This is a genomic window from Thermostichus sp. OS-CIW-31 (genome assembly GCF_054060305.1).
In genome coordinates, this window is record NZ_JBSSDA010000001.1 from 1 (window position 1) to 56,066 (window position 56,066).

Here is a 56,066-nt window from a genome sequence, read left to right on the forward strand (position 1 = left end):
AAGCTACCAAAGATAGGAAAAGTGCCTATCAACTTGCATCGTCCTATCCCAGATGGGTTCAAGGTCAAGCAGGTGAGGGTACTGTCCAAGGTAAGAGGGACGCAATGGTATGTCGTCGTTACCATCGAATCGGACATATCGGTTCCCGATGCTCCGGTTCACGGTCGTGCGATTGGGATTGATCTGGGATTGGAACGGTTTTTGACGGTTTCAGATGGTAGCTTCCAGGAGCGACCCAAGTTTTTTAGGTCGATGCAACGCAAGCTGAAATTGCTGCAACGCAGAGCGGCACGAAAACAGAAGGGGTCACGAAACTGGGAGAAGGCACAAATCAAAGTTGCCAGAATGCACCATCGGATTGCGAACCGTCGTAAAGATTTCCACCTAAAGATGGCTCATAAGCTTTGTGACCAAGCGCAAACCATCTTTGCAGAAGACCTCAATGTCACAGGCTTGACAGGGGGAATGCTGCGAAAAGATTGTGTCGATGTCGCTTTTGGACAATTTCTGTCTCTGTTGGAATGGGTGTGCTGGAAACGTGGAGTGTACTTCGCTAAAGTCAACTCCAACGGGACTAGCCAAACCTGCCCAAGGTGTTTTGCCACTGTCAGTAAGGGGTTGAAGATTAGAGAGCATCATTGTCCTGAGTGTGGGTATCGAACTCATCGTGACCATGCAGCAGCAGAAATGGTTTTGCATCGTGGACTAGAGAATGTAGTAGCCCAGGGACTCTGGGGAACGGAAACAGCCTGCCAAGTCGTTCTGTCGGGGGTCTATGACCTAGATAAGTGGCGTGGGGCAGGAATGCCTAACCGTGAGGTTAGGAGGCCCGCGCTGTGCCGTAGGGTCAGCGTCGGGAGGATGTCACTCTGCTCGCGAGCTTCTCTCTGATTCTGCCCGATTTGGCAGCGAAAAACGCCGAACAGCTCAAGCCCAAAAAGCTCCCGTAGCTCACTTGGATCAAGAGTAGAAAGGGGATCCCCGTGCTCCTCCCAACCCTTTAGGTGTGAGCAGTTGCCCTCCCTCCTGGCCTGCTAACGCGAGAGTGCTCTGGATCCCGGCTCCCCCTTAGGCCCAGAGCATCAACCGCAGCTCGTAGGGATCGTGCATATCGGGGTGAAAGGGCAGCAAGCGGATGGCTAACCCTTGCAAGCCGCTGGCCTCATAGCAAATCTGGCCGGAAAAGATGGCCCGATCCTCCAGCGTCTCCACATAGCGCAGGGAGATTGCCTGTCCTTTCTGAATCTGGCCATCATCCTTGACCGGCCCCTGATAAGCTTGCACAATCACATCCTGAGGTTGCAGGGATCCCAGCCGCACTTCCACCGTCACGGTGAGGGGATCCCTGGCCATCACCACTTGGTCATCCTGTGCCAAGGCAAGGCCGGCAGCGGCAGCTTTCTTCGGGGTTTCGATCTGGACGTTGAGAACCTGGATGTTGTACCAATGCTCCTGCAGGTGGTTTTGCCAACGAACGAACTGGCGGGCCGACTCGAAGTGGTCACGGCGCATGCGGTCGAAGTAGTTGCTGAGAGGAATGTAGGCTCGCTGGACGTACTCCAACACCATGCGCTGCGTGCTGAACTGGGGGCAATTGAGGCGAATCGCCTGCTTCATGCGCTGGATCCACTGGTGGGGTAGGCCATCGCTGCCGCGCTGATAAAAGAGAGGGGCAACCTCTTGTTCCAGCAGGTCGTAGAGGGCATTCGACTCCACCTCATCTTGATAGGCGCGATCCTCATACTCCTCACCGCGGCCAATGGGCCAGCCGGTCTGGTAATAGTCAGCCTCGTCCCACCAGCCGTCCAAAATACTGAGGTTCTGTCCACCGTTGGCTGCCGCCTTCATGCCACTGGTGCCGCTGGCTTCACGGGGGCGCAAGGGGTTGTTCAGCCACACATCCACCCCGGCCACCATCAAGCTGGTGACATACATGTCGTAGTCCTCAATGAAAACCAAGCGCTGGCGAAACTCCGGCTGCCGCGACACCTGCACAATTTGGCGGATCAGCTCTTTGCCGGGTATGTCGCGGGGGTGGGCCTTGCCGGCAAAGATAAACTGCATCGGGTACTGAGGATGGTTGAGCAAAGCCTTGAGCCGTTCCAGGTTGTGGAACAAAAGGGTGGCCCGCTTGTAGGTGGCAAAGCGGCGGGCAAACCCAATGGTAAGCACCTCCGGGTTGAGGGCCTCAGAGGCCCGTTGGATCTCAGCCGCTGAGGCAGCCCGTTTCTGGAGCTGTTCCATCAAGCGCTCGCGGGTAAAGTTAATCAGGCGGGAGCGGCTGCGCTCGTGGGCCCGCCACAATTCCCCATCCGGAATCCGATCCACCTTTTTCCAGAGGGGATCCGAAGGAGGAGCCTCTGCCCAATCCGGCCCCAGGTAGCGGTCGTAGAGGGCTTGGTTCTCCTCCCCCACCCAGGTGCGGACATGTACCCCGTTGGTGATGGAAGTAATCGGCACTTCTTCCAGCGGGATCCCAGGCCACAGCCGGCTGAACATCTTGCGGGAAACCGCCCCATGCAGCTTGCTCACACCGTTCACAAAAGAGGCCATGTTGATGGCCAGCACTGCCATGCTGAAGGGAGATTGGAAGTCGCCAGTATTTTCCCGTCCCAAAGCCAAAAAGCGCTCCCGGCTCAGGCCCATCTGGCTGTAGTAGAAGCCGAGGTAGTAATCGATCTTGTCGGGCGGGAATAGGTCGATCCCGGCGGGCACCGGCGTGTGGGTGGTAAACATCTGGCTGGACTTGGCCACCTGCCAGGCCTCTTCAAAGCTCAGCCCCTGCTCCACCATCAACAGGCGAATCCGCTCTACTGCCAAAAAGGCGGAGTGCCCCTCGTTCATGTGGTAGACGGTGGGATGGATGCCAAGGGCGCGCAAAGCCCGCACACCGCCGATCCCCAGCATGATCTCCTGGTGGATGCGCAGATCTTGGTCGCCACCGTACAGCTCATCGGTGATGTCTTGGTCGTACTGGCTGTTGGGCTCGATGTTGGTGTCCAGAAGATAGAGGGGCACCCTCCCCACCGTCACCTTCCAAATGCGGGCGAACACCTTGCGGTTGGGATAATCCACCTCAATCCGAATTTCTTGACCCTCCGCATCCTTTTGCAGCTCCAGGGGCATGTTAAAGAAATCGTTAACTGGGTAGCGTTCCTGCTGCCAGCCGTCGGGGTTGAGGTACTGGCGAAAATAGCCCTTTTGGTAGAGCAAGCCCACACCCACCAGGGGCAAGCCCAGGTCGCTGGCCGCCTTGAGGTGATCCCCGGCCAAAACCCCCAAGCCGCCTGAGTAGAGGGGCAGACAATCGGCCAAACCAAACTCGGCCGAAAAATAAGCGTAGCACTCCCCTTCCACCGCTTGGGCCGAACGATACTTGCGGTACCAAGTGTCTTCCTGCAGATAGCTCTGCAGTTGTTGGCTGGCCCGTTCCAACTGGGCCAAAAAGCCGGGATCCTCCGCCAATTCATCCAGCCGTTCCTGCCGGATCCGGCCCAGAAGAGCCACCGGGTTGTGGGCACAGGCATCCCACAGATCGGGATCCATGCGCCGGAATAGGCTGCGGGTTTCTACGTTCCAACTAAAATGCAGGTTGTAAGCCAACAAGCGCAGACTTTCCAGCGGAGTAGGCAGGTAGGGAGTGACCTTAAACGTGCGTAGCGGCTTCATAAAGACTGGGAGGAGCGTTGTTTCCACTGTCAGGCTACCTTGCCCTCAGCCTGAGGGCGTGGCTTTTTAACTTGAATGTCGATTTGTAATCCAGTGGATGCCGAGCTGTAATCCAACGGCTGCTCGAACTCCCTCAGGGCTCTATTTGGGATGGATCCGACTGCGCCCCTGGCCGATACGATCGCTGCCATTGCCACTGCGGTGGTGCCTGAACAGGGCAGCGTGGGGATTGTGCGCCTTTCCGGGTCACGAGCCCTTCCCATTGTCCAAGCCATCTTTACCCCTGCCCGCCGCAACGCAGTCTGGGAGAGCCATCGGCTCCTCTACGGCTGGATCCGCGACGAGAAAGGCCAAATCCTAGACGAAGCGCTGGCCGTTTGGATGCAGGCCCCCCGCTCCTACACCCGCGAAGATGTGGCAGAGCTGCATTGCCACGGTGGCATCATGGTGGTTCAGGCCACGTTGCAACAATGCCTGCGGCAGGGGGCGCGGTTGGCCCAGCCGGGGGAGTTTAGCCTGCGCGCTTTTCTGAATGGCCGCATTGACCTCACCCAGGCCGAGAGTGTGGCCGATCTGGTGGCGGCCCGCTCTCCTCAGGCGGCCCGGATGGCCCTAGCAGGCTTGCAGGGTAAGTTAGGGGGATCCATTCGCGCCCTGCGCCAGGAGCTGCTGGGTTTATTGGCAGAAATTGAGGCTCGCCTCGACTTTGAAGAGGATCTGCCCCCCTTGGACGTTGCTGCTTGGCAGGCCCGGCTCCAAGCTATTCAAGCCCAGATGCAAGCCCTGCTGGCCACGGCAGAACGGGGACAACTGCTGCGCACCGGGGTGAAGGTGGCCATTGTCGGGAGGCCCAATGTGGGCAAGTCCAGCCTGCTCAATGCTTGGTCAGGACAGGATCGGGCCATCGTCACCGATCTGCCCGGCACCACCCGCGACGTGGTGGAATCCCACCTGGTGGTGAAAGGGATCCCCGTTCAACTGCTGGACACTGCCGGCATCCGCGCCACCGAAGATCCGGTGGAACGGCTGGGGGTGGAGCGCTCCCAACGCCTAGCCCAGGCTGCCGATGTGCTGGTGCTGGTCATCGACGCCCAAGCGGGCTGGACGGCTGCCGACGCCGCCATCTACGAGTCGATCCGCCATCGCCCCCTCATCCTGGTGATCAACAAAACCGACCTCGCCCCGCCAGAGGGGATCCCTCTCCCCCCCGAGATTGCCCACCGCGTCCCCGCCGTTGCCGCCCAAGGGAAAGGGATCCCGGAGCTGGAAAGAGCCCTGGAGCAGCTCGTCACCCAGGGACGTCCCCAGCCCAATCTGGAGATAAGCCTGAACCAGCGGCAGGCCGCTGCCCTCCAACAAGCCCAAGCCAGCCTGGAACAGGTGGGGCAGGCCATCCAAGCTCAGCTCCCCCTGGACTTTTGGAGCATCGACCTACGGGGCGCCCTACATGCCCTTGGCCAGATCACCGGCGAGGAGATCTCGGAATCAGTGCTGGATCAGATTTTCAGCCGCTTCTGCATCGGTAAGTAGCTCTCCTAACTCATACTCATTTTGAGTTTGTGTTACTATGGGCTCAGTTGGGAAGCCGAAGCGGATCCCCGATAATGGAAACACAATTAGGAGATTAGGCATGGTTACCGCCGAGAAAACCCGTCTCTACCCCACCCGGATCGACTTGCCGGCAGAGGCTCGCGCGCAACTGGTGGAGCTGCTCAACCAGTCCTTGGCAGACACGTTGGATCTGAAGACGCAGGTGAAACAGGCCCACTGGAACGTTAAAGGCATGCACTTCATCGCCTTGCACGAGATGTTCGACACTTTTGCCAGCACCCTGGAAAACTACGTGGACATGCTGGCGGAACGGGTTACGGCGCTGGGGGGCATCGCCCGCGGCACGGCTCGCATCGTTGCCCAAACCTCCACCTTGCCGGAGTACGATCTGGCCGCTGAAGAGGGTCGGGATCACCTGCAGGCTTTGGCAGCCCGTTACGCTCAATATGCAGCTTCCGTCCGCCGCAACATTGACCGCACCACCGAACTGGGGGATGCCGACACAGCAGACCTGTTCACCGAGATCTCGCGCCAGATTGACAAAGATCTTTGGTTTATCGAGGCTCACCTGCAGGCGTGACGCCAGCGAGGCCAGTCACAGGCAAGTGGATCAAGCAAAATGGGCGTTAACGTTCCCCTCCTGTATTTGGTGGCTCTGGCCGGTATCCTCGGCGTGGCGGGCTTCTTTGTCCTGCGGGAGGTGCTGCGGGTACGGGCCCAGGAAAAGGTCATCCGTGAGCTGCAGCCCCGCCTGAGCAAAGGCAAGGGATCCCCGCAGGAGCACTACGAGTTGGGCAGCGTCTATTTGCAAAAAGGCCTCTACGACCAGGCGGTTGCCCAGCTTAAAAAAGCCCTAGAAGTGGCCGGGGAGAACATTCCCCCCGTCTGCAACGCCCTCGGTTTTGCCTACTTCAGCCAGGGGCAGTACGACTTGGCCATCCGTTACTACAAGGATGCCGTGGCTGCGGATCCCGGTTATGTAACTGCTTGGAACAATCTGGCCCATGCCTATGAGAAGAAAAATCTCTATGGCCCAAGCTTGGAAGCTTACGAAACTGCCCTGAAGTTGGATCCCCGAAATGCCATTGCTAAGCGGCGCTCGGAGTCTCTGCGCAAACGGTTGCAGCCCAGCCCCTGAGGATCCCATCTGCAATTTCATCCGCAGAAATACTCTTGACCGCAGCACAGTTGTCCATAGGAGTTGGCTCTAAAGACTCCATCCTGCCTGTGCAGGCACTTCCTTATCCTCTCAAAAGAAGATTGATAATACTGAAATCTTGAGCGCAAATGTAAGATCCGGTATCGTGTTGCCTGGGCTGGTATTATGTCTTAAATAAAACGAGAGGCCATTTCATGGATTCGCAATCGGTAGCACCTGTGGTTTTGGTGATCCTGGATGGCTGGGGTTATCGGGATGCTCTCGATGGCAACGCGGTGCTGGCTGCGGAAACCCCTGTCCTGGATAGCCTTTGGGCTGCCTATCCCCACACCCTGCTGCAAGCTTCGGGTCGGGCCGTGGGCCTGCCAGCAGGACAGATGGGCAACTCTGAAGTCGGGCACCTGACCTTGGGGGCAGGGCGGGTGGTGCCGCAGGAATTGGTGCGCATCAGCGACGCGATAGAGACAGGATCCCTCTTCCAGGATCCCTTGTTGATGCAAGTTTGTCGCCAGCTCAGAGAGCGAGGGGGCCGTTTTCACTTCGTTGGCCTTTGCTCCGAGGGGGGGGTTCACTCCCACATCGACCATCTCTATGGGTTGCTCAAGCTGGCGGCCCAGGCTGAGATTCCGGCCTATGTCCACGCCATCACCGATGGCCGCGACACCTTGCCCCGCGATGGTGCCAGGGTTCTGGCCGCCCTGGAAAAAGAGCTGCAATGGCTGGGCAATGGCGTCATCGCCACCCTGAGCGGACGCTACTACGCCATGGATCGGGATCGCCGTTGGGAGCGCACCCAAAAGGCCTACGAGATCATGACCCAAGACGGCCCTGGCCGTGGACAAAGCGCCGCGGAGGTGATGGAAGCTTTCTATGCCCAGGATCTCACAGACGAGTTCATCCCGCCCACCCGCCTGGCTCCGGGGGCTGTGCAGCCGGGAGATGCGGTGCTTTTCTTCAACTTCCGCCCAGATCGCGCCCGCCAACTTACCCAAGCCTTTGTCTGCCCAGACTTTTCGGGTTTTCAACGCCCCTTGCTGCCGGCTCTCACCTTCATCACCATGACTCAGTACGAGGCGGATCTGCCGGTGCAGGTGCTGTTCAAGCCCCAGAACCTGAATCACCTGCTGGGCCAAGTGGTGAGCGAGGCCGGCCTCAAGCAATTGCGCATTGCCGAGACGGAAAAATACGCCCATGTCACCTACTTCTTCAACGGCGGCATCGAGCAGCCCTTCCCCGGCGAAGATCGCATCCTGGTGCAAAGCCCGCTGGTGACCACCTACGACCAGGCGCCGGAGATGTCGGCAGTGGAAGTGACCGACAAGGCGATAGAGGCCATCGCCCGCCGCGAATACAGCCTGGTGGTGCTCAACTATGCCAACCCCGACATGGTAGGTCACACTGGCAACTACGAAGCCACCATCCGCGCCCTGGAAACGGTGGATCGCTGTTTGGGCCGGCTGCTGGCGGCAGTGGTAGATGCGGGAGGCACTACTTTGATCCTGGCGGATCATGGCAATGCAGAGCTGATGTGGGATGAGAACGGCAACCCCTGGACGGCCCACACCACCAACCCCGTTCCCTGCATTCTGGTGGAGGGGGAAAGGCGCAAAATCCCCGGCTGTGGCGGCGATGTCAAGTTGCGCTCCAACGGCACTTTGGCTGATGTGGCCCCCACCCTGCTGGAGATCTTGGGCCTGCCTCAGCCCCCCGAAATGACAGGACGTTCGCTTTTGCAGCCGGCAGAATACACCATCCTCCAGCGGCAACCCAGTCCTGTGGGGCGGTAGGTGCCAGGGATCCCTTACTCCGTCACTGGGATCCCTTCTTGGGCCAGCCATGCTGTTAGCTCTCCCCAGTTGCGATAGACAGCCAGAACCCGTGAGCGATCGGGGTGATAGGGGGCAGCCAAGCGCTCCAACTGCAAAAAGCGGGCCTGGGGAGGGATCACCGCCGCTTCGGGATCGGGGGGAGTGGGTCGGCGCAAGGAGCTGCTGTAGCCGCGGTAGATCAGCACCAGATCAGACTCTCCCTCGCTTTCCACCTCCACCCGTAGCACCTCTTGCGGGTGGTCTTGGCTATAGCGCTCCAAGGCCAAGGGCCAAGGCAGGGCCCTCATGCTTCCAGTTCCCCCTTATCAGTTCCAGGTCGCAGCCGCCAGACAAAGTAGAGGCTGTAGAGCAGGTAGGCCACCAGCCCCCAGGCCCCCACGCTCCCCAGCAGCTCCGGCGATACATTGGGATGGAAGATCTCCCGAAACCCCAGCGGTGGCCCAAACCAAGCCCGGCACTCCTCTGGCAGAGAAGTGCGGAAAGCACAGGGCACAAAGGCCCCCGAAAAGAGGATCCCGGCCCCCATATAACCAGTCAGGCCCCACCGCCAGAGCAAAAAGGCTCGCGCCGCCCAGGTTCTCGACTGCTCGAGAGCAGCACTCCAGTCCCGCCAAAACCAAAGACAAACCAAGATCAACAGCCGCGCCATTGCTCCACTGAGAAAGCTGACGGGCAGGCCCCCAATCATCAGGTACACCGTCACCGCCAAGAGGCTCGATACCCGCCAATAAACGATCAATAGCTGAATCAAGGGCCGCAACCCCACCGCAAAAGCCCAAATCAGCAGCAGCAATGGCATCACCACCGTCAGCGCCACTGCCAAGCGGTAGTCCAGCCAGATTGCATCCACCAGCCAACTCTGGGGAGTCATCCTCACCCTCTGCCACTCCTGCCCCTTAGTATATGAAACCTGGGGGATCCAGGACGGGACACAGAGAGTTACGGAATGTTAACGCCTGCTGACCATCCCCAGCAAAACTTTACACCAGACAGCTTTCAGAAAGTTTTCCATTTTGCCGCTACCGATCCCCGAAAGTGGTAGATTCTTAGCTAGCTCCTCAGAGGAGTATCCCTGTCGTTCGGAAGGCCAGCTGCCTGTCTGAGCGACCAGCGGAGTCTCCTTCGGACCTTGGCCCAACTTAATCTCATTAAGTATTGTTACTTAATCGTGTTATCTTGGGTTAAGGTCAAACCTTGAGAGGCATGACCTCGAAACCATGGCCCGTTCTTCTAGACTCCTCTCTCACAGTTCTACCCGTTGGAAGGCGACCCAGTGGAAGCCCAGACCACTGCCTCCCTTGGAGAATGCACCTCCTTCTCCGAAGCGGGAGGAAGAGACAGGGGATCCAGTTGCGTCAGAGCCACCCCTTGCCCTGGGGAAGCCCGATTTGGCGAGGAAGGTGAAGGGTGGAGCTAGGGGGGCAGCAGTTGCTGGCAGCGGGAGCTATGAAGCGCTGCAGCTGTGGCTGGTGCTGGTTACCTTGGGGGTAAGTCTGGCCATTGCCGTGGGAGTGGCCCTGGTTTACTCTCTGGGGGTAGCTGCCAACTACTTGCTGGGGGCAGTTGTTGGCGTGGTTTATCTGCGCATGCTGGGCCGCGGCGTAGCGGAGCTGGGCAAAAGCCGCAACCGTTTGGGGGTGACGCGTTTGGCTCTGTTTGTCGGGCTGATCGTTTTAGCCACTCAGGTGAAGTCTTTACAGATATTGCCCATTTTCCTGGGGTTCATGACCTACAAGGTCACCCTGCTCATTCATCTTGTCCAGACCTTGACCCGTTCATCTTCTTCTGTGTGATGCCCATGAACCTGTCCTTCTCCTCTCCTCCTCTTTTGGCAGAACTCGAGGTCGGCCATCACCTTTACTGGCACCTGGGCAAATTCACGGTTCACGGGCAGGTTTTGATCGCCAGCTGGATCGCCATTGCCCTGATCTTGACGGTGGTTATCTTGGGCACCCGTCAACTGCAGCGGGAGCCGGCTGGTCTGCAAAACTTTGTCGAGTATGCCCTGGAATTTGTGCAGAGCATTGCCCGTGCCCAGATTGGCGAGAAAAACTTCCGGCCCTGGGTACCCTATGTCGGCACCTTGTTCCTGTTCATCTTCGTCTCCAACTGGATGGGCAACCTCTTCCCCTGGAAGTTAATTCCCCTGCCGGAAGGGGAGTTGGCCTCCCCCACCAACGACATCAACACCACTGCCGGGTTGGCGCTGCTCACCAGCATCATGTATTTCGTAGCCGGCATCAGCAAGCGGGGGCTGTCTTACTTCAAAAAGTACATCGAGCCTACCCCGATTCTGCTGCCCATCAACGTTTTAGAAGATTTCACCAAGCCCCTTTCCCTGAGTTTCCGTCTATTCGGCAACATCCTGGCCGAAGAGCTGGTGATAGCGGTGTTGGTGTTGCTGGTGCCTCTGTTTATCCCAGTGCCGGTGATGATTTTGTTTCTGTTTACGGGGGCAATTCAGGCTTTGATCTTCTCAACCCTCTCGGCAGCTTACATTGGAGAGGCGCTGGAAGGTCATGGAGGAGGGGATCACCACGATTGATCCCGCTGGTCGGTCGATCCATCTTGAACCTTTTCGGGAGGATCATCTCAAATGGGTCAGCGCAAGGGATCCCTTCTTTTGGTAAGGTTTGTTGGGGCTGACAGATTGGTTCTGAAAGCCGCCGACAAGGGAGTGATTTGAGGCTGTAGTGTATCAGACCCGATCACCTCTGAAGCTCAAGAGACGTTGTTGTTGTGTCAATCACCAAGGAGCATCTCACTATGGATCCGTTAACCTCTGCTGCTTCTGTTCTGGCTGCTGCTCTGGCCATTGGCCTGGGATCCCTGGGTCCTGGGATCGGACAGGGGAACGCCGCTGCTGCTGCGATGGAAGGGGTGGCCCGCCAACCTGAGGCGGAAGACAAGATCCGCGGCAACCTGCTGGTTAGCCTGGCCTTCATGGAAGCTCTGACCATCTACGGCTTGGTGGTGGCTTTGGTGCTCTTGTTTGCCAACCCCTTCGCCTAGTGTCCTACGGGGGCGGGCCGCAGCGATGGCCGAGGTGAGCCATATCCGCCCCCCAACCCGGCCTGACGGTAGACCTAAGTTTCTGTTGGGGTCATAACACCCATGCTCTTCCAAACTCTATTGGCTGTTGAAGCGGCTGAAAAAGGTGGTCTTTTCGATCTGGATGCCACCCTGCCCCTGATTGCCATTCAGTTTTTGCTGTTGGTGGCAGTGCTCAACTCCCTCTTCTATGAGCCGGTTACGCGGGCTATCGACAGCCGCAGCGACTACATCCGCACCACTCAAGCGGAAGCCCAAGAGCGGTTGGACAAGGCGGTGTCGTTGACCCGACAGTATGAGTCTGAGATCAGCCAGGCCCGCTTGCAAGCCCAGCAGGTGATCGCTGAGGCAGAGGCTGCAGCTGCTCGCATTCGTTCCGAGAAACTGGCTGCTGTGCAGTCAGAGATCCAGCAGAAGCTGGAGGCGGCGCGGCTACAGGTCGAGCAAGAGAAGCAGGCAGCCCTCGAACAGCTGCAGCAGCAGGTGGATGCCATTGCCGCCCAGATTACCCAGAAACTGTTGGGCAGTGCTCGTTAGATCGCTGGTTGGAAGTACTTTTGGAGGAGCTTGCGATGCCTGTGTGGAGTTGGGTGGCCGGTTGGATCTTGGCTGTGGCCGAGACCACGGAGCTACTCCCAGAAGCCAAGGCAGGAGAGGGGGATCTCTTGGCCAAGATTCTCGAGAGCAACCTGATCAACATCGCGATCATTCTCACCTTGCTGTTTATCTTGGGTCGCAAAGTGGTGGGAGAAGCCCTGGCCAAGCGGCGGGAGGGGATCCTAGAAGAACTGCGGCAGGCGGAGCAGCGCAAACAGGAAGCCATCGAGAAGCTGGCGGAGGAGCAGCAAAAGCTGGCCCAGGCTCAGCAGGAGGCTGAACGTATCCGCAAGCAGGCGGAAGCCAACGCCGAAGCCCGTCGGCAAGAGTTGTTGGAGCAGGCGGAGCGGGAAGTGGAGCGGCTGCGGGCCAATGCCGAGAAAGAGTTGTCCAGCGAGCAGGAGCGGATTCTTCAAGAGTTGCGTCGGCAGATCGTTCGCCAAGCCTTGAGCAAGGTGGAGCAGGAGCTGCCGCAGCACCTCAACGAAGAGGTTCACCGCAGCCTGATCGAGAAAGGGATCCAAATGATTGCCCGCTAGCTCTCAAGGAGGAGAAAGGTATGATCAGCAGCACAATGGCCGAGAAGGTGGTGGATCCCTATGCCGAGGCTCTCATTGCTCTTGGGTCAGGCCAGGGATTGCTGGACACTTTTGCCGCCGATATGCGCTTTATTGCCGAGGTTTTGCGGGCTACGCCGGAGCTGGGCCAGTTTCTCGCCAACCCGGTGATCAAGGCCGAGGCCAAAAAGAACCTGCTGCAGCAAGTATTTGCCGATCAGATCCACCCTCTGCTGCTGAATGCGCTGAAGTTGTTGACCGACCGCCGCCGTATCATGTTTCTCGGGGCCGTCTGCCGGCGCTTTTTGGATCTGCAACGGAAGCTCCAGAACATTGTCCTGGCCGAAGTGACGACGGCGATACCCTTGACGGAAGCTCAGCAGCAATCGATTCGCGAGCGGGTGATGGACTTCACCCAGGCCAGCGGTGTGGAGTTGCAAGCCACTCAGGATCCGGAGCTGCTGGGAGGGGTGGTCATCAAGATTGGATCCCAGGTGATCGACCTCAGCTTGCGTGGACAGTTGCGCCGGCTGGCCTTGCAGTTGGCCTAAGTTGTTTTTTGAGGATCCCTTCCCGTTACCTTGAGAGGACTGCTATGCCTACCATTCGCCCAGACGAGATTAGCACCATCATCAAACAGCAGATTGAGCAGTACAACCAGGAGATGCAGGTCTCCAATGTGGGGACAGTTCTGCAGGTGGGGGATGGCATTGCCCGCATCTACGGTTTGGATAAGGTGATGGCCAGCGAGCTGCTGGAATTTGAGGATGGCACCACCGGTATTGCCCTCAACCTGGAAGAAGACAACATCGGTGCCGTGCTGATCGGCTCCGGGCGGAATATCCAAGAGGGATCCACCGTCAAATCCACGGGCAAGATTGCCAGCATCCCCGTGGGGGAAGCCCTCTTGGGCCGCGTGGTGGATCCCCTGTGCAACCCCCTCGACGGCAAAGGCCCGATCCAGTGTACGGAGTCTCGCCTGATCGAATCTCCGGCACCTGGCATTGTCGATCGCCGCTCCGTGTACGAGCCTCTGCAAACCGGCATTACCGCCATCGATGCCCTGATCCCCATCGGGCGGGGGCAGCGGGAACTGATCATCGGCGACCGCCAAACCGGCAAGACCACCGTTGCTGTGGACACAATCCTGAACCAAAAAGGGCAGGATGTGATCTGCATTTACGTGGCCATTGGTCAGAAGCAGAGCACCATCGCCCAGGTGGTGGGCATCCTGACCGAGCGAGGGGCTATGGACTACAGCATTGTGGTGGCTGCCGGCGCCGATAGTCCAGCTCCGTTGCAGTGGCTGGCCCCCTACTGTGGCGCCACCATTGCTGAATACTTCATGTACCAGGGCAAACACACCCTGGTGGTCTATGACGACCTCTCCAAGCAGGCGGTGGCTTATCGGCAAATGTCGCTGCTGCTGCGCCGTCCACCCGGTCGGGAAGCTTATCCTGGGGATGTGTTCTACCTGCACTCGCGGCTATTGGAGCGAGCCGCCAAGCTGAGCAGCCAACTGGGAGAGGGATCCATGACGGCGCTGCCGATCGTGGAAACCCAGGCCAATGACGTGTCGGCCTACATTCCCACCAATGTTATCTCCATCACCGATGGGCAGATCTTCTTGGAATCGGATCTGTTCAACGCTGGCATCCGCCCGGCCATCAACGTCGGGATTTCCGTCAGCCGCGTCGGCTCGGCAGCTCAGACCAAGGCGATGAAAAAGGTGGCTGGCTCCATCAAGGTGGAACTGGCCCAATTTCGGGATCTGGAGGCCTTTGCCCAATTTGCCTCTGACCTGGATGAGGCTACCCAAAAGCAACTGGCCCGCGGCCAACGGCTGCAGGAGTTGCTGAAGCAGCCACAGTACTCTCCCCTGTCTCTGGATCAGCAGGTGGCCATTATCTATGCGGGGACGCGAGGCTATTTGGATGACATTCCGGTGGAGAAGGTCTCCAGCTTCAAACAGGGCCTTTTGGCTTACCTGGGCACCACCCATCCCAAGTATGGCGAGATCGTCCTCTCCACCAAGCAACTCACCGACGAGGCAGAAGAAATCTTGAAAACGGCGATCACAGAGTTCAAGCAGAGCTTCGTGGCCAAGGCGGCCTAGGGTGACGCGGATCTCTCCTGGCCCGGATCCCTGTCGACCACCAAAATAGAGGGAGTAGGTTATGGCAAACCTCAAGCGCATCCGCGATCGCATCAAGGCGGTGAAAAACACCCGCAAAATTACCGAGGCCATGCGGCTGGTGGCAGCAGCTCGGGTGCGGCGCGCCCAAGAGCAAGTGATGGCCACCCGTCCCTTTGCCGACCGACTGGCCCAGGTTTTCTATCGGCTGCAAACTCGGCTGCGGCTGGAAGATGTCAACTTGCCTCTGCTGAAGCAGCGCCCCATCCAGACGGTGGGGCTGTTGGTGGTGGCCGGGGATCGGGGCTTGTGCGGAGCCTACAACGCCAACGTGATTAAGCGCACCGAGGAGCGGGTTCGCGAGCTGCAGGAGACAGGGCAGCAGGTGCAGCTTTACCTGGTGGGCCGCAAGGCGGTGCAGTATTTCCAGCGGCGCTCCGCTCCCATCGCCAAGACCTACGTGAATTTGTCGCAGATCCCCACGGCGGCTGAGGCTGCCCAGATTGGGGATCAGCTCCTCTCGGCCTTCTTGTCGGAGAAGGTGGACAAGGTAGAGCTGCTCTACACCCGTTTTGTCTCTTTGATCAGCTCCCGTCCGGTGGTGCAATCCCTGTTGCCCCTCGATCCGTCGCGGTTGGCCACTCAAGACGATGAAATTTTTCGTCTTTTGGTGCGGGGCGGAGAGTTTACTGTCGAGCGCAGCAAAGTCATCGCAGCGGTCTCGGCCCCACCTCAGGACATGATCTTTGAGCAGGATCCCGTGCAGATTTTGGATGCACTGCTGCCGCTGTACCTGAACAACCAGTTGCTACGGGCCTTGCAGGAGGCGGCGGCCAGCGAATTGGCAGCTCGCATGACGGCCATGAACAACGCCAGCGACAATGCCAGCGAGCTCATTCGCACGCTGGGTCTTGCCTACAACAAAGCTCGCCAGGCGGCTATTACCCAGGAGATCCTGGAGGTGGTGGCCGGAGCGGAGGCCTTGTAGGGTTCTCAAAGGAGATCCCCTGAGGAGCCGAGGTTGCGTTGCCGCGCCATCTGGGAGTTGAGCAGAACCACCGGCAAAATCCCCACTAAGACAATGGCCAAAGCCGGTGCCCCTGCCTCCGCGAGACGCTCATCGGCTGCCAAGCGGTAGGTTTGCACCGCCAAGGTGTCGAAGTTGAAGGGCCGCAGCACCATCGTGGCCGGCAGCTCCTTCATCACATCCACAAATACCAGCAGCATAGCCCCCAAGAGGCCACCCCTCATCAAGGGCAAATGCACCTGCCACAGGGTGCCCAGGGATCCCTGCCCCAGGCTGCGGGCTGCCTCATCCAAACTGGGGGGAATGCGCAGCAGCGTGGCCTCAACGGTGGCCAAAGAAACGGCCAAAAACCGCACCAGATAGCCGAACACCAAAGCCGTGAGGGTGCCACTGATCACCAGGCCAGGTGGCTGTTGCAGCACCACCTGCCGCAGGTAGCTCAGCAGTTGATCCAACCACCCTAGGGGAATCAGAACCCCCACTGCAATCACCACCCCAGGCAGCGCATAGCCCAGAGAAGACAACTGCACTGCCAGCCGCAGACCCCACGGGGATCCCGCCCGTCCTAGCCCCTGCATGCGCAGCCCGTACAGCACCACCACCGACACGGAAACGGCAATGACAGCCGTGATGGTGGATAGCCAAAAGCTGTTCTGGGCGTAGCTCCAAAAGCGGCGACCCAGCTCCCCCTGCCGCAGGGTCATATTGAGCAGAATCAAGGCCGGAACGACGAAGCCCAGCCCAATTGGGATCCCACAGGCTAGCCAAGCCCCCACCGCCCGGATCCCTTGTAGGCGGTAACGGGTTGGGGTGGGTTTGAACCCTTGGCGATAGTAGCGCGCCCGCCGGCGGGAGACCTGCTCCATCGTTATCAGCAGCAACACCAGCAGCAACAGCAGCGCCGAAAGCTGAGCCGCCGCCACCAGATTGCCCAGGGCCGTCCAGGTGCGGTAGATGCCGGTTGTAAAGGTATCTACCCCGAAATAGCTGACGGTGCCGAAATCGTTGAGGGTTTCCATCAAGGCCAGCAGACAGCCGGCCACGATCCCCGGTCGGGCCAGCGGCAAAGCCACCTTGAAAAAGCTGGCCCAAGGCCCGTAGCCCAAGGAGCGGCTTACCTCTAAGCAGGCCACCGATTGCTCCTGAAAGGCCAGCCGGGCCGAGAGGTAAACATAGGGATAGAGGGTGAGGATCAGCAGCAGGATCGCCCCCCACAACGAGCGAATGTTAGGGAACCAGTAGTCGCCGATCCCCCAACCTGTTACCCGCCGCAGCCAGATCTGGAAACCGCCGGTTACCTGCAAAAAATCGGTGTAGGCGTAGGCCAACACATAGGTGGGGGCCGCCAGGGGCAGCACCAACATCCACTCCAGCCAGGCCCGCCCCCAAAACTGACACATGGTCACCAGCCAGGCAGTGCCACTGCCCACCAGGATGACCCCCGCCGCCACCCCTGCCATCATCACCAGGCTATTGCGCACATAAAGCCCCAAGACCGTATCGGCCAGGTGCTCCCAAACCTGCCGCTCGTCCGCAAAAAGGCTGAGCAACACCGTAAGGACAGGAACGAGAATGAGACCGCTGAGGGTCAGAGTCAGAAGCGCCCAGCCGTTCAGAGGAAAGAAGCCACTTCCCGGCAGAGATTTGCTCAACAACTTCAACCTCATCTCTTTGTCCATCTCAACAGGCGGGAGCTACCTCTTGAGCAACTCCTGGGGAAGAAAAGGGGATCCTCCAGGGATCCCCAACCAAGTTTTCTCTCAACACAAGCTCTTGGGCAGCTTAACGAAATAAACGATGTTCTCGTCTTGCTTGTTACCAAGGTAAGGCATAGTTTTTTCTTGAACCGCGCCCTTTTCCGAGACGATGCCAAAGTTGTCGTCGTTAACTATCGCTAGGGTAGTTGAGTTGAGAATGGCCAACCCCTCGGGCTTGTAGTGGGGATAATTGGGGATCGACATAATGTCAAATACTTCTTCTTTGTTTTCTGTGTTCAAAAGCAGATCCCGCTTTGGAACAGGAGCCTTTTCGGGAAGGTTTTCAATTGCCTTTGCCGGGCTATTGGTGTAGAAAGAAGTTAAAGAAAGCAGGAGCAAGAACAAGCCTGCTGTTCGCAGTTGTTTCATTTGGCAAACCTCCAGAAGCTTTTGAAAAAGAAAGACAGGACGCCTGAGCGGCCTCGAACGGAAGCAACGCCGTCCTAGAGTATCGACGCTTGGCCAAGAACCGTCAAGCTGCTTAACGTTCACGGCGTCAAGCAATGAAAGGCTGCACTCAGGGCCTGTCCTGGAGGCCTGATCTACTTCCAACCGGCCCGATCCATTACCTTTAGGGCATCAGGGGTGACGCGGCCAATGCTGGCGGCGTTGATCGTATCTTCCTTAAAGGTGCCAAAGCTGGCCACCAACGAGTCGATCTCAGCCCCGGGCAGTACCGGGTACTCATTGTTGCTCTGGGCAAAAATGGCCTGCGCCTCTGGCCCGGAGAGAAACTCCAAAAATTGGATGGCCGCTTCTTTGTTGGGAGCTGTTTTCAGAATGCCGGCCCCGCTGATGTTGACGTGGGTGCCACGATCCTGCTGGTTGGGGAAGAAGACGCCGATTTTCTCGGCTACGGCGCGCTCTTCTGGATTGTCGGATTTGATCAAACGCGGCAAATAGTAGGTGTTGGCCAAAGCCACGTCTCCCACCCCGGCGGCCACGGCCTTGATCTGATCTATGTCTCCCCCTTCCGGCGGACGGGCAAAGTTGGCCACCAAGCCCCGGGCCCATTGCTCCGTTTCCGGGATCCCGTGGGCCAAGATGATCGAAGCCGTCAAGGATTGGCTGTAGACGTTGCTGGAGGAGCGGGTGAGCACCTTGCCCCGCCATTTGGGGTTTGCCAAGTCCTCATAGGTGGACAACTCCTTGGGATCCACCTTGTCTTTGTTGTACATGATCACCCGCGCCCGCTTGGTGAGGCCAAACCAGTACCCCTCTGGATCCCGCAGAGACTCGGGAATATTTTTGGAGAGCGTCTCCGACTGGATGGGTTGAAACCAGCCCTCGTTCTGAGCGCGCCACAACCGGGCAGCATCCACCGTCATGAAGATGTCGGCGGGGCTGTTGGATCCCTCGCTGCGGATGCGCTCGATGATCTCATCGGCTTTGCCCTGCACCCAATTCACGGTAATGCCCGTTTTCTGCTTGAAAAGTTCGTACAATTTCTCGTCTGTGCTGTAGTGCCGCGAGGTGTAGAGGTTCACTTCCCGATTGGCGCCATGGGCCGGACGCAGAAGAGACCCTGCTGCCAGAGCCGCAGAACCTAGCGTGGCTCCACTGACAAATTGCCGTCGCGATAAGCGCATACCCAACTCCTAAGTTCAAAAACATCTCAAGAGACACAGCTCCACTGGCCAGGCTCTCTCTGAGAAAGCACCGGAAAGCCAAGCCCAAAGGACAAAGACAGTCCCCGCAAGCCTCAACGCGTTGGCTCTTATCTTGGGCCAACCTTATTGAGACTTTTATTCAAGAACTTTGCCTTGAGGCAATGATAGGAGATCTCAAGTACCAGGTCAAGCTCTTGGGAGTTGTTCTCACTTCTCACCCTTTGGGATGAAACTGGGTGGCTTCCCCTTGTCCTCGACAGCGCCTGAGATGGCCAGCAACGCAGCCGGTCTTGTTGAGCAACGGGTCTCTACCCAGGGCTTTGCGGTCAGCGGTATTGACAGCACTCACGAAAGCTGAAGAGGCTTCGGGTATAAAGGGAGCAGGGTAGATGACAGAGCTATGGTGAGCTCCCTTTCGAGATCGCCTCATGCACAGGTGCAAGAGAATAGCAGGGATCCAGGTGTCTCTATCCTGGTCTGCGGCTACAACGATTTGGTGGAGCTCACTCTCCAAGCCCTAGAAGCTTTTGGACATCGCGCTGTAGTAGTTGCTCCCGATCTGCCCCCTCATTTGGAAGAGCAGTGGCAATACCTACAGGCGGATCCCCGCCAGCCGGGGGTGTTGCAGCGGGCTGGGATCGAGCGGGTCAAGGTGGCGCTGCTCCTGGAGGACAGCGACCAAGCCAACTTTGAGCTGGCTTTGCTGATTCGAGATCTCAACCCACAGGTGCGTGTCGTCTCCCGTCTGTTCAACCACAGCCTTGCCCGCTATCTCGACTCGGCTTTGCCGCAGCATTTTTCCCTATCGGTGGCGGCTTTGGCTGCCCCGGCTTTTGCCCTTAAGGCTGTTTCCGACGAATTTGTTGGCTACTTTGAGCTGCCCCAGCTGGAAGCCCAGCCGGCCACGCTTCCGCCAGAGCTGGCAGATCCGGCTTACTTTGTCTCAGACCGAGAGACCACCCTCTGGAACGTGGTAGAGCTGACCATCGGATACAACTCCCGCCTGCTGCATATGCCCCTCTCGGAGCTGGAGGAAACTTTTGGGGCGCGGGTGCTGTTTCATTACCCGGTGGATGGGCTTTCTGACTTTTCCAAACAGCGAGTTTTCGACGACTTTGACCACGAGGCAGAGCTGCTGGAGGGGGATCGCGTTTTGGTCATTTGCGATCCCAGAGCCTACCTGCAACTGTTGGAACGCAACGGGCGACGGGGCTCCTCACGGGCACAGCGCTGGGCCAGCGGCCAGATGCAGGACAAGCGACAACAACGGCAAGGCAGGTCGTTGGGGCGGGGATCCCTTGGGTCTTGGCTGCGCAGAGGAGTGCAGGGACTCCTACAGGTCAAGCCCATCGTGCGCACCCTCACCTTCACCTTGGGGGCCATGCTGGTGCTGGGGGTGATCAACTTCAGGATGATCGGCAAACCCCTCATCGATGGGCTTTTGCTGACGATCGTGGTGCTGACAGGGGGCTACGGGGATATTGAGGCTTTTCAACAGCCGGAAACACCGCTGGGGGTGAAGGTGCTGGCGGTGATGATGACCTTGGTGGGGGCTGCCCTGGTGGGGTTGATTTACGGCTTGGTGACCGACAAATTGGTGAGCAGTCGCTTTGGCTTGGGTCGGGCTGCCCGTATGCCCAAAGAGGATCATGTGGTGATCGCAGGGTTGGGGCGGCTGAGCTATTTGGTGCTGCAGTTGTTGCGGCAGATGGGCTACGAGGTGGTGGTGGTGGATCCCAATAGCGAGAACCCTCTGCTGGAGGCGGCGGAACGGGAGGGGGCAGTGGTGATTCGTGGGGATTACGCCCTGGCAAGCACGCTGCAACAGGCTCGCATTCAAGGCAGCCGCTGCCTGATCTGCACCACCCCTGACGATCTCACCAACCTGGAGACGGCCCTGACGGCCCACAGCCTGCAGCCGGGGATCCGCACCATTTTGCGGGTTACCGATCCCGAATTGGCGGCTCGCATGCAGCGCCACATGCAGACCCTGGGGATCAGCTACAGCGCTACCGGGTTGGGGGCACGGGCTTTTGCCACCGCAGCACTGGTGGGATCCGTCTACGGCACTCTGGCTTGGCAGGGGGAAACTCTGCTGGTGACGCTGCTGGAGGTCTCGGCCGATTGCCACTACCTGGGGCTATCCTTGCGCCAACTGGCCCAGGACTATGACCTGGTGATCTTGCTGCATCGCTCCCGACCGGGGAAACCCTGTGTTTTTCCCAAGATCTGGCAAAAAGAGGGCAAGACCCTGTTGAAAGAAGGCGATCAACTCTATGTGATGGGAACGGTGGGATCCCTGATTCGCCTGACCCAAGGACGCCCTCTGCCCCCAGAGTTGTATCAAGTGCGCCTCCTAGAGTATCGCAACCCCTATTTTGAAGAGGATATCCTCTCGGCTTTATCGTTCTACGCACGCCTGCCCAAGACGGCCCTGAAACCCCTATTGGGCTGTCTGCCGGCGGTGGTGAGCCCACCCCTTCCCCGTGACAAGGCAATCAAGTTAGCCCGCCAACTGCGCAAAATGAGCACTGAAGTGCAGGTGTTTGCCCAGGCGCAGCCTGCCCATTGGATCCCTGCAGCCATGAACGAAAATAGCGAGAGTAATCTGAATTGATTTGGACACTGTTCTGTTTATTGGTCTATTCTGCACTCCGTAGTCCAAAACATCTCGTTATAGGCAGTTGGACATTCAGGAGATAGGCTTTTCGGCTGCAAGTCGCACAAAGCGATTTTGGTTGTAGAGCTGCTGAGCCACCACTGCGAAACCCACCTTCTCCAGCAACCACACCAGGTCTTCGGCGCTGAAGCGATTGTGCTCGTAGAAGTGGGTAAACTGATCCAGCAGCGTTTCCAAAGGCGTGTCCGACTGGAAGAGTTGGGCCTCTGTATCGGCATCGAAGTAGAGGCTGAGCGGGGCGCGCACCCAATCCACCAGCAAAAATCGCCCCCCCGGCTTGAGTAGACGCAACACCTCCTGCAACAAGCGCAAGGGCTGCACCATCTCGTGCAACACCACCACTGCCTGAGCTGCATCGATGCTGTTGGCCGAAAGCGGCAAGTGAGGGTCGTGCAGGTCGGCCTGCAGCAGCTGGATTCCAGGGATCCCTTTCAAATCTGCCGCCGCTCGCTCCAACATGTAGGGCATCACATCCACCCCGATGAAGTGTCCTCCGGGATAGCGTTGCGCCCACTGACCCAGAGCAAACCCCGGCCCGGTTCCCAGATCCAACAAGCGCGGTGCAGGAGGCAGACAGGGCTCGATGTGCATCTGCCAGAACTGCCAAAAAGCCTCATTAAAACGCCCCGGCGCTGTTGCCACCATGCGCTCGCAGAAGCTGGGGCCACGGTGGTGCTGGTAGAGAAGCTGAAAGGTATCGAGGCCGGTCTGGGGCATGGCTGAAGATTGTTGAGAAAATTGCTAGAGGGATCACCAGAATTCGCTGATGGGCTGAAAAGAGCATCGGGGGATCCCCAAAAGTAAGGCCTAATGTCGGCCTAACGAGCAGTGGGAGCGCTGGAAAAGTTGGCAATGCCGGTCTCCAGGTCGCTAAAGCAGGTCAGTACCTTTTCCATGGAGGTGAGGTTGAGGACGAGGGCCACACTTTCCGGCACGCAACAAAGGCTAATGTTGCCCCCGGCAGCACGGCACTTGCGCAAAGCCGAGATCAACACCCCCAGCCCAGAGCTGTCCATAAAAGTGACCGATGACATGTCGATCAACATATTGGGATAACCGAAATCTAAAACCTGCTGGAGCAATTGCCGAACTTCTGAGGCGGCCTTGGCGTCAAAACGACCTTCCAGGGGCACAATTGCCAGTTTTTGCCCTTGCGGAGTTTCAGCAGTACGGATGCGCAGCTTGAAATCCATCGTTTCCAGTGAAGACCTCATGCCCCACCTTAACACCATCCGCTACCGCCCACCAGGAAATCTTGTGAAGATCCCCAGGGACAGCGCGGCTCCCTCCAAAAACATCTGCCCTCTCGCCCCCAGCTCCTCTCCCAACAAGCCAGAGGGAAGCCGTGTAAACCCATGAAGTAAGAGCCGCCCCAGAGCTTAGCAGGAACTCCATCCCCCGCAGGGAAGGGATCCGGCCTCGGCCACCCATCTCAGGTTCCAGCCAGATCTACCTACAGCATAGGTTGCAGGGTTAAAGCCTCCGAGTCTATGGAGGGAAGGGACATGTGCAAACGGGGACGGTGCATAGAGAGCAACTGGGCCAGCCGCTTGCGCAGCTCAGTACGGGGCACAATCGCGTCGATGAGCCCTTGGGCCAGCAGGTACTCGGCGGTTTGGAAGCCTTCTGGCAGCTTGCCCTTGCCGATGGTTTGCTCGATTACGTTGGGCCCGGCAAACCCCACCTGCGCGCCCGGCTCGGCCAGGATCAAATCTCCCAGCATGGCAAAGCTGGCAGTTACCCCGCCATAGGTGGGATGGGTGAGCACGGAGATGAACAATTGTCTGGCGTCGCGGTGCCTTTGTAGGGCGGCTGAGGTTTTGGCCATCTGCATGAGGCTGAGGATCCCTTCCTGCATGCGGGCTCCCCCCGAAGCCGAAAACAGGATCAAAGGCAGGTGATCGCAGGTGGCCCGTTCCGTGAGGCGGGCGATCTTCTCGCCTACCACCGAGCCCATGCTGCCGCCCATAAAGCGAAAGTCCATCACCCCAATCGCCACCGGGATCCCTTCCAGGCTTCCCAACCCTGTCAGGACGGCATCCTTGAGCTGGGTGCGCTCCTGGTAGGTGGCCAAGCGCTCGGAGTAGGGCTTTTGGTCGAAAAAGTGCAGGGGATCCGTGGGAGCCAGGTGTTCGTCCAGGGGCTGCCAGGATCCGGGATCCAAAAGCTGTTCCAGACGCTCTGGGGCTGTAATGCGGTGGTGATGCCCACAGCTGGGGCAAACTTGCCAGTTTTGCTGCAGATCCTTGGTGTAGGTCAGGGTGTCACAGGCAGGACACTTTTGCCAGAGGCCATCGGCAATTTCTCTCACCTGACGCTCTTTGTCGAAGGGGCTGCTACCTGTCAGGTTCAGAGAGGTTTGTCTGCGCCGTTCCGCAAACCAATCCAGTAGAGACATAGCTGTTGAAATATCCTCCCTACTCAGGGATGTCGAGAGCCCTGCCGGTGAGCTGCGAAACACATCTCAACGTTCTCAAGCTATCAAAGAATCGCCCGACTGAAAATAGAGACAACAGCAAGCGATGGAGACTCGGTGGCAGGTGCTGACCACAGGGGATGGATCCCTGACCTTTTTCTCGGAAGAGTTTGGACAGGCTTTTCACAACGTCAGTGGTGCCGCCCAGGAGGCTTTGGAGAAGTTTGTCCGCCCTTGCCGGCTGGATCGGCTGCCTTTGGAGCGGGATCCCGCCCAGCCCATTTGCCTTTTGGATATTTGCTTTGGCTTGGGCTACAACTCCGGCCTTGCCCTAGAAACCATTTGGCAAATCCGGCCCCACTGTTCTGTAGAAGTAATCGGCCTAGAGCGATCCCCGGAAGTGCCTCGCCAGGCTTGGCAGGCGGGGGTGGGATCCACCTGGAGCTTTGGGCAGGAGTGGCAACGCCTCATCGAGCAGGGATCCTGGCAATCGCAGCGCTGGCGCGGAACCTTGCTGTGGGGCGATGCCCGGCAAACGGTGTTGCAGGTGCCGCTGGGGTGGGCAGATGCGGTGTTTTTGGATCCCTTCTCCCCTTCGGTTTGCCCAGAGCTGTGGACGGTGGATTTCCTGCGGGCCGTGGCTGAACGGATGCGACCAACCGGCATTTTGGCCACCTATTCCTGTGCAGCGGCGGTGCGAGCGGCTCTGTTGGAAGCAGGGCTTTTCATCGGCTCTACCCCCCCGGTAGGTCGTCCTTGGCCGGGGACAGTGGCCTCGCCCCAACCTGACCACCTGCCGCCTCTTTCCCCCATGGAGTGGGAGCACCTGAAAACTCGCGCTGCCGTGCCCTACCGGGATCCCACCTTGAAAGGAGATAGAGCGCAAATCCGTCTGCAACGCCAACGGGAACAGCAGGGATCCCCTTTGGAGCCCACTTCTGCTTGGAAACGCCGCTGGCCTGTGCAAGCCTAGAGAGTGGCGTTGCCGGAGTTCAGATCTGGACAACTTTTCCCAGGATTGCTGCCCGAGTGTATCCAAGACACCTGCGCTATTCCCGTACCCTTACGCAAGCCACCATTTCTTGACAAAGTTAAGCTAGGATGAAACTTTTCTGCTGTCAACTGCCATGTCTTCTGAGGAGTCCCTCCCGCTGACGCGAGCAACCTCTGCCGGTACGCTGATCGCCCTCTGTGCTGAGCAGCACCGCGTCATCCTGCAGTTTTTGACTCGCCTGTCTCGAGCGCCGGAGTTGGATCTGGAGCAGCGACGCCTCTGTGTACAAAGGTTGCGGCAGCGCCTCTCCCGCCACATTCAACTGGAGCGCCATGTTCTCTACCCTCTGCTTAGGTCGGCTCTCCAGGGGGATCCCCACCTCAGCGCCCAAACTGAGCGGCTGGAGCAACATCTGCGGGATCAGATTCCAGAGCTGACGCGCTTTTTGCACCAATCAGAGCGCACCCCGCAGCAGGTGGATCCCTCTGCTGCCCTTCACTTCTATCGGCAATTGCGGGCTCAGTTTGATCAGGAGGAGAAAATCTTGCATCCCCTCTTTGCCCAGCATGTTTCTCCCGAAGCAGAGCAGCAGCAGTTGCGTCTGTTCCGCAAACGCCTGCAAGCCAGCGCTGCTTCCAATCGCTCTGCACATAGCCGTCGCGTTGCTTTGAATGAGCTGGAACGGCAGGCGATAACCCGCCCTGTCTTGCCCAACGAGCGTCTCTGGTCGCTGCAGGGCAACACTGTGCAAATGTCCGCTCCCTAGTCGACGACGGTCTTGTTGTTGGAGGCTAGTGGTGGTATTTTTGCTGCAATCGGCTCCCTGACCCCAAAACCATGCAGCCCTGGGATCCCGAAACCTACGTCGATCAAATGGCCCAACTGCTGCAACTGCCCCTGCATCCTGAACACCGAGCAGGGGTGATCGAAAATTTTGCCCGCTTTCTGCCCATTGCTCAACAGGTGCTGGAGTTCCCGTTGCCGCCGATAGTTGAGCCAGATCCCACCTTTGACCCTCAGCCATGACCGGGGATCCCCACCTTCTCGGCAGCGCTGACGCGGTCTCTATTGCCAGGGCTGTCCGCCAGGGATCCGTGAGCGCCCAAGCGGTGGTGGCCGCCTGTCTGGAGCGGATTCGCCGGCGGGATCCCCAGCTCAATGCCTTTACAGCTGTCTTGGAGGAATCGGCCTTACAAGCGGCGGAGCAGGTGGATCGACAGGTGGCTCAAGGGATCCCTGTAGGCCCGTTGGCAGGGGTGCCCTTTGCCGTCAAGAACTTATTTGACGTGGCCGGCCTCACCACCCTGGCTGGCTCGGCGATCAACCGCGAGAATCCCCCGGCCATCCAAGATGCAACGGTGGTGGCTCGTCTCAAGCAGGCAGGGGCAATCTTGGTGGGCACCCTCAACATGGACGAGTACGCCTACGGCTTCGTCACCGAAAACAGCCACTACGGCCCCACCCACAACCCCCACGATCTCAGCCGCAGTGCGGGGGGATCCTCCGGCGGCTCGGCAGCAGCGGTGGCAGGAGGTTTGGTGCCCCTTGCCCTGGGCAGCGACACCAACGGCTCGATTCGGGTACCGGCCTCTTTGTGTGGCGTCTACGGCCTCAAGCCCACCTATGGCCGTCTGTCGCGGGCAGGAGCGGCTCTGTTTGCCGCCAGCTTCGACCACGTGGGCCCCTTGGCCCGTTCGGTGGCCGATATTGCCCTCAGCTTCGATGTCATGCAAGGGCCGGATCCCCAAGATCCCGTCTGTACCCGGCGTCCTGTGGATCCCACCTTTGGGCAATTGGGGCAGGGGATCGAGGGCTTGCGCATCGCGGTGGCGGATGATTACTTTGCCCGAGGGGCAGAGCCCCCCATCTTGGCCGGGGTAGAAAAGGTGGCCCAAGCCTTGGGGGTCGGCCAGACTGTGCGGATCCCGGAAGCCCAGCGCGCCCGTGCCGCCGCCTTCCTGATCACGGCTGCTGAGGGAGCCAACCTGCACTTGCCCAACCTGCGAACTCGCCCCCACGACTTTGACCCGGCCACCCGGGATCGCTTTTTGGCCGGAGCCCTGTTGCCTGCCAGTTGGATCTTGCAGGCGCAGCGCTTTCGCCGCTGGTATCGCCAGCAGGTGCAGGCCATTTTTCAGGAGATCGATCTGTTCATCGCCCCCACCACCCCCTGCTTTGCCCCCTTGCTCGGCCAAGAGAAGATGGTGATCGATGGGGTAGAGGTTCTCACTCGGCCCAACCTCGGCCTCTACACTCAGCCCCTCTCGTTTATCGGCCTGCCGGTGCTTTCAGTGCCGTTGCGCGAGAGCGGATCCCTGCCCTTTGGCGTACAACTGGTGGCCGCCCCCTACCAAGAAGCCAAGTTGCTGCGGGCAGCCGCCTATTTGGAGAAGCTAGGGATCCCCAATGCCCAGCCGGTCTGAGCCATGAAGAGCCCTGCTTTTGCAGCGTATCTAGCGTTAGGACTCGCGGGCATCCTCTTGTAGACACTAAATGTGTAGATAAACATTTTGCGGTCAAGAGAATGATTGCCTTGGGGGAGAAGCTCTAGTCTCTGTATGGCCCGTGGGCAATGTCTGAAGCTGGATTTGGGCAGACTCTTTGGCCTTGGCTCGCAAGAGAGATTGGGGCACCGGATATTAAAGTAAAATTAAGCCCCCAGTTGTTGTATCAAATGCCTCCTTCTCCAGGCTTGGCCAATAGAATGAACAGCATAAAATAGACACGGCACCCCCACCTGGACTCATATTCCTATGGATCATCCTGATTCTGTGGCTCGGCGCTACATGAAACTGTGCGAGGCCTATCTCTCTCTCAACGAAGCCTTCGACAAATTGGATCAGTCCCACAGCCGCCTACAGCGCTACATCAAACGACTCTTTCCGCTCAAGCCGATTTTGCAAGAGCAGCTTAAGCAGAGCGACCGCTGGATGAACTCCTTACGAGAAGAACTGCAAGCCAAAGAGGCCCGGCTTGGCGAGCTAATCGCCAACTACGATCAAGTCTGCGGCGAGCTGGACTCCACCAAAGCAGAACTGTTGAGCGCTCAAGCGCTGATTGAGAAACTGGAAGCCGAAAATGCTCAGGTTTTGGAACGCTTGAGTCGGCTCACCAACATGGAAGAGGAAATGGCAAACTTGGCGGAACAGCTGGCCCAAGCGAACGAAGCTTGTCAGCAGATGGAGGCTCGAAATCGCGAGCTGGAGCGAGCTTTGGGAGACCGGGATCAGCACATTTACAGCCTGCAAGAGCGATTGGCACAATTGGAGCAAGAGATGGCCTTCCTGAAAGCTCAGCGGGATGAGGCCCAGCAAGCTGCACAACTGGCTGTATCTCGCGCTGAGCAGGCGGAAGTCGGGCTGAAGGCGCAAACCGAACAAGTTCAGACTTTACGAAATAAGCTCCATCAAGCCGAACAGCAACTGGCTATGGTAACCCTGAACGAGCTGGAGCTCCTGCTCAGCCATAACTCGATGAACCTCTTGCGAGAAGCGGGGCAGGCTGCAGAAGTAGATGCCCAGGTGCTGGCAACCGTACCGACCTCTCTGGCCGAGGCGGAACACATTCTGCTGGAGATCGACCAGTTCATTCAGTTCATTTTGGCCTACTCGGAGCCCATGAAGTCGCAGGCTGCGTGACATACTCCCGACGCTGTAGCTAGCTTCCCGCAGGGTTGCTACGCACACAGCGCGGGCTTCTCAGTGACCCCTGCTATCGCTTCAGACATTTCCTGAGCTTAAGGACTACGTCCCGCTGACGCGAAAAGGACGGGATGCCCCACCGCCCTGTAGAGTAGTGCGTAGTGACTAGTCACTAGTCACTAGCCTTTTTATTGCTTCATGGAGTGGGGTGACGGCTTCGGTTTTGCGTGGGTATGTTGACCCTGCGCGTACAGCGCGGGGCTTCTCGGCGGTTTAGCTAAAATAGGCTAGAGAGCAGCTGCAAGACTCCGCAGGGTTGCAAAGCAACACCCCAATGGGGAGATGCCCATCTTCTCATCACCAGAACAAACTCTACCCTGCATCCTTTGAGCGGGCCAACCCAACTGAAGCTGACAACTTGAGCGCATGAAAGCCGTAGTCATGAGTGTGCCCGGCGGGCCAGAGGTTCTGCAGCTCCGAGAAGTACCTGAGCCCCAAATTCGTGGCGAGCGGGAGCTGCGCATCCGTCTGAGGGCAGCCGGCGTCAACCCCATCGACACCAAACTGCGGCAACGGGGCACCTTCTATCCAGAGGAGATGCCCGCCATTTTGGGGTGTGACGGTGCCGGCGTTGTGGAAGCCGTGGGATCCGGAGTTAGGCACTTTACAGTGGGAGACGAGGTGTACTTCTGCCACGGGGGTCTGGGCAGGCAGGCGGGGAATTACGCCGAGCTGATCGTGGTGGACGAGCGTTTTGTGGCTCCCAAGCCCAGAACTCTGAGCTTTGCGGAGGCTGCTGCTGCCCCGCTGGTGCTGATCACCGCCTGGGAAGCGCTTTACGACCGGGGACGTCTCCAGGCCGGCCAAAGTGTGCTCATCCACGGGGGAGCGGGTGGAGTTGGCCATGTGGCCATTCAACTGGCCCGTCTACGGGGATCCAAAGTGGCCACCACCGTGAGCACCCCGGAAAAGGCGGAGTTTGTCCGTTCCCTAGGCGCCGGCTTGCCCATCTTCTACCGGCAGACAGACTTTGTGCGCGCCGTTTTGGACTGGACAGGGGGAGAGGGGGTGGATCTTGCCCTAGATACCTTGGGCGGCAAGCTATTGGAGCAGACCTTCCCCGCAGTGCGCGTGTACGGAGATATCGTCACCCTGCTGGCCCCGGCCCCAGAGATCGACTGGCGGGTGGCTCGCGACCGCAACTTGCGGGTGGGATTTGAGCTGATGCTCACCCCGATGCTGAAAAGCCTGACCAACGCCCAACAAAATCAGGCGGAAATCCTCAGGCAATGTGCCCGCCTCATCGACCAAGGCCAACTGCGGATCCAGCTCAGCCACACCTTTCCTCTGGCCGAAGCGGCTGCCGCCCACCGGTTGCTGGAGCAGGGATCCGTTCTGGGCAAAATTGCCTTAACCATCCCCGAGTAGGCATGCTAGAGAAAGCCCGTTGAGGATCTGCCCATGGTTGCTCCTCTCACCCCCCACCTGCTGGAGAACGAGAGCTTCTACGAAAATGCCCTCTGCTGGCTAGGGCGACCCCAGACGGCCTATCGACTGTTGAGCGAAGCAGTTTTTCCTGCCATCTCCTCTTGGGTGCGGGGGGAGGTAGATAGCCACTCTTTTAACCACTGGCAACTGGAGGATGTGCGCACCTTTCTGTATCCGGTGGTGGCTCTGGGGGATCAAGAAACCCTTGTTCTCTCCAGCGAAGCCCTGCTCCTCTGCGGCATCGGCAACTACTACAACCCCTGCGACTTGGCCATTGTGGTGTTCGTGCAGCAGCCCCAAGAGCTGTTCAGCCAACTGATGCAGCGCATTCGCCGGGCCGAAGCCACTATCAGCCGCGGGCCAGACGTGCGCATGCTCTCGGAACAGGTGAACCTGGCCAAGCGCGGACAAGACTACATCAACACCAAATATCTGGTCTGGCCCTACGCTCTTTCCGGTGCTGCTCAAGATACGCTAATTCAGCAGGGGATCAGCCTCATCCGTCTTTCCCCCCAAGAAGCCGCCTTGCCCTTTGGGGAATAGGAGAGTCTGCTCTGTTGGCAGAAGGTAGGGATCCCCGTCCAAACATTTTTTCCATCTCTGTTGCCTTTCATGGTCGATACCCACCTGCCCCCCTTGATCCAAGCGATGCTGGATCCCGCCTTCTACCCTCATCCGGTACAGGATCCCGTGCAGCTTGTTCAAACCCACATTTCCTATATTCTGCTGACAGGGGACTATGCCTATAAAGTGAAAAAGCCTTTGGACTTTGGCTTTTTGAACTTCACCACCCTGGAGAGGCGGCGCCACTTTTGCCAAGAAGAGCTGCGCATGAACCAGCGCGGTGCTCCCGGCCTTTATCTGCAAGTGTTGCCCATTGTCCAGACCGATGGCCGATTTCAGTTCAACAGCAGCGGCGAGCCCATAGAATACGCTCTGCAAATGCGGCAATTTCCCCAAGAGCAACTGTTCAGCAACCTGTTTGAGCGGGGAGAGCTAACGCCGTCCTTGATGGAGGAGCTGGGGCGGGTGGTGGCGACGTTTCATGCCCAAACCGAGACCAACGACTACATCCGCAGCTTTGGCCGGCCAGAACGGGTGCGAGAAGCCTTTGACGAGAATTACGCCCAAACCCAGCGCTACATCGGCGGCCCGCAAACGGCTCAGCAATATCGAGAAACCCAAGCCTACACCGATCGCTTTTTTGCTGAGCGGCAGGAGCTGTTTCAACAAAGAATAGAACAAAACCGCATTCGTGAATGCCACGGAGACCTGCACCTAGGCAACATCTGTTTTTGGGAAGGGAAGATCCTGCTTTTTGATTGCATCGAGTTCAACGAAGCCTTCCGCTTTGTGGATGTCATGTACGACGTATCCTATGGGGTGATGGATCTGGATGCCCGCCATCGCCCCGATCTGGGAAACGTCTATTTGAACACTTACCTGGAAGAAACCGGAGATTGGGAAGGGCTGAAGATCTTGCCTATTTATCTCAATCGGCAGGCCTACGTGCGGGCCAAGGTCACCTCTTTTTTGCTGGAGGATCCCACTGCAGCAGAGGAAGCCAAGGCCACAGCCTTTAGCACCGCCGCCCGCTATTACCGTCTTGCCTGGGAATACACCCTCCCCAAGCGGGGGCAGTTGTTCCTGATGTCGGGATTGTCGGGATCCGGCAAAAGCACGGTAGCCCGCCACTTGGCCCGTCAGCGGGGAGCCATTCACATTCGCTCCGATGCGGTGCGCAAGCATTTGGCCGGGATCCCTCTGCGGCAACGGGGGGGGCCGGAGGTTTATACCCCGGAGATGACCGATAAAACCTACCGCCGCTTGGTGCAGTTGGGAGTAGAGCTGGCCCAGGAAGGCTACACCGTGATTCTGGACGCCAAGTTTGACCGGCAAGCCCTGCGGGGGATGGCCATTGATCAGGCCCAACGCCAAGGGATCCCACTGCGCATCCTCCACTGCTACGCCCCTGAACCTGTTTTGCGGGAGCGCCTGCAACGCCGCAGCCCAGCTCCTCAACCCCTCTTGGCCCCAGCTGGTTCCAGCGATGGAGATCAGCAGCCCTCTGCCGACATTGCCGATGCCACCGCCGAGATGCTCTCCCAACAGCAGGCCCACTGGCAGGATTTTTCCGATTCGGAACGGCCTTTTTTAAAGGTTTTGGATACCAGCCAAGATTGGCCATCTCAACTTCAGCAGGTCTAGATCTCGACTCAAACTGCACAAACTCGAGAAAATTGCTATCAGCAAGATGGATTTTGCCGTTTCTGGGCTAGAGGATGGCAGCAGCTTTTGTTGTGCAGGGATCCCTTTCCAAAGTAGAGGTCAAAATTGGGTCTAAAGCTCTGTCCTATTGGTACGCAGTTCGCCTCGGCGGGCCATAGACCTGAGAGAGACGGTAGGCTGAGGGGCATGTTGACGTGTCTGTGCAGGCCCACCCTTTTCCCATCCCACTCAACCAGAACCAACCCCGTGCAGGAGGATCCAACAGTGAGCGATGTAACTCCAGATGACCTTCGCCTGATGCTCCTGTTCGAGGGCTTTCCTCCTGAGAGGCTAGAGCCGCTGGCCGGGCAAATGTCGTTGCGCTCCCACCCGGTCAATCAGGCCATCTTGTTACAAAATGACTGGGGTAACGCCGTTTATTTCATCCTGGAAGGGTGGGTCAAGATTCGCACCCATGATCTCGAAGGCCGGGAGATCACCCTCACCATTCTTGGTCCAGGGGAAATCTTCGGGGAAATGGCTGCTTTGGACGAAGCGCCTCGTTCTACCGACGTTGTAGCCCTAACAGCCACCAAAGTCAGTTGTCTGTCGGCCCAACACTTCCTGGCTTTTTTGGCTTCTGATCCTCAGGCCGGCATCCGCCTTGCTCAGCTCATGTCGCGCCGCTTACGGCAGATCAACCGTCGTCTGCAGTTGCGCGAGGCCAGTAGTACGGCCCGTGTTGCCGATATCCTGCTGTTCTTGGCCGAATCCCGTGGCCGGGTTAGCCGAAGTGGCGTAGAGATCCCCAACTTGCCCCATCGGGAGCTGAGCAGCCTCAGTGGCCTAGCCCGGGAAACGGTCACTCGCGTCCTGTCCAAGCTGGAGCAAGAGGAGCTGATCCGCCGGGATCGCAACCGAGATGTTCTCTGCATCCCCCAGATGGAGGCTTTGGAGAAATTGATTGGCTAAATTGGGGGCGCCACCAGTTGTCAAAACCCCCCTCGACATCGTAAGATAGTAGGTCCAGAGCCGGGATAGCTCAGTTGGTAGAGCAGAGGACTGAAAATCCTCGTGTCACCAGTTCAAGTCTGGTTCCTGGCATCTGGTATGAGTATGCTGAGGCGGGCTTGGGTCAACGACCTAAGCCTTTTTGCTATGTCGGTCTGGGGAGTTCTGCTCTTCTCTCTTCACGTGTATGCACATATAGCCACACAGCTCCGGGACTGAAGAAAATTGTTGTAGGAATCCTCACCTCAAGCATAGGCAAGTTATAATCCCGGCAGCCTCTGTGGAGATTGCTCTCTTATGTCTGTAAAGCTCCTGCCTCAGTGTGAGAACTTGAAAGAGCAGGTTGAAGCTATCCTGCAACTCTGGCATCAGGATTCCACTTTTTCAGGCAAGCAAGATACCACTCGGATTCAAGCTTCCCTCAGCAAAGCTATTTCTCCAACCTTCGAGATTGTCTTTGCCGGTGCTTTCAGTGCTGGCAAGTCTATGCTAATCAATGCCCTCTTAGAAAGAGAGCTTCTCTACAGCGCCGAGGGGCACGCCACAGGGACAGAGTGCTACATTGCCTACGCAGAGCCAAATGCTGAGAGAGTGGTGCTCACTTTTCTTAGCGAGCAGGAAGTGCAAGAACAGATGACCGCCTTCTGCGCTTTCCTAAACTTGGCTCCGTCACTCAGCAGGCTGGAAGACACTGCACTGAATCCCCTGAAGGAGCGTGCTGAGGCTATTATTCAGCAGGACGGAGGCAAAAGCAAGTCAGAGCGGGCGAAGCAGGCGGATGCACTTCGCTTGTTGATTACAGGTTTCCAGCAGAACCGGGACAAAATTCACCCTACCGAGAACAAAGTTTTCTCAATGGAGCAGCTCAACTTCGGCAACCTAAGAGAAGCTGCGGGTTTTGCCCGGCGCGGCGCCAATAGCGCAGTTTTGCGAAAGGTGGAATACTATTGCCACCACCCCTTGCTGGAAGATGGAAACGTTATTGTCGATACTCCTGGGATCGATGCTCCAGTCAAAGCGGATGCAGAGCGTACTTATCGAAAAATTGCCGATCCGGATACGTCCGCAGTTGTTTGCGTTCTCAAGTGTGCTGCAACGGGTGAGCTGACCAAGGAAGAGACAGAGCTTATTGAGCATATTCAAAGTAATGATAGCATCAGGGATCGGGTCTTCTATGTATTTAACCGGATTGACGAGACTTGGTACAACGCACAACTAAAGCAGAGACTGGAAAACATTATCGACCAGCAATTTCGTCAGCTCCGCATATTCAAGACGAGCGGCCTTCTTGGCTTCTATGGTTCCCAGATCAAGACAACTACCCCTGAGGATCGATTTGGACTGGATACGATTTTTTCAGAAAGCATCAAAGAATTGGGTGGTGGGGAAGAAACACCCCAGTTTGTCAGCGAGTTTAACAAGTACTGCACGTCAGGTAGGTTGGTTGGATCCCCGTTCCGCCCTTCTGTACATGGGTACGACACACCCATAAATAACTACGTTCGGATTCTGAGGGAGTGGGGAAAACCTTTGATTGAGTATATGATTAAAGATAGCGGTATTGAAGACTTTCGGGCTGGGATCACTCGTTATTTAACGGAAGAAAAGCGGCCACAGCTATTTTCCGCGCTGGCCGATGATTTGCAACCTCTCTGCATCGAGATGAGGAAGTCCTATCTAGATCTCTACCGAGACATTGATAGCCAGCCCAAAGAGATTGACAGCATGATTTCCTATGAGCTGACGCTGATCAATCAGCAGCTAGCCAGTATTGGCCGAGAGTTTGACGAGCATATCCAGACAGTAGTCAATAAAGTTATTAACGGAGAAAACAAAGAATTTGAGAACGATTTCCATAAATTGAAGACTAGGATGGTACGGAGGCTAGATGAGCTTTTGGATACTTTTTCGTTGGACAATGTTTACAGTCAAGCCGTTCGCATTCGTCCCCGCAACTCCACAGCTCCATTCTTAGCTGTATTGGTCGAAGCCTTTTATTATTTGTCCAACCATCTAGAGGACATCCTGGTAGAATCAGCCAGCACGCTTGTAGAGAACTTCTTTCGTCGCCTTGTTGATGAAGTTCGCAGCTCGAGCTACTACAGGCAGTTGTTTCGCCTACTGGGATCCGATGGGGACTTGGAGAAAAAGCTTCATTTGGTTAAGGAGGTAACTTTGAGTTCTCTTGTCAATGGTGCCCGAAAAGAGTGCGACCGCTACCTCAGAGAAAGTCCCCGCTTCTACGACGAAGGAACATTCTCGATCTACCAGTTTCGAGAAGTCCTAAAGCAAACCAGCCAATCTTATGACATCTCTGCTATTCGCGACGCAGAGCCTGGAATCCGACAATTACTCAAGCTTGACTTTGAGCCGAAAATTAGCCAGACAGTGCGTTCTAGCTTCCGACAAGAGACCAACAATACTCTAAAAACTCAGCTATTGCCGGTTGCCAAGCAAGTAGCCGATGAGATTTTGCAAAAGTACCCAGAAGCAAAGCAGTTCATGGAAGCAACTCTCAGAAAAGAGGCTGAAGAGAAAATTGCGCTTAACCAACAGCGGCTGAAAGAACTGGAGGCAAGCATAGACAAGTACAACCAAGCTGTTTCTAGGATCAACCTCTGCCTGCAAGCTTTGGGCCTCAATCGTGAGATGCTGCCCTTGATTACTCGTCCTGAACCTTCCTCTGTTGGTGAGTCAGTTCAAATTTTGGCAAGTCTTCCTGAACAGCAAGTAGGTGACAGCAATGCAAGCGAAGCAGTCGCTCTTGGTCGTTCTACACCCATAGACGAGAGTTTTCCAGAGTTGGATAGCATTCTCGATGATTTGAGATAGAGCGGCTTGTCTTTGTTTTTGGCCTTTCACTTGATCCAGATAAAGTCATGGGATCCAAATCGATACCTCTACAGCAGCACCCAGAAGGGATCCTCTCTGTAAGGGAGAAAACTTTCAAGGTTGCCAACTTGGTCAAAGCAGCCCAAGAGGACTTGACCAAGAAAGAAGAGCTGCATCGCTTGTTCATTGCGGCCTTGAGATCCTCAGGGATCCTGCCGCCGGAAGACTTGCTCAACATTGCCAGTAGCCTTCTTGCTCCCAAGCCAGAAGAAAAATTGTTGCAAGAAGCGAAGTGGTTTGGGCAGGGACTTGCTTGTCAACTCTTGGTGCCGGGCAAGAAAGATTGGGAAAAAGGCAGAGTCAGATTGCGGATCATTGTAGAGTTTGAGCCAGAGGATACAGGCTCAGAGAGCAGCAGCGGATCCCCTCTGGATGACCTTCGCGAAAGTGAGAGCTAGCCTAAGCCAGAGAGACATAGAGGGGGTTGGGCAAGTGTCAAGTAATGATCAATCTCAGGAGTGCTTTGTTGAGCTAGATATTTTCCAAAATACTGTCATTGATATAGGAGGACGCCTAATCTACTCGCAAGAGTTTGCTCAGGTGTACTCAGAGATTGTTTATGAGAGTATCAGATCCTACTTATCCAGCAAACTTAGCGAAAAGGGAGTCTCGATTCTATGGAGCAACTTGAACGGAATAACTAACGTGAAAGGAATTCCTGCTAAACCCTTACGTCCTGGCTCACCGTGGATTGCTGGTAGAGTTAGGATGAGACTAGTGGTTGAGTTTGAGCCAGAAGAAACGGGATCAGGGAGCAGTAGATCGCCTTTGGATGACATTCGGGGAGATGTCAGTCAGTAAAGTCTGTTAGCAATAGGAGACAATGCCGTGGTCGATCCGATAGTTTTTAGGTCAGATGATAGGGAAACTGTCGTTGGAATTGGTGATCAAGTCTACCTTCCAAGTAGATTGCATAGTGCAATTATTAATTACCTTCTTTCAGATACTTTACGGACAAACGGTTACCTTAAATCAAGAAAGGTTTATGCGGACATTAGAATGCTCGTGGATGGAATAGAATCTAGAGTCTTACAGCCCAGAAAGTCGTGGATCTCTGGCAAGATATCAGTCAAAGTTTATCTCGAGTTTGTTCCTGATGACCCATATAGAGATTCTGGAGATAGCGCTCCCAGAAAACTAGAGGATTCTATACTGGATGATTTACGGGCTGTTCAAGTTGTCTCTATGTCTTGAGGTCGATAAGATGACAAAAACATCCATTAATCTTAGCCAACTGGGAGACGGAGTTATCACTTTTATCAACAAGAACAATAAGCAGAAAGTCTACATGATTTCCAAGCTTTGCGATTCTATCAATTCTTATTTCCTGAGGTTTGACCAAATGGGAAGCGGACTAAACAGTCACTTGAGTTCGTCTGAGATACAAACAGGTATTCCCTATGAAGATCAGGTTCATTTTTTCCATAAAGGAGTTCCATGCTCGATTCTTTCTCCTAAAACTAACGGTTGGCAGACCGGTAGAGTAAAAGTAAGAGTAGAAGTTACGATTGACTTTTATCCTGACAATCCTGAATTTCTGATAAAAGAACCCGACCAAGAGATATTAGAACCTCTAGATGAAAAGTCTCCACTGGACGATCTTCGCAGTATGGATGAATAACGATGAAAGAAAGAAAATCCGGCGAAAGGATTCTAATTCCAGCAGCCGTGCGGGAGTATGTTTTCCAAAGAGACGGCTTCCGTTGTCGCGGTTGCGGAAAGTCGCCCCCAGAGGTTCAGCTTCAGATCGATCACATCATCCCCATTGCCCAAGGGGGCAGTAACGATATCAGCAATCTGCAAACGTTGTGCAAAACCTGCAACCGACGCAAAAAGGATCGACGGGATCCCCGCTTTCGCCGCCACTTTGACTGGTGAGTTGCGGTGTTTCGCCTACGCTTCTCCCTCTAGAAAAGAGAGGAGAGAGGTCTGCAAAAACAACCTCAGACAATAGGCGGAAAGCTCAAAAACGGCATTCGAGTCAGGACTCCCGGCACCGAGCCGACTTCTACTTCCAGCCCCTCGGCAGGATCGAATTTGGTGCGCACGTATCCCAATCCCAGGTACTCTTGCGAAGTTAGGCCTGCACTGGTCAGCAGCCCAATCTTTTCCCCCTGCCGCAAAATCTCTGTGCCAGGATGAGCTTCTCCTTGGAGGCGGATCCCCCACAAAGTTTGCCGAATGCGCCGGTAGGTTACCTGCTTGGCCAAGACTTCCTGGCCAACGTAGCAACCTTTGTCAAGGGAAACAGCTCGCCACAGGCCGGCTTCTAGGGGGTTGTAGTCTGAGGTCAGCTCTCGGTCGGCGGCGGGGCGACCCGCTTCTAGGCGGAGGACTTCCCACAGCTCAGGTGGGGCCAGCTTGGCTCCGGCTTGGAGCAAGCATTCTTCAAGAGCGACTTTCTGGTCAATGGTGCCCCAGAGGGTAAACCCCGGCTGGGCAAGACCCGTGCCACAAGCCAGATGGACAGGGATCCCCTGGATCTCCACGGCGCAGTGCTCATGAGGCCCGGTCGGGATCTCTTCTGAGCTCACCACTTGCTCCAGGAGAGCTTGACTCTGGGATCCGAGCAATCCAAAACCAAAGGTCTGGTCCGTCTCATCTTTCAACTCTGCTCCCCGCACCAAAGGCAGCATACGCCCCAAACTCTGCATCAGCAGGCTGCGCCGCTGGGGTGAAGTCCAGATCCAGCAGTCTTCTTCTCCCACGTACACCGTTGCCAAATCCAGGATGCCGGCGGTGGGGGTCACGAAAACCGTGTCGGCCCCCTGCCCTGGCTTGAGGGCCTTCAGATTTTGGGTGCTTCGGTTGTGCAGATAGTCCAAGCCTGGGGATCCCTTCATGCGCAAACGGCCCCACCCGGAGCGATCCAGAAGCAGGGATCCCGTCTGTGCAACGGGTTGGCCCTCTGTGGAAACAGCAGCTAGAAGAGACATCGCTCACCCCAGAGATGGGATTTGGTTTTCTTCTCTACCCTAGAATAGGCTAGTTCACTCCACCGTCTGTGGCAGATCCCCGGCGTACTGAACTGTGATTGAGGTTGAAGTCCACCAACAGTTGCGGCAGCTTTTGCGGCAGTCTCCCGAAGCCCTGTGGCCCCACCAGTTGACGATGGCTCGCATGGTGGCGCGGGGGTTGCGGCTGGGTCGCAGCACCTTGATCCAGGTGCCCGCTGGGGGTCAGCACCGCCTCAGTTACCTGCTGCCAGCCCTGATGTGGCCCAACCCCACCTTGCTCTGTGCCACAGCTCCTGTGCAGGCGCAAATTTTGGGGGAAGAGATCCCCTGGCTACAGCACACCCTGCAGTTGCATAAGCCCGTCCTGCAAAAAGACCGTTGGCCGGATCCCGATTTCCAGGGGTTGCTGTTGGTGGATCCCCTGGATTGGCTGCAAGCTCGCTTGAGAAAGGGATCCTCGCAAGTGCCGACAGGGATCCCTTTGATCCTGGATGGAGCCGAAGACCTGGAAGATTGGGCCTACCAGGCGCTAACGGTGACCCTGGAAGCCAGCCATTGGCAACAGCTCCGGCAAATCTTCCCTGCCGAGGCGGAGCAGCTCTCCCAGGTTCAGGTCAATTTGTCCCTTCAGCTTTTGCGGCGGCCTCTTTCCCGCTGTCTGCTTCATGCGGATGAACAGGTTCACCTGGATGCTGTGCTGTCTTTGGTGACAGGCTACCCCGGCTGGCTGCCGGATCCCTGGGATCAAATCCGCCGGCGGCTCAGCTCTGAGGGGGATCCCGTCTCCAAATGGATTTGGTGGGCCGAAACCGACCGAGAAACCGGTCGCCTCACCCTTCACCACAGCCCGGCGGCTCTGCACGATTGGCTGGCCCCCATTTGGGCCACACAGCCGGTGGTGATTATCGGGGAAGCGCTGGATCTGGATCGCCAGGCGGAAACCTACCGGCGACGGTTGGGCTTGCCGGATCTAACGCCGCTGCGGTTTGCCTCAGGCGAGGGTTGGCCACGTTCTGGCGGGGCGGAGCTGTCCCTCTACTTGCCGCGCCTGCCCTTGCCCAACAGCCCTCTATTTCGGGATCACCTGCTGCAAGAGCTGAAAAAGCTGATCCCTCAGGCGCAGGGCTTCGTGGTGGTGTTGGTGTCGGATCAACCTCTGCAGGCACAAGTGGGGGCGGCTTTGGCTGCCGAATTCGGCTCGCGGGTGCGGGTAAACAGCCCGTTCCCCGGCGAAAAGGGCATTTTGGTCTGCGACTGGCCCTACTGGCTGCACCACAAGGCCGGCTTGCCGCGCCCTGAGCTGATGGTGATCGCCACTTTGCCCTTCCCTTCTGTGGAAGACCCGAGGGTGGCCGGACGGGTGCAATATCTGCAACGCACCCAGCAGGACTGGTTCCGTCAGTACCTTTTGCCGGTGGCCGCTGCCCAGTTGCAACGGGCTGTTGCGCCTCTGCGGCAAAGCTCTGATTCGGGAGAAGATTCCAGCTCATCCACCCGATGGGTGGCCATTTTGGATAGCCGCATCATTGCCCGCAGCTACGGCGTCTCTCTTCTCAATGCCTTGGGGCCAACTTTGCGGGTCGAGCAGCGCAGCCAACTGTTTGTTTAGGGATCCCTGGGCCTCTTGCGCCAGTTGGTTGATGGTGATGGATTGGTTTTGCCTGAGCGATTGAGAGAAGGCTTGTTTAGAACAGAGGGGGAGATTTGTATCCCAGAGAGCCAAAGCCAACTGGGATCCAAGCTATTCTGAGGGTGAATCACTCCTACTCACCTTCCTCTCATGACCAATCCTGCTCTCAGCTCCGTTCACGCTCGCAACAGCGGTGCGGAGCACTCCAGCGAGCCAGAGGCCCTCACAGCACTGCGCACGCAAGCAGTTTGGAAGCCATTGCGGCAGGCCATTGTGGAAAGCTCGGGTTTTCGGGGATGGCTCCAGGGCCGGGAGTTGCCCACTCAGGAAGCAGAGCTGGATCAACTGGTGCATAGCTACCTCGAGCAAACCTTGTCTCACCTGGCCTATTAGGATCCCCAGAGTCCCAGCCAGAGGGGCAAGGTCAGCAAGGCGGCCAAGTACCCCACGGCCAAGGCAGTTACGGTAATTTCCCGATCCAAGTCGTATTCTTCCGTGAGCACCAGGGTGGCGATGGCGGGGGGCATACCGCTCTGCAGGACCAGCACCAGCTTGGCCAGAGGCGGGTAGGGGGTGAAGGCAAGGCCGATTCCCACCAAGAGCGGCACAATCACAATTTTGATCAAGAGGGCCACTCCGGCGGCAAGAAAGGATCCCCAGCGCTTCACCTGGGCCAGCCGCATCCCCAGGATCATCAAGCTGAGCGGGATCATGCTCCAGGCAAAAGCCGCCAACCCTTGAGAGAGCCAACCCGGCAGGGGTTCGCGGGTCAGCAGTAGGCCCATAGCAAAAGACCAAAGAGCAGGGGTGCGCAAAATGTGGAGGCCCACCTGCCAAGGTTGGGCATGGGAACTGCCGTGGCGGCTGGCCACCCACACGCCAAACCCGTAGGCCATGAACAGGGTGCCCAGCAGATCATAGAACAGGGCCCAGCCAAAGTAAGCCCTTCCGGCCACAGCCAGACAGATGGGATAGCCCAAATACCCGGTGTTCCCCAGGGTGGCGGTTAGGTGAAAGCTGCCCTGCTGGGCACTGCTCCAACAGTTGTGGCGCTGCCACCACAGCCAAGCGCTGGTCAAGGCAAACCCCAGCCCCACCGACAGCCAGCAGATCAGGGGAGCAACCCAGATTTGACCCGACAGATCCACTCCCTGCATAAACCCAACAATGCTGAGGGGCACTCCCACCCAAAACATGAATCGCCCCAAGGCGTGGGGATCCAGCCAACGATTCCAGCCGCCGGGCAGCCCCTTCTGGAGTGCAAACCCCAGCAGCGTCCAGCCCAGCAAGGGAGGATAAACCTGAAAAAGGGTGTTGAGCACGCTCAAGAGGGAGAGGGAAGGGATCCCTAGGCAGGGATCCGCCGGGGTTCTTCACGCAGGGCGAAGATGCGTTGAATCACCTCCTCGACAACGCGGTCTGGGGTAGAGGCACCGGAGGTAATGCCGATTTGCACCGGCCCATCGGGTAGCCACCCTTCGGTAACTGTCGGGTCTTGGTGAAGGGGCTTGTGACGGATGCGGTTGTTGGGTTGGATGCAGTCGGGGCCATCGATGTGGAAGGAAGGCAAGCCCTTGGCCAGGGCAATTTCCTGCAAGTGGGTGGTATTCGAGGAATTAAACCCCCCGATCACCACCACCACATCCAAAGGTTGCTCCAGCAGCTCGAACATGGCGTCCTGCCGCTCTTGGGTGGCATTGCAGATGGTGTTAAAGCTCATGAAGTGGTTGTCTAACTCCTGGGGGCCATATTTGCGCAGCATGGTGGTCTCAAACAGCTTGGCAATGGCGCGGGTCTCCCCCTCTAGCATGGTGGTTTGGTTGGCAATGCCGATCCGCTCCAGATCGCGATCCGGATCAAAACCGGGGGAAGTGGCCTTGCCGAAGCGCCGCCGAAATTCTGCCGCATCTCCGCCCTGCAAAATGTAGCGGGCGACCCATTCCGCTTCTTCCAGGTTCAGCACCACCAGATATTTTTCGGCAAAGGAGCTGGTGGCTACGGTTTCCTCGTGGTTGTACTTGCCGTGGATGACAGAGGTAAATTGGGCCGCGCGGTGCTTGTCCACTTGGTTCCACACGCGGGAAACCCAGGGGCAGGTGGTATCGACGATCTCATTGCCCTGCGACCGGAAAAACGCCATTTCCGAGGCACTCGCCCCAAAAGCAGGCCAGATCACCACATCTTGGGGCCGGATCTGAGAAAAGTCCTTCTTGCCGTCCGGGCCTTTCTCCACAAAGCGGATCCCCATCTCCTTCAGGTGCTGGTTTACCAAAGGGTTGTGGATGATCTCGTTGGTGATCCACAGTTGCCGATCCGGAAAGCGTCGCCGCGCTTCATAGGCATATTCCACCGCCCGTTCCACACCCCAGCAAAAGCCAAAGGCTTTGGCCAGGTGAATGGTGATGTCACCCCGCTGATAGCGGTAAGCCTGGGCGCGGATTTGCTCCACAAGGGGGCTTTTGTAGGTGGTTTGCAGCTCCAGTTGAGCTTGATCCTTGTGTTCTTCAAACCCCTTGGCAAAGTAGGTGCTGGATCCGCGCAGGGCTTTGCGCAGGGCCCGTGGGTCTTGGGGAGAGCTATCCGGGGAAGTAGGTTGGAAATAAGCCATGGTTACGGTTGGAGATACGCACTGCTCAAGCAGACGGCGAAGGGATCCTTTCTCAGCTTACGCCCAGTCTCGCATCGGTGGGCCATTCCAGCATGCTTTCCCTAGGGCCAGCGACAAGATTGTCAAGTCAACTATAGAATTGCAGGTAGAATTGCAGGGGATCGAAGCTGTTGAGCCAAAGCCAGAAAGCAGAGGGATCCCTTTGGGAATTGGCCGTTATTGGGGCGGTTGATCCTGCATTTCCAGTTGGCGCACCCGTTCCTGTAATTGGCGGGCGGTGGCAGAAAAGCTGCGCCCAGGCCAGAGGAGAGAGCCCAGCCCCACCGTCAACAGGCCCAGGCCGACAGCCACGGCGATGAGAAATCCCAAAGGCAGCTCCACCGAGCGCCACATTAAGAAATGTACGGTCAGGGTGGTGGGGTTTTGTCCGGCCAGGACTGCCACTCCCAAAGCCAGCAGCAGTGTCAAGACCAAGTTGAACAGCAGCAACATCAGGGATCCCGTCGCAACAGTTCCATTCTGCCTTGTCTGCTGGGGGGGTGGCTCAAGCCCGCACACTCCCGTCGGGTAGGGTGGCTCCGCTGAGGTCAGCGCCGGTCAGCACTGCTCCGCCGATTTTTGCCCCGCTTAGATCGGATCCCTGCAGTTGTGCACGGGTTAGCTTGGCTTCCCAAAGGTAGGCACCGTGCAAGTTGGCTTCCCGCAAGTCGGCAAAGCTGAGATCCGCGCCGATCAAGTTGGCTTCCCAAAGATTGGCCCCGCGGAGGTTGGCCCCCATCAAGTTGGCCGAGCTGAGATCGGCGCCGCGCAAATCGGCTTCCTGCAGGTTAATGCCACTCAGCTTGCCAAAGGAGAGGTTGGCCCCTCTCAGATTCACCCCTTGCAAGTTGGAGCGCACCAAGTCCACCCCCACCAGGTTGGATTCTTGAAAGTTGCGCTCGCCAGAGGCATATTCTGTCAGCAGCTCGTCAGCAGTTGTCACTCGGGGCATGGCCGGATACTGCCATCCGTGCGTTAAGCTTAACAATTTCTGGCTGCTCAACGGGGTACTGATGACCGCTCCGAAAGACCTACGAAACGCTAACAAACACTTCCAGAGTGTTCAGTGCCTGTCGCGTCTGATACATTTACGCTGAACACTGCTGAACATCACTGTTCAACTATGCAGCGATAGCATTCTGTTTGTTTCCATTCGCGTTAGCGGGACGGAGTCCAAACAGAATGGCGGTATCCCGCAAAGCTTTGAGTAGAATACCCAAAGCGCAGTTTCCGTGTCGTCTTACTACCAATTTTCTGCTTTGCTTTGGCTACCATGTTGGCAGACTCGAAAGTAAACAGAAAGATCAACTGGTAGTAATCCGTACTGAACATATTATATTATTTTCAGTATAGTTGAGCTTATTATTGACTAGAGTCATGCTCTCAAGCTAACAACCACGTTCTTGGGTGTGGTCACCGGGAGCAGCTCTGCACAGCGCAGCCAACCGAAGATAGGTACCTTGATGCGGTTGCCAGAAGTGCGAATACTCCCTTCCAGGTAAAAGCTGTCCTGCACCCCCTTGCGCTTGAAGCGGGGAAACTTCCCCAACCCACCCCGCCAGCGCTTAAGGGCTTGCTCCAAGTTGCGTAATGCCTGCTGAGGGGCGCATTTGGAGACCTGGTAGTACCAGCGATGTTCTTTCTTCACCTCGGCCACTAGGCGCTTGTGCAGGTCAATGGCGGTGGGAAGTTTTTGCTGGTTCTCCAGGGCTTGCCGACAGACTTCTAAGCCCCAGTTATAGGCGTGGCGGGCTACCCCAGCGTGTTGGGCGGCTAGAGTTGTTTGCTTGCGGTTAAGAATGAGTTGCGTCCGAAAACCCAGTAACATGCCCGCCACACCGCAAAGCGTCCATGAGTTCCGTGAAGCTTTCGGCTTGGCGCTCACAAGCCCCCTTTAGCTTTAGGTAACTCATGTTGACTACTGTAAGCTTTTCGGCCTGCTGTTGTCAGCCTCTGGTTTTGTCTGCTGGTTTTGCTGGGGTTGGGGGGGTGGGGACGGCCAGCAGGGATCCCCTGCCACGGGTTGGATGTGCAACTCCAGGTAGCCGGTGGCCGGATCCGGTTGACGGGAGAAGCGGTACTCCGGGCTATCGGCGAGGACAATTTCGGCGGTGGTGTAGATGAGGCAGCCGGGGCGCAGGTGTCCCCCCCAGGTTTGGCCTCGGGCATCGGCAACGGTGAGATGGAGATGGACTCCGTCAGGGCACAGGGATCCACTCAGGGCCAGGATCTCCAGGCGTTCCGACAGCAGGTGATCCCCCATTTGGTCGGCCAGGCGCAGGGTGGCTTGGCTGAGGCTGCCGACGGCGCTGAGGACAAACCCCGCTTGCAAGGGCTGCTGCCGGGCCACTCGCTCCAGTTCCTGCTTGAGATCTTGGCCGGGGAAAAGGCGCAAGGGATAAATCTTGAGGGATCCCGGCGGCATGGGCTGGAGCTCTTGGCGGCGGGAGGAGCGGATCCCGGGTCGCCAGCCGGGCTTAACCACCGGGCGGGAGCGAGCGATCACCAAGCAGTCATCCGGCAGAGGGTAGCGGGCAGGGATGGTGGAGCCGGCGGCAATGGTGACATCGGATCCCACCTGCAAAGGAGCCACCAGAACCGAGTTGGCGCCTGTTTTGCTGCGATCCCCAATTTCGGTAAAGTGCTTTTGCTGGCCGTCGTAGTTGGCGATGATGGTGCCCGCCCCGATGTTGACCTGGGATCCCAGCTTGGCATCGCCCAGGTAGGCCAAGTGGGCGGCATTGCTGTGGGATCCGATCTGGGCATTTTTGGTTTCCACAAAGTTGCCGATGCGGCAGTGATCCCCAATCTGGCTGTGGGGGCGCACGTGGGCGTAGGGGCCTATCCAGACGTGGTTGCCGATGCGGCTGTGGCTGACCACCGAGTAGAGAATGTGACACCCAGATCCAATCTCGCTGGACTCGATCCAACTGCCCGGCCCCAGGCGGGTTCCCGAGCCAATGCGGCACACCCCTCGCAGATGGGTTTGGGGCTCGATCACCACATCGGGGGCCAATTCCACCGTTTCCTCGAGGCTGCTGCTGTCGGGATCCACAAAGGTGACCCCGGCTTCCATCCAGGCTTCCTTGAGGCGATCCTGCAAAATCTGGTACGCCTGGGCCAGTTGGCGGCGGTCGTTGACGCCCACAATTTCTTGCGGATCGGCAACATCCAGAGCGATGGCTTTGCCCACCCGCTTGACGGCATCTGTTAGGTAGTACTCCTGCTGTGCGTTGTTGCTGTTGAGATGGGGCAAAACCTGGGCCAGAGCCGGCCAGTGGAAACAATACACCCCACTGTTGATGCGGCGATTTTGCCGTTGGGCCGGGGTGCAGTCTCGCTCTTCCACCAGTTCCAGCACCCGCTGTTGGGCATCGCAAAATACCCGCCCATAGCCATAGGGATCCGCCACCTGAGCCGAGAGCAAGGTTACCTCTGGGTTCATCTGGCGGTGGCGCTCCACCAGAGCTTGCAGGGTTTCCGCCCGCAGCAGGGGCACATCCCCGTTGATCACCAGCAGATCCCCCTGAAAACCGCCCAGGACGGGCAACAGTTGCTGAACGGCGTGTCCGGTGCCCAATTGCTGGGCCTGCTCCACAAATTCAACCGGGTACTCCCGCAGGGCTTGGCGCACCTGCTCCTGTTCATAACCCACAATCACCAGACAGCGGTGGGGTTTCAAGGTTAGCACCGTGCGCAGCAGCCGCTCGATCAAAGACAGGGATCCCAGCTTGTGCAGCACCTTGGGCAACTGCGACCGCATCCGGGTACCTTTGCCCGCTGCCAAGATCGCTACCGATAGCTCCCGCTCTGCCATGTTCCTTCCCCGAACTGCCCCCATCAAGTATAGGCGGCAGGATTCTGCTCAAAAATCTTCTGAGGTTGGATCCAAGTTCCTGAGCCCTGTGCGGCCAAAACTGAGCTAGCTTAATGGCACATCTAGCTGGTGCAGTCTATGGCCGAGAGCAGGGGCCCTGATATGCCCCCACAGGAACGTCGGCGGTTGGTCCGCGAGGTGGCCGGCTGGCTGGCGATGCTGGGGGTGTTCATTCCAGGGTTGCAGCGCTTCTATATGGGGCACCAACGCTGGGGCTGGGGCTACTTGGTGGCGGGGCTGATGGTGTTCGTTCCTTCCATCCCGCTGCAGATCCTCAGCTACGGGGTACGCGCCCTTTGTTTGCTGGAAGGGCTGTGGATCCTGACCATGAGCAATGCCGATTTCGATTTTCGATTCAATCGAGGGTTGATCGAGCTGGAGTGGACCAGTGTGGAAGGGCGAGAAGCCCGGGATCCCGAACAGCAGTTGGAAAGCCAGTTGAAACAGGGCTTGATCACCCGCGCTGAATATGAGGAGCGCCGCCGGCAAATCCGCAAGATTTCGTAAACTACCCGGCTCCGACCGCTAAGCGGTACGGAGCGGGCTTTCAGTAGCCCTGAGCCTGTTCTGCTCTACCAGAGAACAAAACAAGCCCGGACCTCTAGGCTGGTTTACAGCAGCCCCCAAGAGCGCAATCACATTCGCACCATTCAAATCCGCATCCCCTTCCCATCCACAGTGCCCACACTTGAACGACTTGCCACTGCGGTAGGATTGCGCAGGATCGGGATGGATATGCAAACACTTGTGGCAGGTCTGCGACGTGTAGGCAGGCGGAACAAGAATCAGAGAAACCCCTGCAACCCTCGCCTTGTACTCCAGAAACTGACGTAGTTGGTAGAACGCCCAACTGTTGGTTCTGCGCCGTTCGGCCTTGTTGCGCGGCTGTTGATTGACTCTCTCCCGGATCCCTGTCAGGTCTTCCAGGGCGATAGCGCTGTTGGTAGCTTTTGCCCTAGAGACAATAGCTTTAGAGATGCGATGATTGACCCACGTTTGAAAGCGTCTCTCCTTGCCAGACAGCCGTTGCAGCAGTTGACGGCATCTGCGCCGCGAACTGCGTGTGCCCTTACTGGCTTTGCGTTGGAGTACCGCCCTCAACCGGGAGTAGCGCTCTCGGACTCTGCTCAACTGCTGTCCATTCCAGTTGTCCCCCTCTGACGTATGGGCAATATCTGTCCTCCCCAAGTCCACCCCGATCACCTTGTCGGTATCTTGTTGCTTGGGTGTTTTTTCCTCTACGCAAATCTGGATGTAGTAGGAGCCATCTTTGCGCTTGACCAGGGTGGCAGCTTTTGGGTTGGAACCAGCCAGCATCCCACGCTGGTAGTTGCCAATGGCCAGTTCAAAGCGTTCTCTCCCTTCCACCGTGGTGAGCGACACCGTCCAGTCTTTTTGACGGAACGAAAAGATACGGGCGTCGTAGGTAACAAAGCCGCTCTTAAACTCCTTGACGGGACGCTTTTTCTGCTTAGCCACTTTGCGGGAACCCGCTACCCGTCTGCACACCTGTTGAGCCAAGTTACTGGACAAGCCAAACCGGGCTCGAATCTCGTAGTAGCAAAGGGATTGGAGTTTGACTGCGTTGACTACTTTTTCTGGTGTGTTCTGGTTGACCCAGTTCAATGCCTGTACAAAGGCATCCATCGTCGCGTCCAATTTGGCGGCTTGCGACTGGGCTACCTTGAGCTTGCAGGAGACGGTCAGGACTTGGGTCATGGTTCTATTGTAACCTCGCATTCCTCCCGGCACTGACCCTACGGGTACAGTGCGGGGCTCCTGCGATTTCTAGCTGAGAGTACTGGCGGAGGGTGGCCCCCTTCCACCCGTTGGCGCACTTGAATCGAGGAACAAGGATCGGCCTTCCTCTGAGTTGGGTGATCCCAAGGGGCACCACCAAGCGGCTACAACATCCCATCTCAAGCTTCCGGGAGAAAGTGGGGAATACTGGCAGTTGAGGGTTTTGCGGTGGGTCGGCTTTGGTTTGGCTAGTTGGCCTCAGCTTGTTTGGTAGCGCTTTTTGCCTCTTCTGGGGACAGTTGTTGGTGGGCAAGTTGCTGCTGCCGCTGTGGGGGGGATCCCCCCTGGTGTGGAATACCTGCCTGGCCTTTTTTCAGGCCACCCTGCTTTTGGGCTACCTGTGGGCAGATCGGCTGGGGCGCGGCCTCAATCCCAGGATGGGGGTGCTGATCCACGGGATCTTGCTGCTGGTCGGGCTGAGGCTTCTGCCCTTTCAGCTGGGGATCCCCGGCCAACCGGAAGGATGGTGGCCCCCTCTCGCTCTGTTGGCAAACTTGACTTTGGGAGCTGGGGTGCCGCTGTTTCTCCTGTCGGCGACGACGCCGTTGCTGCAACGGGGGTTGGCGGCAAGAGGGGTCGCGGGGCAACGGGAGGCTTTGGATCCCTATTTTCTCTATGTGGCCAGCAATGCCGGCAGCTTGGGCGGGCTGCTGGGGTACCCGCTGTTGTTGGAGCCCCGCCTGTCTTTGGCTTGGCAAACTCACCTGTGGACGGGATCCTACGCGCTGGTGGCAGCCCTGGTGCTGCTAAGCGGGGTGGGTCTGCTGCTCAGTCGCAACAGCGTTGCGGAGCAACAAGAACGCGGGGCAGATTCCCAGGGATCCGGCGCTGCTCTGGGGAATTGGGCTGTTTCCTGGCGAGAGCGTTGGCGCTGGGCGGGGCTGGCTTTTTTGCCGGCGGGCCTGTTGGTGGCGGTCACCACTCTGTTGACCACCGACGTGGCGGCGGTGCCCCTGTTGTGGGCCATCCCCCTGGGGATCTATCTGCTGACATTCATGCTGGCTTTCGGGGGGATCCACCCCAATAAGGGGGTTTTGGGAACGACAGCTCTTCTGGCCTGCGGGGCGGTGGGGACACAGGTCTTGGGCTGGGTGAGGCCGGGTTTTTTGCTTTTGCCGCTGCATCTGACCACCTTTGGGCTGGTGAGCTGGGGCTGCCACAGCCGGTTGGCTTGCCGTCGCCCGCCGGTGGAGCAGTTGACGCAGTTTTACCTGTGGCTGGCTTTGGGGGGGAGTTTGGGGGGAATGTTCTCTGCCCTCTTGGCACCGCAGGTGTTCGAGACGGTGCTGGAATATCCCCTGTTGCTGGGGATGTCGCTGGCCGTGCTGGGGGCGCAGGGGGGGCGGGTGGGCCTGTGGCTGGGGCTGGGGCTGCTCCTGCCTTTGCTGCTGTTGCACTTTCGACCGCAGGCGTTGCTGCAGGTGGGCGCTGGGGTGGGTTTGGCGTTGGGCTGGGCGGTGCTGGCGCTGTTGGTGTCAGGGGAGAGCCGTTCACAGCAGCAGAGCGGAGCCCCTGGCTGGCAGGCCAAGGTCGGTTGGGTGGGAGCAATGGCGGGGTTGGTTGTGCTGCTGGGGCAACCCTGGCTGCAGCCGGGACTGCAGGTGATCCACAGCGAGCGCAGCGCCTTCGGCCTCAACCGGATCGTGGAGTACCGGACTGAGCAGGGATCCTTTCGTGGCCTTCTGCACGGCACCACTCTACACGGCAGCCAAAACTTGGATCCGGAAAAAGCGCTGGAGCCGCTGACCTATTTTTCTCGGTCTGGGCCGGTTGGGCAGGTGTTTGCGGCGTTCAGAGCCCAGACTGTGGATCCCACGCCCGCCATTGCGGTGTTGGGGCTGGGGATCGGCACGTTGGCCGCCTATGCCGAGCCAGGGGATGAGTGGACGTTTTTCGAGTTGGATCCCACCGTGGTCGATTGGGCGAGCCGCTATTTTTCCTATCTCCGGTGGGCTCAGGCACGGGCGCAGGTGCAGGTCATCCTCGGCGATGCCCGGCTCAGCCTCAAGGGGATCCCAGAGGGCAGCTATGACCTGATGGTGATGGACGCCTTCAGCTCTGACGCAGTGCCGGTGCATTTGCTCACGCAAGAGGCTTTGGCCCTCTACCTCAGCAAGCTCAAGCCCCACGGCTGGCTGCTCTTCAACATCACCAACCGCCACCTCGACTTGGCCCCGGTGTTGGCCGGCCTGGCCGGATCCCTGCAGCTCCACGCTTGGCACCAAGACCACCGGGATCTCTCCCCTGAGCAACGCCAGGCGGGGCTGGCCCCTTCCCACTGGGTGCTGTTATCGCCGCGCGACGCTTCGACGACCGCCTCAGCAGGGCGGAGCCCTTTGGCCCAAAACTCTGGAGTCCTGCAGGAACTGGATCCCTGGCAGCCCCTTTTGCCCCAGGCCGGGGATCCCGTCTGGCGGGATGACTTTTCCAACCTGCTGCAGGTGATCCGTTGGCCCCGGATCCCTTTGCTAAAGGGTATCCAGATCCCCAGTTCTGGATAGGAATCCGGCTGCTATCGCTACGCGACCCTTCGGCAAACGTGTTAGCGTTGCGGAGCAGAAAAGTTAAGGAAATCTTTACAACTCGAAGTTGGTATGAGTTATGATTGTTTGCAACGTAACTGATGTCTGCTCGGGAGTCCGGCCCATGTCTCCTCTACAAGCCCTCACTGGCAATCCTCAAACCACCATGGCTGAAACCTCTGCGGCTCGTTTCGTGGCAATCGGGGGCAGCTTGCGGCCCAATTCCCTGACGTACCAGGCGCTGGAGGTGGCGCGGCGCGAGTTTGAGAAGTTGGGGATCCCGTTGCACATCCTCGATCTGCGGCAGATGAAGTTGCCCTTTGTGGATGGCTCGGAATCCTATGCAGATTATCCCGATGTGGCGGTCTTACAAGCAACCATGAAGCGGGCGGATGGGATCATCCTAGCCAGCCCGGAATACCACGGCGGCATCAGCGGCAGCCTGAAAAATGCCCTGGATCTGTTGAGCTTTGAGCAACTGGAGGGCAAGGTCTTCGGGTTGATCAGCGTTTTGGGCGGCGAGAGCAACAGCAATACCCTGAACCAGATGCGCTTGATTGTGCGTTGGGTGCATGGCTGGGTGATCCCAGAGCAAATCGCCATCGGTCGGGCTTGGAGCGCTTTTGACGAGCAAGGCAATCTCAAAGACGAGAAGCTAAAACAGCGCTTTCAACACTTTGTCCAGAGATTGGTGACCCACACTCACAAGCTGCGAGGGATCCCAGTGGTGAAGCCTTCCTGAAATTACAGTCATTCCAAACTAGATTGAGACACTCTCCAAGCGTTCCGCGACCAACCCCAGGGAAGTTAGGAAGCCATGAAGGACGGCTGCAGACAGACTACACTGGGGCTGGGTGAGAGATGAAAACCAAATCTTTCACTGCGTCGAGGATGGGGCGAACGCCCGACGTCGAGAATCCCTGCCCCTTGGGGCGGAGAGTATGCCAAAGTTGTTCCAAACAGCAACAAGTCCGGGCTCTCTTCTTCTCACCTGTTGCCTCAGCGTTGCCCAGCAACAAATAAGGCTCAGATCCGACGGAGATCTGGCTGAGAGGGCATTGACTTGCAGAGGAACCCGCAGAATAGCTCCACACAGGTATGGTTCAGTCTGTTCCCCCTCATTCCGATAGAGCTGGGCCAATATCTCCCCTGGTGGCCCTGCAAGCAACCTTGCAGCAGATGCGGGAGCAGAGCGATGCCAACACCCTCGTTCAGCTCACGCTGGAGTATGTCAAGGCGGTGTTTGGGGCGCCGCTGATCTGGCTGGCCTTTTACGACTATCCAAATCACCAGTTGGTGGGTCAGGGGGGAGTGACCCTTCTTGAGGATCAAACCCTACTGCGGGCGGTGCATCCTCTACAGCCGGGGGAGATCCTGGAGCAGGTGGTGATCGAGCAGCGACCGATCAGCCTGCCTGACCTCTCTCAGGAGCCGCGCATGGGCATTTGGCAGCGGGAGGCCAGGCGACTGGGCGGGATCCAGGGCTGTTTCATTTATCCCTTCTCGGCCTACGGCCCGCTGTCGCGAACGGCAGTAGGACGGCGGCGCTGCTTGGGGATTCTGATGCTGGGATCCCAAATGTGGGGGGTTACCACCCGTGAGGACGAAAAGGCTCTCCTGGGGATTTTGCTGGGGCAGTTGGCAGCTTCTCTGCAAGAGTTGGAAAACGCTTGGCAACAGCAGACCGAAAAGCGCCTTGAGGATCCGCTCCTGAGGTTGGGAACGGCGATGCGCCAGGTGGGATCCCTGCAGGAACGGGTCAGCCTGGTGAGGCAGGAGTTACAGTCTTTTCTGGGCGCTGTCCACATTCAGGTGTATTGGCACGAGCGCAGCCAGGGTCAGTTCGTTCCCCATGGAAGCGCCCCCAAAGCTGTTGGCAACAGCGGGGGGACGGAGTCCTCTCAGCCCCCTGTTCCCAAAGGGGCTAAAGTCGGAGCAGGGCCAACAGGGGAGGTCAGCCTTTCGCTGCGGGAATTGGGGGACATGTACTACACCCTCGCCGATGGCCAGGTGGTGGTGGGCGGCACAGGGACGACTCGCTCTGAGGTTCCCCCCAAGCTGATGCAGCAGTTGCGGGCCCAGGCCGTTTTGGCGGCCCCGATTTTGCTGGAAAAGGATCTGCTGGGGTTCATCTGGGTGCAATCGGATGTGCCCCGTACCTGGCAAGCCGCTGAGCGACAGTTGGTAGCTGCTGCCGCCAATGGGTTGGCCTTGGCTGCCCCCCTAGAAAATCTGGATCGCCGCATTCGCCAGTTGGCCGATGACCAAGAGTTTGTGCAACAGGTGGGCCGCTCGCTTTACAACCCGGCGGAGCTGCAACAGGCTCTCCAGCAAGCCATTGTCGGCCTGGGCCAGCGTCTGAAAGTCGGTGCAGTAGCCGTGTTGACGTTGGATCCCGACAGCCCCATCCCCCGCCTCTTCTACGAGTACCGCAGGGAAGGCAAGCAGACTTTGCCACAGCAGCTCAGCCCTCTGAGCGACCAGGACTGGCAGGATCTCATGCGCAGCGAGGTGGTCGTGGCAGAAAACTACGACCAAGATCTGCGCCTGCTCTCTTGGCGGCAGGAACTGGCAGGGGTTCGTTCCTTGATGCTGACCCATACCGGGGCCAACACACCCGTGGAAGGGCTGCTCTTGGTGTTGCATCCCCAGCTACGGGCCTGGAGCCGGGAAGAGCGGCAACTGCTGCGGGGGATTGCCCAACAGGTGGGGGTGATCCTGCGGCAAATTCGGTCAGAACAACGCCGGCAACGACAAGAGCAGTTGCTCAAGGGCCTGATCACCACTTGTTTAACCTTGCCAAACTCGGCCACCTTGTCAGATCTGTACACCACCACCGTCCGACAGACGGCCCAATTGCTGGGGATCCCTCTGGCGCTGGTGGTCAGTTGGCAGCCGGGGGAAAGCCGGGCTCAGCTCCAGGGGCCTTTTACTACCGCTGCCGGGACGGAGACCGGCTCCACCGAGATCGACCTGCAAGATCCCTTACTGGCCTACGCGCTGCAGTCGGCAGAACCTCTGCCGCTCACCCAGGAGCAGATCCCCCCTGCCAGCCGCACTTGGCTCAGTCGCGTCAGCGGTGCGGAGCACTTTGCTGCCGGCCTGGGATCCTGGCTGCTGGTGGCGCTGGGGGAGACAAACTCCTCGCAGGCGGGAGCTTTGGGAGTTTTGATCTTGGGGGCAGAAGCGGGCAAGGTTTGGGATCCCGACGAGCGGGCGGCTGTGATGCTGATCGCCCAGACCTGCGGCTGGACGCTGCGGCGCTTGCTCTGGATGCAAACTTTGCAAGAGCGGCAGGAGGTGCTCAGGGAGTTGAACTGGTACAAGCACCGCCGCCTGCTGGATATGCAGAATGCCCTTCTGGACAGCCTGCACCGCCTGGGTCAGGTGCCGGAGATCCCCGGAGACGAAGCCACCCGCTGGCAAAAAGTAGTGGAAATTGGCAGAGGGCTGCGGGATCTGACCGTCTCCACAAGGCCGTTGTTGCAGTCGGAAACTTGGCAGGTGCAGCCGCAGTTGCGGTCGGTGCCCTTGGCAACCTTGGTGCGCAAAAGCCTGCGCCGGGTGGAGGGCCTGACCCAAAAACGCAAGCTGTGGCCGCGGGCCCATGGGGACATGAGCATTGCCGTCCAGGGGGATCCCGAACGACTGGAGATGGTGCTCTGGGAGGTGTTGACAGCCGCTATTTTGCGCAGCCCGGAAGGGGGGCGGCTGGATCTGTGGAGCCAAGCCAGCGTTCGCGATAGCGATGCGGAGCCCTTTGGCTATGCAGAGCTGCTGGTGGTGGATCAGGGCAGCTTCGACCCTCACCTGATGGCCGCCCTTCAGTTGGATCCGAACCAGGTGATCTACGCGGATCCTCTGCTCAAGTCGCCTCTATCGGTAAGTCCTGGTCTGGAACTCAGCCTGTGTCAACGGGTGGTGCAGCGGATGGGGGGCCAGCTCTCCTTTTACCTCTCTTCCGATGGGCGTTGTGTCTCTCGGCTGCTCCTGCCGATGGGCAGCGACGAGCCCCATCCCCCTGGGTAGGAAAAAGCTGTGTTGCCGGTCACCTTAGGGGGACAAGGTTCTGAGCAGCCAAAACAGGGGCAGTAGAGCCAGTAGGCCGCGATCCAGCCGCCGCAGTTGTAGGCGGTGCCAGCGCAGGGGATGGTCTGGGCCGGTCAGCCCACGGGCCTGCATTGCCATAGCCGTCTGTTCGGCACGCAGGAGCAAGTTTTCAAAAAAGCGCTCCACCAAGGCCAGCAGGGTTTGCATCCCGCCCCGGAAACTCAGGGATCCCCAGCGCACATCCCGAGTTCGCACCGCCCGCGCCAAGTTTTGCACCTCTTCCATCACCAAAGGCAGAAAGCGCAGCGCCAA

At 57.9% G+C, this 56,066-nt stretch carries 53 protein-coding genes, 1 tRNA gene and 1 pseudogene (1 of these 55 running past the window's edge); 36 read left to right on the forward strand and 19 right to left on the reverse strand.

Annotation, left to right across the window (positions count from 1 at the left end):
• The first annotated feature begins 21 nt into the window (after positions 1-21).
• The gene (locus tag ACVWY9_RS00005) at positions 22-891 is read left to right on the forward strand and encodes an RNA-guided endonuclease InsQ/TnpB family protein (protein ID WP_457387293.1); all 870 of its coding nucleotides are present in this window, start codon (positions 22-24) and stop codon (positions 889-891) included.
• Positions 892-1,068: 177 nt separating this feature from the next.
• Here the strand turns inward: ACVWY9_RS00005 and glgP are convergent, their stop codons facing one another.
• Positions 1,069-3,669, reverse strand: a complete 2,601-nt coding sequence (gene glgP / locus ACVWY9_RS00010; protein ID WP_457387077.1) for an alpha-glucan family phosphorylase — start codon at positions 3,667-3,669, stop codon at positions 1,069-1,071.
• A 150-nt stretch (positions 3,670-3,819) separates the two neighbouring features.
• On the opposite strand from glgP, the gene mnmE reads away from it, so the two are divergent.
• The 4 genes from mnmE (at position 3,820) to gpmI (ending at position 8,166) form a co-directional block, all read left to right on the forward strand.
• On the forward strand, positions 3,820-5,199 hold the full coding sequence (mnmE, locus tag ACVWY9_RS00015) for a tRNA uridine-5-carboxymethylaminomethyl(34) synthesis GTPase MnmE (RefSeq protein ID WP_457387079.1): 1,380 nt from the start codon (positions 3,820-3,822) through the stop codon (positions 5,197-5,199).
• A 100-nt stretch (positions 5,200-5,299) separates the two neighbouring features.
• Positions 5,300-5,800 (forward strand): DNA starvation/stationary phase protection protein Dps, encoded by a 501-nt coding sequence (gene dps, locus ACVWY9_RS00020; RefSeq protein ID WP_414330477.1) that lies wholly within the window; start codon positions 5,300-5,302, stop codon positions 5,798-5,800.
• Between the two features lie 39 nt (positions 5,801-5,839).
• Complete coding sequence (locus tag ACVWY9_RS00025; RefSeq protein WP_414522997.1) at positions 5,840-6,358, forward strand: tetratricopeptide repeat protein; 519 nt, start codon at positions 5,840-5,842, stop codon at positions 6,356-6,358.
• Positions 6,359-6,573: 215 nt separating this feature from the next.
• Positions 6,574-8,166, forward strand: coding sequence for a 2,3-bisphosphoglycerate-independent phosphoglycerate mutase (gene gpmI, locus ACVWY9_RS00030; protein WP_011434228.1), 1,593 nt, complete (start codon positions 6,574-6,576; stop codon positions 8,164-8,166).
• A 14-nt stretch (positions 8,167-8,180) separates the two neighbouring features.
• Here gpmI and ACVWY9_RS00035 read toward each other — a convergent pair whose 3' ends face one another.
• Both ACVWY9_RS00035 and ACVWY9_RS00040 read right to left on the reverse strand, forming a co-directional pair.
• The gene (locus ACVWY9_RS00035) at positions 8,181-8,495 is read right to left on the reverse strand and encodes a DUF7734 family protein (protein ID WP_414330481.1); all 315 of its coding nucleotides are present in this window, start codon (positions 8,493-8,495) and stop codon (positions 8,181-8,183) included.
• On the reverse strand, positions 8,492-9,079 hold the full coding sequence (locus ACVWY9_RS00040) for a DUF3177 family protein (protein WP_011434226.1): 588 nt from the start codon (positions 9,077-9,079) through the stop codon (positions 8,492-8,494). Before ACVWY9_RS00040 ends, ACVWY9_RS00035 begins: the two co-directional genes overlap by 4 nt.
• A gap of 517 nt (positions 9,080-9,596) precedes the next feature.
• Between ACVWY9_RS00040 and ACVWY9_RS00045 the strand changes: the two genes are divergently transcribed.
• From ACVWY9_RS00045 to ACVWY9_RS00080, 8 genes are all read left to right on the forward strand, one after another.
• Positions 9,597-10,001, forward strand: a complete 405-nt coding sequence (locus ACVWY9_RS00045) for a hypothetical protein (RefSeq protein WP_238376806.1) — start codon at positions 9,597-9,599, stop codon at positions 9,999-10,001.
• Between the two features lie 5 nt (positions 10,002-10,006).
• On the forward strand, positions 10,007-10,753 hold the full coding sequence (atpB, locus tag ACVWY9_RS00050; RefSeq protein ID WP_414330483.1) for a F0F1 ATP synthase subunit A: 747 nt from the start codon (positions 10,007-10,009) through the stop codon (positions 10,751-10,753).
• 221 nt (positions 10,754-10,974) lie between these two features.
• A complete protein-coding gene (gene atpE, locus ACVWY9_RS00055; RefSeq protein WP_235280127.1) occupies positions 10,975-11,220 on the forward strand; it encodes an ATP synthase F0 subunit C in 246 nt (81 codons plus the stop codon).
• A 102-nt stretch (positions 11,221-11,322) separates the two neighbouring features.
• Positions 11,323-11,796: a F0F1 ATP synthase subunit B' gene (locus ACVWY9_RS00060; protein ID WP_414388770.1), complete on the forward strand. Its 474-nt coding sequence runs from the start codon at positions 11,323-11,325 to the stop codon at positions 11,794-11,796.
• A 35-nt stretch (positions 11,797-11,831) separates the two neighbouring features.
• Positions 11,832-12,395, forward strand: coding sequence for a F0F1 ATP synthase subunit B (locus tag ACVWY9_RS00065; protein WP_457384612.1), 564 nt, complete (start codon positions 11,832-11,834; stop codon positions 12,393-12,395).
• 20 nt (positions 12,396-12,415) lie between these two features.
• Positions 12,416-12,964 (forward strand): ATP synthase F1 subunit delta, encoded by a 549-nt coding sequence (gene atpH, locus ACVWY9_RS00070; RefSeq protein WP_414330491.1) that lies wholly within the window; start codon positions 12,416-12,418, stop codon positions 12,962-12,964.
• A gap of 44 nt (positions 12,965-13,008) precedes the next feature.
• Entirely contained in the window at positions 13,009-14,529 is a 1,521-nt protein-coding gene (atpA, locus tag ACVWY9_RS00075; protein ID WP_414357040.1) for a F0F1 ATP synthase subunit alpha, read from the forward strand.
• A gap of 61 nt (positions 14,530-14,590) precedes the next feature.
• Positions 14,591-15,535, forward strand: coding sequence for a F0F1 ATP synthase subunit gamma (locus ACVWY9_RS00080; RefSeq protein ID WP_414330493.1), 945 nt, complete (start codon positions 14,591-14,593; stop codon positions 15,533-15,535).
• Between the two features lie 5 nt (positions 15,536-15,540).
• On the opposite strand, the gene ACVWY9_RS00085 is transcribed toward ACVWY9_RS00080, so the two are convergent.
• The 3 genes from ACVWY9_RS00085 to ACVWY9_RS00095 form a co-directional block, all read right to left on the reverse strand.
• On the reverse strand, positions 15,541-17,241 hold the full coding sequence (locus tag ACVWY9_RS00085; RefSeq protein WP_457387082.1) for an ABC transporter permease: 1,701 nt from the start codon (positions 17,239-17,241) through the stop codon (positions 15,541-15,543).
• 93 nt (positions 17,242-17,334) lie between these two features.
• The gene (locus ACVWY9_RS00090) at positions 17,335-17,700 is read right to left on the reverse strand and encodes a hypothetical protein (RefSeq protein ID WP_457387083.1); all 366 of its coding nucleotides are present in this window, start codon (positions 17,698-17,700) and stop codon (positions 17,335-17,337) included.
• Between the two features lie 173 nt (positions 17,701-17,873).
• Positions 17,874-18,920: a Fe(3+) ABC transporter substrate-binding protein gene (locus tag ACVWY9_RS00095; protein WP_457387085.1), complete on the reverse strand. Its 1,047-nt coding sequence runs from the start codon at positions 18,918-18,920 to the stop codon at positions 17,874-17,876.
• Positions 18,921-19,377: 457 nt separating this feature from the next.
• Here ACVWY9_RS00095 and ACVWY9_RS00100 point away from each other — a divergent pair, with 457 nt between their 5' ends.
• Positions 19,378-21,558 carry an NAD-binding protein gene (locus tag ACVWY9_RS00100; protein WP_457387086.1) on the forward strand — a complete coding sequence of 727 codons (2,181 nt, stop codon included), beginning with the start codon at positions 19,378-19,380 and terminating at the stop codon, positions 21,556-21,558.
• A 75-nt stretch (positions 21,559-21,633) separates the two neighbouring features.
• On the opposite strand, the gene ACVWY9_RS00105 is transcribed toward ACVWY9_RS00100, so the two are convergent.
• The 3 genes from ACVWY9_RS00105 to accD all read right to left on the reverse strand — a co-directional run bounded on the left by ACVWY9_RS00105 (position 21,634) and on the right by accD (position 24,019).
• The gene (locus tag ACVWY9_RS00105; protein WP_457387088.1) at positions 21,634-22,338 is read right to left on the reverse strand and encodes a class I SAM-dependent methyltransferase; all 705 of its coding nucleotides are present in this window, start codon (positions 22,336-22,338) and stop codon (positions 21,634-21,636) included.
• A 101-nt stretch (positions 22,339-22,439) separates the two neighbouring features.
• Positions 22,440-22,835, reverse strand: a complete 396-nt coding sequence (locus ACVWY9_RS00110; protein WP_414374470.1) for an STAS domain-containing protein — start codon at positions 22,833-22,835, stop codon at positions 22,440-22,442.
• A gap of 239 nt (positions 22,836-23,074) precedes the next feature.
• A complete protein-coding gene (gene accD / locus ACVWY9_RS00115) occupies positions 23,075-24,019 on the reverse strand; it encodes an acetyl-CoA carboxylase, carboxyltransferase subunit beta (RefSeq protein ID WP_414344447.1) in 945 nt (314 codons plus the stop codon).
• A gap of 124 nt (positions 24,020-24,143) precedes the next feature.
• Here accD and ACVWY9_RS00120 point away from each other — a divergent pair, with 124 nt between their 5' ends.
• From ACVWY9_RS00120 to ACVWY9_RS00195, 16 genes are all read left to right on the forward strand, one after another.
• Positions 24,144-25,010 carry a tRNA (5-methylaminomethyl-2-thiouridine)(34)-methyltransferase MnmD gene (locus tag ACVWY9_RS00120; RefSeq protein ID WP_457387090.1) on the forward strand — a complete coding sequence of 289 codons (867 nt, stop codon included), beginning with the start codon at positions 24,144-24,146 and terminating at the stop codon, positions 25,008-25,010.
• 154 nt (positions 25,011-25,164) lie between these two features.
• The gene (locus ACVWY9_RS00125; RefSeq protein ID WP_457387092.1) at positions 25,165-25,797 is read left to right on the forward strand and encodes a hemerythrin domain-containing protein; all 633 of its coding nucleotides are present in this window, start codon (positions 25,165-25,167) and stop codon (positions 25,795-25,797) included.
• Positions 25,798-25,868: 71 nt separating this feature from the next.
• Positions 25,869-26,057 carry a DUF4089 domain-containing protein gene (locus tag ACVWY9_RS00130; protein ID WP_011430915.1) on the forward strand — a complete coding sequence of 63 codons (189 nt, stop codon included), beginning with the start codon at positions 25,869-25,871 and terminating at the stop codon, positions 26,055-26,057.
• A complete protein-coding gene (locus ACVWY9_RS00135) occupies positions 26,054-27,454 on the forward strand; it encodes an AtzE family amidohydrolase (protein ID WP_414383519.1) in 1,401 nt (466 codons plus the stop codon). The genes ACVWY9_RS00130 and ACVWY9_RS00135 overlap by 4 nt, the downstream gene beginning before the upstream one ends.
• A 330-nt stretch (positions 27,455-27,784) precedes the next feature.
• Positions 27,785-28,669: a hypothetical protein gene (locus tag ACVWY9_RS00140; RefSeq protein ID WP_457387094.1), complete on the forward strand. Its 885-nt coding sequence runs from the start codon at positions 27,785-27,787 to the stop codon at positions 28,667-28,669.
• A gap of 429 nt (positions 28,670-29,098) precedes the next feature.
• Positions 29,099-30,100: a zinc-dependent alcohol dehydrogenase family protein gene (locus ACVWY9_RS00145; RefSeq protein WP_414349833.1), complete on the forward strand. Its 1,002-nt coding sequence runs from the start codon at positions 29,099-29,101 to the stop codon at positions 30,098-30,100.
• 33 nt (positions 30,101-30,133) lie between these two features.
• The gene (locus ACVWY9_RS00150; RefSeq protein WP_414416116.1) at positions 30,134-30,703 is read left to right on the forward strand and encodes a hypothetical protein; all 570 of its coding nucleotides are present in this window, start codon (positions 30,134-30,136) and stop codon (positions 30,701-30,703) included.
• A 69-nt stretch (positions 30,704-30,772) separates the two neighbouring features.
• Positions 30,773-32,368, forward strand: coding sequence for a bifunctional aminoglycoside phosphotransferase/ATP-binding protein (locus ACVWY9_RS00155; RefSeq protein WP_457387294.1), 1,596 nt, complete (start codon positions 30,773-30,775; stop codon positions 32,366-32,368).
• Positions 32,369-32,686: 318 nt separating this feature from the next.
• Positions 32,687-33,340, forward strand: a complete 654-nt coding sequence (locus tag ACVWY9_RS00160; RefSeq protein WP_011434200.1) for a Crp/Fnr family transcriptional regulator — start codon at positions 32,687-32,689, stop codon at positions 33,338-33,340.
• A gap of 59 nt (positions 33,341-33,399) precedes the next feature.
• Positions 33,400-33,472 (forward strand) — tRNA-Phe (locus tag ACVWY9_RS00165).
• Between the two features lie 204 nt (positions 33,473-33,676).
• Complete coding sequence (locus ACVWY9_RS00170) at positions 33,677-36,211, forward strand: dynamin family protein (RefSeq protein WP_457387097.1); 2,535 nt, start codon at positions 33,677-33,679, stop codon at positions 36,209-36,211.
• Between the two features lie 47 nt (positions 36,212-36,258).
• Positions 36,259-36,669: a KGK domain-containing protein gene (locus ACVWY9_RS00175; protein ID WP_011430011.1), complete on the forward strand. Its 411-nt coding sequence runs from the start codon at positions 36,259-36,261 to the stop codon at positions 36,667-36,669.
• Positions 36,644-37,072, forward strand: coding sequence for a KGK domain-containing protein (locus tag ACVWY9_RS00180; protein WP_457387099.1), 429 nt, complete (start codon positions 36,644-36,646; stop codon positions 37,070-37,072). Before ACVWY9_RS00175 ends, ACVWY9_RS00180 begins: the two co-directional genes overlap by 26 nt.
• Positions 37,073-37,099: 27 nt before the next feature.
• Positions 37,100-37,465, forward strand: coding sequence for a KGK domain-containing protein (locus ACVWY9_RS00185; protein WP_457387101.1), 366 nt, complete (start codon positions 37,100-37,102; stop codon positions 37,463-37,465).
• Between the two features lie 10 nt (positions 37,466-37,475).
• Positions 37,476-37,892, forward strand: a complete 417-nt coding sequence (locus ACVWY9_RS00190; protein WP_414344169.1) for a KGK domain-containing protein — start codon at positions 37,476-37,478, stop codon at positions 37,890-37,892.
• A 2-nt stretch (positions 37,893-37,894) separates the two neighbouring features.
• Complete coding sequence (locus tag ACVWY9_RS00195; RefSeq protein ID WP_011430012.1) at positions 37,895-38,149, forward strand: HNH endonuclease; 255 nt, start codon at positions 37,895-37,897, stop codon at positions 38,147-38,149.
• A gap of 65 nt (positions 38,150-38,214) precedes the next feature.
• On the opposite strand, the gene ygfZ is transcribed toward ACVWY9_RS00195, so the two are convergent.
• The gene (gene ygfZ, locus ACVWY9_RS00200; protein ID WP_457387103.1) at positions 38,215-39,207 is read right to left on the reverse strand and encodes a CAF17-like 4Fe-4S cluster assembly/insertion protein YgfZ; all 993 of its coding nucleotides are present in this window, start codon (positions 39,205-39,207) and stop codon (positions 38,215-38,217) included.
• Between the two features lie 94 nt (positions 39,208-39,301).
• Here ygfZ and ACVWY9_RS00205 point away from each other — a divergent pair, with 94 nt between their 5' ends.
• Positions 39,302-40,837, forward strand: coding sequence for an ATP-dependent DNA helicase (locus tag ACVWY9_RS00205; protein WP_414427691.1), 1,536 nt, complete (start codon positions 39,302-39,304; stop codon positions 40,835-40,837).
• A gap of 171 nt (positions 40,838-41,008) precedes the next feature.
• Complete coding sequence (locus ACVWY9_RS00210; protein WP_414423841.1) at positions 41,009-41,251, forward strand: hypothetical protein; 243 nt, start codon at positions 41,009-41,011, stop codon at positions 41,249-41,251.
• On the opposite strand, the gene ACVWY9_RS00215 is transcribed toward ACVWY9_RS00210, so the two are convergent.
• The 7 genes and pseudogenes from ACVWY9_RS00215 to glmU all read right to left on the reverse strand — a co-directional run.
• Positions 41,248-42,180, reverse strand: a complete 933-nt coding sequence (locus ACVWY9_RS00215; RefSeq protein WP_414328971.1) for an AEC family transporter — start codon at positions 42,178-42,180, stop codon at positions 41,248-41,250. The genes ACVWY9_RS00210 and ACVWY9_RS00215 overlap by 4 nt on opposite strands.
• Positions 42,181-42,206: 26 nt before the next feature.
• Positions 42,207-43,466, reverse strand: coding sequence for a 4-hydroxy-3-methylbut-2-enyl diphosphate reductase (locus tag ACVWY9_RS00220; RefSeq protein ID WP_414423843.1), 1,260 nt, complete (start codon positions 43,464-43,466; stop codon positions 42,207-42,209).
• A 216-nt stretch (positions 43,467-43,682) separates the two neighbouring features.
• Positions 43,683-43,958, reverse strand: a complete 276-nt coding sequence (locus ACVWY9_RS00225; protein ID WP_414328974.1) for a lipopolysaccharide assembly protein LapA domain-containing protein — start codon at positions 43,956-43,958, stop codon at positions 43,683-43,685.
• Between the two features lie 52 nt (positions 43,959-44,010).
• A complete protein-coding gene (locus ACVWY9_RS00230; RefSeq protein ID WP_414328976.1) occupies positions 44,011-44,457 on the reverse strand; it encodes a pentapeptide repeat-containing protein in 447 nt (148 codons plus the stop codon).
• Between the two features lie 423 nt (positions 44,458-44,880).
• Positions 44,881-45,333: an RNA-guided endonuclease InsQ/TnpB family protein gene (locus tag ACVWY9_RS00235; protein ID WP_457387106.1), complete on the reverse strand. Its 453-nt coding sequence runs from the start codon at positions 45,331-45,333 to the stop codon at positions 44,881-44,883.
• Between the two features lie 90 nt (positions 45,334-45,423).
• Positions 45,424-45,930, reverse strand: coding sequence for a PPC domain-containing DNA-binding protein (locus ACVWY9_RS00240; RefSeq protein WP_414408899.1), 507 nt, complete (start codon positions 45,928-45,930; stop codon positions 45,424-45,426).
• A 36-nt stretch (positions 45,931-45,966) separates the two neighbouring features.
• Positions 45,967-47,322: pseudogene (gene glmU / locus ACVWY9_RS00245) on the reverse strand (bifunctional UDP-N-acetylglucosamine diphosphorylase/glucosamine-1-phosphate N-acetyltransferase GlmU); the annotation flags it as partial.
• Between the two features lie 162 nt (positions 47,323-47,484).
• On the opposite strand from glmU, the gene ACVWY9_RS00250 reads away from it, so the two are divergent.
• Positions 47,485-47,889 carry an SHOCT domain-containing protein gene (locus ACVWY9_RS00250; protein WP_457387108.1) on the forward strand — a complete coding sequence of 135 codons (405 nt, stop codon included), beginning with the start codon at positions 47,485-47,487 and terminating at the stop codon, positions 47,887-47,889.
• A gap of 18 nt (positions 47,890-47,907) precedes the next feature.
• Here ACVWY9_RS00250 and ACVWY9_RS00255 read toward each other — a convergent pair whose 3' ends face one another.
• Positions 47,908-49,101, reverse strand: a complete 1,194-nt coding sequence (locus tag ACVWY9_RS00255; RefSeq protein ID WP_457387110.1) for an RNA-guided endonuclease InsQ/TnpB family protein — start codon at positions 49,099-49,101, stop codon at positions 47,908-47,910.
• A gap of 260 nt (positions 49,102-49,361) precedes the next feature.
• Here ACVWY9_RS00255 and ACVWY9_RS00260 point away from each other — a divergent pair, with 260 nt between their 5' ends.
• From ACVWY9_RS00260 to ACVWY9_RS00270, 3 genes are all read left to right on the forward strand, one after another.
• The gene (locus tag ACVWY9_RS00260) at positions 49,362-51,683 is read left to right on the forward strand and encodes a spermidine synthase (RefSeq protein ID WP_457387112.1); all 2,322 of its coding nucleotides are present in this window, start codon (positions 49,362-49,364) and stop codon (positions 51,681-51,683) included.
• Positions 51,684-51,870: 187 nt separating this feature from the next.
• Complete coding sequence (locus tag ACVWY9_RS00265; RefSeq protein ID WP_457387295.1) at positions 51,871-52,446, forward strand: NADPH-dependent FMN reductase; 576 nt, start codon at positions 51,871-51,873, stop codon at positions 52,444-52,446.
• A gap of 356 nt (positions 52,447-52,802) precedes the next feature.
• Positions 52,803-55,733: a GAF domain-containing protein gene (locus ACVWY9_RS00270; protein ID WP_457387114.1), complete on the forward strand. Its 2,931-nt coding sequence runs from the start codon at positions 52,803-52,805 to the stop codon at positions 55,731-55,733.
• 24 nt (positions 55,734-55,757) lie between these two features.
• On the opposite strand, the gene ACVWY9_RS00275 is transcribed toward ACVWY9_RS00270, so the two are convergent.
• Positions 55,758-56,066, reverse strand: the 3' portion of a protein-coding gene (locus ACVWY9_RS00275; protein WP_414357909.1) for an energy-coupling factor transporter transmembrane component T family protein. The gene runs 675 nt beyond the window's last position; the window shows 309 of its 984 coding nt (coding positions 676-984); its start codon lies off the right edge, out of view — the gene reads right to left on this strand; the stop codon is at positions 55,758-55,760.

Excerpts from the sequence above, each read along its gene's own strand:
- glgP (WP_457387077.1), bottom strand. The coding sequence starts at position 3,669 with ATGAAGCCGCTACGCACGTTTAAGGTCACTCCCTACCTGCCTACTCCG.
- mnmE (WP_457387079.1), top strand. The coding sequence starts at position 3,820 with ATGGATCCGACTGCGCCCCTGGCCGATACGATCGCTGCCATTGCCACT.
- dps (WP_414330477.1), top strand. The coding sequence starts at position 5,300 with ATGGTTACCGCCGAGAAAACCCGTCTCTACCCCACCCGGATCGACTTG.
- ACVWY9_RS00025 (WP_414522997.1), top strand. The coding sequence starts at position 5,840 with ATGGGCGTTAACGTTCCCCTCCTGTATTTGGTGGCTCTGGCCGGTATC.
- gpmI (WP_011434228.1), top strand. The coding sequence starts at position 6,574 with ATGGATTCGCAATCGGTAGCACCTGTGGTTTTGGTGATCCTGGATGGC.
- ACVWY9_RS00035 (WP_414330481.1), bottom strand. The coding sequence starts at position 8,495 with ATGAGGGCCCTGCCTTGGCCCTTGGCCTTGGAGCGCTATAGCCAAGAC.
- ACVWY9_RS00040 (WP_011434226.1), bottom strand. The coding sequence starts at position 9,079 with ATGACTCCCCAGAGTTGGCTGGTGGATGCAATCTGGCTGGACTACCGC.
- atpB (WP_414330483.1), top strand. The coding sequence starts at position 10,007 with ATGAACCTGTCCTTCTCCTCTCCTCCTCTTTTGGCAGAACTCGAGGTC.
- atpE (WP_235280127.1), top strand. The coding sequence starts at position 10,975 with ATGGATCCGTTAACCTCTGCTGCTTCTGTTCTGGCTGCTGCTCTGGCC.
- ACVWY9_RS00060 (WP_414388770.1), top strand. The coding sequence starts at position 11,323 with ATGCTCTTCCAAACTCTATTGGCTGTTGAAGCGGCTGAAAAAGGTGGT.
- ACVWY9_RS00065 (WP_457384612.1), top strand. The coding sequence starts at position 11,832 with ATGCCTGTGTGGAGTTGGGTGGCCGGTTGGATCTTGGCTGTGGCCGAG.
- atpH (WP_414330491.1), top strand. The coding sequence starts at position 12,416 with ATGATCAGCAGCACAATGGCCGAGAAGGTGGTGGATCCCTATGCCGAG.
- atpA (WP_414357040.1), top strand. The coding sequence starts at position 13,009 with ATGCCTACCATTCGCCCAGACGAGATTAGCACCATCATCAAACAGCAG.
- ACVWY9_RS00080 (WP_414330493.1), top strand. The coding sequence starts at position 14,591 with ATGGCAAACCTCAAGCGCATCCGCGATCGCATCAAGGCGGTGAAAAAC.
- ACVWY9_RS00085 (WP_457387082.1), bottom strand. The coding sequence starts at position 17,241 with ATGAGGTTGAAGTTGTTGAGCAAATCTCTGCCGGGAAGTGGCTTCTTT.
- ACVWY9_RS00090 (WP_457387083.1), bottom strand. The coding sequence starts at position 17,700 with ATGAAACAACTGCGAACAGCAGGCTTGTTCTTGCTCCTGCTTTCTTTA.
- ACVWY9_RS00095 (WP_457387085.1), bottom strand. The coding sequence starts at position 18,920 with ATGCGCTTATCGCGACGGCAATTTGTCAGTGGAGCCACGCTAGGTTCT.
- ACVWY9_RS00105 (WP_457387088.1), bottom strand. The coding sequence starts at position 22,338 with ATGCCCCAGACCGGCCTCGATACCTTTCAGCTTCTCTACCAGCACCAC.
- ACVWY9_RS00110 (WP_414374470.1), bottom strand. The coding sequence starts at position 22,835 with ATGAGGTCTTCACTGGAAACGATGGATTTCAAGCTGCGCATCCGTACT.
- accD (WP_414344447.1), bottom strand. The coding sequence starts at position 24,019 with ATGTCTCTACTGGATTGGTTTGCGGAACGGCGCAGACAAACCTCTCTG.
- ACVWY9_RS00120 (WP_457387090.1), top strand. The coding sequence starts at position 24,144 with ATGGAGACTCGGTGGCAGGTGCTGACCACAGGGGATGGATCCCTGACC.
- ACVWY9_RS00125 (WP_457387092.1), top strand. The coding sequence starts at position 25,165 with ATGTCTTCTGAGGAGTCCCTCCCGCTGACGCGAGCAACCTCTGCCGGT.
- ACVWY9_RS00130 (WP_011430915.1), top strand. The coding sequence starts at position 25,869 with ATGCAGCCCTGGGATCCCGAAACCTACGTCGATCAAATGGCCCAACTG.
- ACVWY9_RS00135 (WP_414383519.1), top strand. The coding sequence starts at position 26,054 with ATGACCGGGGATCCCCACCTTCTCGGCAGCGCTGACGCGGTCTCTATT.
- ACVWY9_RS00140 (WP_457387094.1), top strand. The coding sequence starts at position 27,785 with ATGGATCATCCTGATTCTGTGGCTCGGCGCTACATGAAACTGTGCGAG.
- ACVWY9_RS00145 (WP_414349833.1), top strand. The coding sequence starts at position 29,099 with ATGAAAGCCGTAGTCATGAGTGTGCCCGGCGGGCCAGAGGTTCTGCAG.
- ACVWY9_RS00150 (WP_414416116.1), top strand. The coding sequence starts at position 30,134 with ATGGTTGCTCCTCTCACCCCCCACCTGCTGGAGAACGAGAGCTTCTAC.
- ACVWY9_RS00155 (WP_457387294.1), top strand. The coding sequence starts at position 30,773 with ATGGTCGATACCCACCTGCCCCCCTTGATCCAAGCGATGCTGGATCCC.
- ACVWY9_RS00160 (WP_011434200.1), top strand. The coding sequence starts at position 32,687 with ATGCTCCTGTTCGAGGGCTTTCCTCCTGAGAGGCTAGAGCCGCTGGCC.
- ACVWY9_RS00170 (WP_457387097.1), top strand. The coding sequence starts at position 33,677 with ATGTCTGTAAAGCTCCTGCCTCAGTGTGAGAACTTGAAAGAGCAGGTT.
- ACVWY9_RS00175 (WP_011430011.1), top strand. The coding sequence starts at position 36,259 with ATGGGATCCAAATCGATACCTCTACAGCAGCACCCAGAAGGGATCCTC.
- ACVWY9_RS00180 (WP_457387099.1), top strand. The coding sequence starts at position 36,644 with ATGACCTTCGCGAAAGTGAGAGCTAGCCTAAGCCAGAGAGACATAGAG.
- ACVWY9_RS00190 (WP_414344169.1), top strand. The coding sequence starts at position 37,476 with ATGACAAAAACATCCATTAATCTTAGCCAACTGGGAGACGGAGTTATC.
- ACVWY9_RS00195 (WP_011430012.1), top strand. The coding sequence starts at position 37,895 with ATGAAAGAAAGAAAATCCGGCGAAAGGATTCTAATTCCAGCAGCCGTG.
- ygfZ (WP_457387103.1), bottom strand. The coding sequence starts at position 39,207 with ATGTCTCTTCTAGCTGCTGTTTCCACAGAGGGCCAACCCGTTGCACAG.
- ACVWY9_RS00210 (WP_414423841.1), top strand. The coding sequence starts at position 41,009 with ATGACCAATCCTGCTCTCAGCTCCGTTCACGCTCGCAACAGCGGTGCG.
- ACVWY9_RS00220 (WP_414423843.1), bottom strand. The coding sequence starts at position 43,466 with ATGGCTTATTTCCAACCTACTTCCCCGGATAGCTCTCCCCAAGACCCA.
- ACVWY9_RS00225 (WP_414328974.1), bottom strand. The coding sequence starts at position 43,958 with ATGTTGCTGCTGTTCAACTTGGTCTTGACACTGCTGCTGGCTTTGGGA.
- ACVWY9_RS00230 (WP_414328976.1), bottom strand. The coding sequence starts at position 44,457 with ATGCCCCGAGTGACAACTGCTGACGAGCTGCTGACAGAATATGCCTCT.
- ACVWY9_RS00235 (WP_457387106.1), bottom strand. The coding sequence starts at position 45,333 with ATGTTACTGGGTTTTCGGACGCAACTCATTCTTAACCGCAAGCAAACA.
- ACVWY9_RS00240 (WP_414408899.1), bottom strand. The coding sequence starts at position 45,930 with ATGCCGCCGGGATCCCTCAAGATTTATCCCTTGCGCCTTTTCCCCGGC.
- ACVWY9_RS00250 (WP_457387108.1), top strand. The coding sequence starts at position 47,485 with ATGCCCCCACAGGAACGTCGGCGGTTGGTCCGCGAGGTGGCCGGCTGG.
- ACVWY9_RS00255 (WP_457387110.1), bottom strand. The coding sequence starts at position 49,101 with ATGACCCAAGTCCTGACCGTCTCCTGCAAGCTCAAGGTAGCCCAGTCG.
- ACVWY9_RS00265 (WP_457387295.1), top strand. The coding sequence starts at position 51,871 with ATGGCTGAAACCTCTGCGGCTCGTTTCGTGGCAATCGGGGGCAGCTTG.
- ACVWY9_RS00270 (WP_457387114.1), top strand. The coding sequence starts at position 52,803 with ATGGTTCAGTCTGTTCCCCCTCATTCCGATAGAGCTGGGCCAATATCT.